General features: G+C 71.2%; 53 protein-coding genes (2 of these 53 cut by a window edge). 24 read left to right on the forward strand and 29 right to left on the reverse strand.

The genetic code is table 11. The annotated features are described in order from the left end of the window. The 3 genes in view from ABZ342_RS07880 to ABZ342_RS07890 are tightly spaced (at most 58 nt apart) and all read right to left on the reverse strand, a layout consistent with a single transcriptional unit that may run on beyond the window. On the reverse strand, nt 1-78 hold the 5' portion of the coding sequence (locus ABZ342_RS07880; protein ID WP_360469994.1) for a maleylpyruvate isomerase family mycothiol-dependent enzyme. It extends 642 nt beyond the left edge of the window; the window shows 78 of its 720 coding nt (coding positions 1-78); the start codon lies at nt 76-78; the stop codon falls past the left edge of the window. A 52-nt stretch (nt 79-130) separates the two neighbouring features. Then, on the reverse strand, nt 131-541 hold the full coding sequence (ndk, locus tag ABZ342_RS07885; RefSeq protein WP_155545666.1) for a nucleoside-diphosphate kinase: 411 nt from the start codon (nt 539-541) through the stop codon (nt 131-133). Between the two features lie 58 nt (nt 542-599). Next, a complete protein-coding gene (locus ABZ342_RS07890; RefSeq protein ID WP_360469997.1) occupies nt 600-2,147 on the reverse strand; it encodes an alkaline phosphatase D family protein in 1,548 nt (515 codons plus the stop codon). Between the two features lie 123 nt (nt 2,148-2,270). Here ABZ342_RS07890 and ABZ342_RS07895 point away from each other — a divergent pair, with 123 nt between their 5' ends. Then, a complete protein-coding gene (locus tag ABZ342_RS07895; protein WP_360470000.1) occupies nt 2,271-4,625 on the forward strand; it encodes a penicillin acylase family protein in 2,355 nt (784 codons plus the stop codon). 1 nt (nt 4,626) lies between these two features. Here ABZ342_RS07895 and ABZ342_RS07900 read toward each other — a convergent pair whose 3' ends face one another. Beyond that, nucleotides 4,627-5,025: a DUF4233 domain-containing protein gene (locus ABZ342_RS07900; RefSeq protein WP_360470002.1), complete on the reverse strand. Its 399-nt coding sequence runs from the start codon at nt 5,023-5,025 to the stop codon at nt 4,627-4,629. Next, complete coding sequence (locus tag ABZ342_RS07905; RefSeq protein ID WP_360470005.1) at nt 5,022-6,677, reverse strand: folylpolyglutamate synthase/dihydrofolate synthase family protein; 1,656 nt, start codon at nt 6,675-6,677, stop codon at nt 5,022-5,024. Before ABZ342_RS07905 ends, ABZ342_RS07900 begins: the two co-directional genes overlap by 4 nt. 74 nt (nt 6,678-6,751) lie before the next feature. Between ABZ342_RS07905 and ABZ342_RS07910 the strand changes: the two genes are divergently transcribed. Beyond that, nucleotides 6,752-7,387: a class I SAM-dependent methyltransferase gene (locus ABZ342_RS07910; protein WP_155545661.1), complete on the forward strand. Its 636-nt coding sequence runs from the start codon at nt 6,752-6,754 to the stop codon at nt 7,385-7,387. 72 nt (nt 7,388-7,459) lie between these two features. Then, nucleotides 7,460-8,326, forward strand: a complete 867-nt coding sequence (locus tag ABZ342_RS07915; protein WP_360470008.1) for an SGNH/GDSL hydrolase family protein — start codon at nt 7,460-7,462, stop codon at nt 8,324-8,326. Here ABZ342_RS07915 and ABZ342_RS07920 read toward each other — a convergent pair. Beyond that, a complete protein-coding gene (locus ABZ342_RS07920) occupies nt 8,310-9,086 on the reverse strand; it encodes an alpha/beta hydrolase (RefSeq protein ID WP_360470011.1) in 777 nt (258 codons plus the stop codon). The genes ABZ342_RS07915 and ABZ342_RS07920 overlap by 17 nt on opposite strands. A gap of 12 nt (nt 9,087-9,098) precedes the next feature. Then, a complete protein-coding gene (locus tag ABZ342_RS07925; protein ID WP_360470014.1) occupies nt 9,099-9,857 on the reverse strand; it encodes an alpha/beta hydrolase in 759 nt (252 codons plus the stop codon). Nucleotides 9,858-9,943: 86 nt separating this feature from the next. Between ABZ342_RS07925 and ABZ342_RS07930 the strand changes: the two genes are divergently transcribed. Beyond that, nucleotides 9,944-10,828 carry a LysR family transcriptional regulator gene (locus ABZ342_RS07930; protein WP_360470017.1) on the forward strand — a complete coding sequence of 295 codons (885 nt, stop codon included), beginning with the start codon at nt 9,944-9,946 and terminating at the stop codon, nt 10,826-10,828. A gap of 46 nt (nt 10,829-10,874) precedes the next feature. On the opposite strand, the gene ABZ342_RS07935 is transcribed toward ABZ342_RS07930, so the two are convergent. Next, a complete protein-coding gene (locus ABZ342_RS07935) occupies nt 10,875-13,496 on the reverse strand; it encodes a valine--tRNA ligase (RefSeq protein WP_360470020.1) in 2,622 nt (873 codons plus the stop codon). 56 nt (nt 13,497-13,552) lie between these two features. Here ABZ342_RS07935 and ABZ342_RS07940 point away from each other — a divergent pair, with 56 nt between their 5' ends. From ABZ342_RS07940 to ABZ342_RS07960, 5 genes are all read left to right on the forward strand, one after another. Continuing rightward, the gene (locus tag ABZ342_RS07940) at nt 13,553-13,855 is read left to right on the forward strand and encodes a hypothetical protein (RefSeq protein ID WP_360470023.1); all 303 of its coding nucleotides are present in this window, start codon (nt 13,553-13,555) and stop codon (nt 13,853-13,855) included. A gap of 51 nt (nt 13,856-13,906) precedes the next feature. Next, nucleotides 13,907-14,902 carry a hypothetical protein gene (locus ABZ342_RS07945; protein WP_360470026.1) on the forward strand — a complete coding sequence of 332 codons (996 nt, stop codon included), beginning with the start codon at nt 13,907-13,909 and terminating at the stop codon, nt 14,900-14,902. Between the two features lie 73 nt (nt 14,903-14,975). Continuing rightward, complete coding sequence (locus tag ABZ342_RS07950; RefSeq protein ID WP_360470029.1) at nt 14,976-15,413, forward strand: MarR family transcriptional regulator; 438 nt, start codon at nt 14,976-14,978, stop codon at nt 15,411-15,413. 64 nt (nt 15,414-15,477) lie between these two features. Next, a complete protein-coding gene (locus ABZ342_RS07955) occupies nt 15,478-16,779 on the forward strand; it encodes an MFS transporter (protein ID WP_360470032.1) in 1,302 nt (433 codons plus the stop codon). A gap of 42 nt (nt 16,780-16,821) precedes the next feature. Next, nucleotides 16,822-19,128, forward strand: a complete 2,307-nt coding sequence (locus ABZ342_RS07960) for an FdhF/YdeP family oxidoreductase (protein WP_360470035.1) — start codon at nt 16,822-16,824, stop codon at nt 19,126-19,128. On the opposite strand, the gene ABZ342_RS07965 is transcribed toward ABZ342_RS07960, so the two are convergent. The 5 genes from ABZ342_RS07965 to ABZ342_RS07985 form a co-directional block, all read right to left on the reverse strand. Next, the gene (locus ABZ342_RS07965) at nt 19,119-20,381 is read right to left on the reverse strand and encodes an MFS transporter (protein WP_360470037.1); all 1,263 of its coding nucleotides are present in this window, start codon (nt 20,379-20,381) and stop codon (nt 19,119-19,121) included. The two genes, ABZ342_RS07960 and ABZ342_RS07965, sit on opposite strands and share 10 nt — an antisense overlap. A gap of 89 nt (nt 20,382-20,470) precedes the next feature. Further along, a complete protein-coding gene (locus ABZ342_RS07970) occupies nt 20,471-21,046 on the reverse strand; it encodes a hypothetical protein (RefSeq protein ID WP_155545647.1) in 576 nt (191 codons plus the stop codon). 295 nt (nt 21,047-21,341) lie between these two features. Continuing rightward, the gene (locus ABZ342_RS07975) at nt 21,342-22,748 is read right to left on the reverse strand and encodes an LCP family protein (protein WP_360470040.1); all 1,407 of its coding nucleotides are present in this window, start codon (nt 22,746-22,748) and stop codon (nt 21,342-21,344) included. Nucleotides 22,749-22,805: 57 nt separating this feature from the next. Next, nucleotides 22,806-22,934, reverse strand: a complete 129-nt coding sequence (locus ABZ342_RS07980; RefSeq protein ID WP_277875454.1) for a hypothetical protein — start codon at nt 22,932-22,934, stop codon at nt 22,806-22,808. Next, nucleotides 22,931-24,286: an OFA family MFS transporter gene (locus tag ABZ342_RS07985; protein WP_360470042.1), complete on the reverse strand. Its 1,356-nt coding sequence runs from the start codon at nt 24,284-24,286 to the stop codon at nt 22,931-22,933. The genes ABZ342_RS07980 and ABZ342_RS07985 overlap by 4 nt, the downstream gene beginning before the upstream one ends. Nucleotides 24,287-24,390: 104 nt before the next feature. On the opposite strand from ABZ342_RS07985, the gene fdhD reads away from it, so the two are divergent. Next, nucleotides 24,391-25,215, forward strand: a complete 825-nt coding sequence (fdhD, locus tag ABZ342_RS07990) for a formate dehydrogenase accessory sulfurtransferase FdhD (protein WP_360470045.1) — start codon at nt 24,391-24,393, stop codon at nt 25,213-25,215. A 155-nt stretch (nt 25,216-25,370) separates the two neighbouring features. On the opposite strand, the gene ABZ342_RS07995 is transcribed toward fdhD, so the two are convergent. Next, a complete protein-coding gene (locus ABZ342_RS07995; RefSeq protein ID WP_360470047.1) occupies nt 25,371-26,810 on the reverse strand; it encodes a carotenoid oxygenase family protein in 1,440 nt (479 codons plus the stop codon). Nucleotides 26,811-26,883: 73 nt separating this feature from the next. On the opposite strand from ABZ342_RS07995, the gene ABZ342_RS08000 reads away from it, so the two are divergent. After that, nucleotides 26,884-27,591, forward strand: a complete 708-nt coding sequence (locus ABZ342_RS08000) for a TetR/AcrR family transcriptional regulator (RefSeq protein WP_360470050.1) — start codon at nt 26,884-26,886, stop codon at nt 27,589-27,591. 185 nt (nt 27,592-27,776) lie between these two features. After that, a complete protein-coding gene (locus tag ABZ342_RS08005) occupies nt 27,777-28,643 on the forward strand; it encodes an alpha/beta hydrolase-fold protein (RefSeq protein WP_360470257.1) in 867 nt (288 codons plus the stop codon). Nucleotides 28,644-28,830: 187 nt separating this feature from the next. Here ABZ342_RS08005 and ABZ342_RS08010 read toward each other — a convergent pair whose 3' ends face one another. From ABZ342_RS08010 to ABZ342_RS08040, 7 genes are all read right to left on the reverse strand, one after another. Continuing rightward, the gene (locus tag ABZ342_RS08010) at nt 28,831-29,751 is read right to left on the reverse strand and encodes an anti-sigma factor RsbA family regulatory protein (protein ID WP_360470053.1); all 921 of its coding nucleotides are present in this window, start codon (nt 29,749-29,751) and stop codon (nt 28,831-28,833) included. A 53-nt stretch (nt 29,752-29,804) separates the two neighbouring features. Then, nucleotides 29,805-30,212: a hypothetical protein gene (locus ABZ342_RS08015; RefSeq protein WP_360470056.1), complete on the reverse strand. Its 408-nt coding sequence runs from the start codon at nt 30,210-30,212 to the stop codon at nt 29,805-29,807. Nucleotides 30,213-30,263: 51 nt separating this feature from the next. Beyond that, complete coding sequence (gene clpX / locus ABZ342_RS08020) at nt 30,264-31,559, reverse strand: ATP-dependent Clp protease ATP-binding subunit ClpX (protein WP_155545639.1); 1,296 nt, start codon at nt 31,557-31,559, stop codon at nt 30,264-30,266. 229 nt (nt 31,560-31,788) lie between these two features. Then, nucleotides 31,789-32,442 carry an ATP-dependent Clp protease proteolytic subunit gene (locus ABZ342_RS08025; protein ID WP_155545638.1) on the reverse strand — a complete coding sequence of 218 codons (654 nt, stop codon included), beginning with the start codon at nt 32,440-32,442 and terminating at the stop codon, nt 31,789-31,791. A gap of 26 nt (nt 32,443-32,468) precedes the next feature. Continuing rightward, the gene (locus tag ABZ342_RS08030; protein WP_360470060.1) at nt 32,469-33,074 is read right to left on the reverse strand and encodes an ATP-dependent Clp protease proteolytic subunit; all 606 of its coding nucleotides are present in this window, start codon (nt 33,072-33,074) and stop codon (nt 32,469-32,471) included. A gap of 138 nt (nt 33,075-33,212) precedes the next feature. After that, entirely contained in the window at nt 33,213-34,604 is a 1,392-nt protein-coding gene (tig, locus tag ABZ342_RS08035) for a trigger factor (protein WP_155545636.1), read from the reverse strand. A 129-nt stretch (nt 34,605-34,733) separates the two neighbouring features. Then, on the reverse strand, nt 34,734-35,324 hold the full coding sequence (locus ABZ342_RS08040) for a TetR family transcriptional regulator (RefSeq protein ID WP_155545635.1): 591 nt from the start codon (nt 35,322-35,324) through the stop codon (nt 34,734-34,736). Nucleotides 35,325-35,462: 138 nt separating this feature from the next. Between ABZ342_RS08040 and ABZ342_RS08045 the strand changes: the two genes are divergently transcribed. Beyond that, the gene (locus tag ABZ342_RS08045; RefSeq protein WP_360470064.1) at nt 35,463-37,562 is read left to right on the forward strand and encodes a fatty acid desaturase; all 2,100 of its coding nucleotides are present in this window, start codon (nt 35,463-35,465) and stop codon (nt 37,560-37,562) included. Between the two features lie 45 nt (nt 37,563-37,607). Here the strand turns inward: ABZ342_RS08045 and ABZ342_RS08050 are convergent, their stop codons facing one another. Beyond that, entirely contained in the window at nt 37,608-38,177 is a 570-nt protein-coding gene (locus ABZ342_RS08050; protein ID WP_360470067.1) for a hypothetical protein, read from the reverse strand. A gap of 189 nt (nt 38,178-38,366) precedes the next feature. Here ABZ342_RS08050 and ABZ342_RS08055 point away from each other — a divergent pair, with 189 nt between their 5' ends. From ABZ342_RS08055 to ABZ342_RS08065, 3 genes are all read left to right on the forward strand, one after another. Then, on the forward strand, nt 38,367-39,905 hold the full coding sequence (locus tag ABZ342_RS08055; RefSeq protein WP_360470069.1) for an ATP-binding protein: 1,539 nt from the start codon (nt 38,367-38,369) through the stop codon (nt 39,903-39,905). A gap of 4 nt (nt 39,906-39,909) precedes the next feature. Next, complete coding sequence (locus ABZ342_RS08060; protein WP_360470072.1) at nt 39,910-41,766, forward strand: glycosyltransferase family 39 protein; 1,857 nt, start codon at nt 39,910-39,912, stop codon at nt 41,764-41,766. Between the two features lie 98 nt (nt 41,767-41,864). Next, nucleotides 41,865-42,416 carry a GNAT family N-acetyltransferase gene (locus ABZ342_RS08065; RefSeq protein ID WP_155545630.1) on the forward strand — a complete coding sequence of 184 codons (552 nt, stop codon included), beginning with the start codon at nt 41,865-41,867 and terminating at the stop codon, nt 42,414-42,416. On the opposite strand, the gene ABZ342_RS08070 is transcribed toward ABZ342_RS08065, so the two are convergent. Further along, nucleotides 42,367-43,527 (reverse strand): hypothetical protein, encoded by a 1,161-nt coding sequence (locus ABZ342_RS08070; protein ID WP_360470075.1) that lies wholly within the window; start codon nt 43,525-43,527, stop codon nt 42,367-42,369. The genes ABZ342_RS08065 and ABZ342_RS08070 overlap by 50 nt on opposite strands. Then, nucleotides 43,524-44,594 (reverse strand): helix-turn-helix transcriptional regulator, encoded by a 1,071-nt coding sequence (locus tag ABZ342_RS08075; protein ID WP_360470077.1) that lies wholly within the window; start codon nt 44,592-44,594, stop codon nt 43,524-43,526. Before ABZ342_RS08075 ends, ABZ342_RS08070 begins: the two co-directional genes overlap by 4 nt. Nucleotides 44,595-44,816: 222 nt before the next feature. Here ABZ342_RS08075 and ABZ342_RS08080 point away from each other — a divergent pair, with 222 nt between their 5' ends. From ABZ342_RS08080 to ABZ342_RS08095, 4 genes are all read left to right on the forward strand, one after another. Further along, nucleotides 44,817-45,434 carry a hypothetical protein gene (locus ABZ342_RS08080; RefSeq protein ID WP_155545627.1) on the forward strand — a complete coding sequence of 206 codons (618 nt, stop codon included), beginning with the start codon at nt 44,817-44,819 and terminating at the stop codon, nt 45,432-45,434. A gap of 23 nt (nt 45,435-45,457) precedes the next feature. Beyond that, nucleotides 45,458-46,120: a Crp/Fnr family transcriptional regulator gene (locus ABZ342_RS08085; protein WP_360470080.1), complete on the forward strand. Its 663-nt coding sequence runs from the start codon at nt 45,458-45,460 to the stop codon at nt 46,118-46,120. An 80-nt stretch (nt 46,121-46,200) separates the two neighbouring features. Beyond that, on the forward strand, nt 46,201-46,473 hold the full coding sequence (locus tag ABZ342_RS08090) for a hypothetical protein (RefSeq protein WP_360470082.1): 273 nt from the start codon (nt 46,201-46,203) through the stop codon (nt 46,471-46,473). After that, complete coding sequence (locus tag ABZ342_RS08095; protein ID WP_196425548.1) at nt 46,470-47,087, forward strand: hypothetical protein; 618 nt, start codon at nt 46,470-46,472, stop codon at nt 47,085-47,087. Before ABZ342_RS08090 ends, ABZ342_RS08095 begins: the two co-directional genes overlap by 4 nt. Here the strand turns inward: ABZ342_RS08095 and ABZ342_RS08100 are convergent. Genes ABZ342_RS08100 through ABZ342_RS08115 form a run of 4 tightly spaced genes read right to left on the reverse strand, consistent with a single transcriptional unit; the run spans nt 47,084 to nt 50,732 of the window. After that, nucleotides 47,084-48,115: a thiamine-phosphate kinase gene (locus tag ABZ342_RS08100; protein WP_360470084.1), complete on the reverse strand. Its 1,032-nt coding sequence runs from the start codon at nt 48,113-48,115 to the stop codon at nt 47,084-47,086. The genes ABZ342_RS08095 and ABZ342_RS08100 overlap by 4 nt on opposite strands. Continuing rightward, nucleotides 48,102-48,692 (reverse strand): dCTP deaminase, encoded by a 591-nt coding sequence (gene dcd / locus ABZ342_RS08105; protein ID WP_360470086.1) that lies wholly within the window; start codon nt 48,690-48,692, stop codon nt 48,102-48,104. Before dcd ends, ABZ342_RS08100 begins: the two co-directional genes overlap by 14 nt. After that, the gene (locus tag ABZ342_RS08110) at nt 48,689-49,438 is read right to left on the reverse strand and encodes a hypothetical protein (protein WP_360470088.1); all 750 of its coding nucleotides are present in this window, start codon (nt 49,436-49,438) and stop codon (nt 48,689-48,691) included. The genes dcd and ABZ342_RS08110 overlap by 4 nt, the downstream gene beginning before the upstream one ends. Before the next feature lie 13 nt (nt 49,439-49,451). Then, the gene (locus tag ABZ342_RS08115) at nt 49,452-50,732 is read right to left on the reverse strand and encodes a helix-turn-helix transcriptional regulator (protein ID WP_360470091.1); all 1,281 of its coding nucleotides are present in this window, start codon (nt 50,730-50,732) and stop codon (nt 49,452-49,454) included. Nucleotides 50,733-51,010: 278 nt separating this feature from the next. On the opposite strand from ABZ342_RS08115, the gene ABZ342_RS08120 reads away from it, so the two are divergent. From ABZ342_RS08120 to ABZ342_RS08135, 4 genes are all read left to right on the forward strand, one after another. After that, nucleotides 51,011-51,328 (forward strand): hypothetical protein, encoded by a 318-nt coding sequence (locus ABZ342_RS08120; RefSeq protein WP_360470094.1) that lies wholly within the window; start codon nt 51,011-51,013, stop codon nt 51,326-51,328. Then, a complete protein-coding gene (locus ABZ342_RS08125; RefSeq protein WP_360470096.1) occupies nt 51,325-51,897 on the forward strand; it encodes a hypothetical protein in 573 nt (190 codons plus the stop codon). The genes ABZ342_RS08120 and ABZ342_RS08125 overlap by 4 nt, the downstream gene beginning before the upstream one ends. 373 nt (nt 51,898-52,270) lie before the next feature. After that, nucleotides 52,271-53,527 carry a bifunctional glycosyltransferase family 2/GtrA family protein gene (locus tag ABZ342_RS08130; protein WP_360470099.1) on the forward strand — a complete coding sequence of 419 codons (1,257 nt, stop codon included), beginning with the start codon at nt 52,271-52,273 and terminating at the stop codon, nt 53,525-53,527. Then, nucleotides 53,527-55,374, forward strand: coding sequence for a glycosyltransferase family 39 protein (locus tag ABZ342_RS08135; protein WP_360470102.1), 1,848 nt, complete (start codon nt 53,527-53,529; stop codon nt 55,372-55,374). The genes ABZ342_RS08130 and ABZ342_RS08135 overlap by 1 nt, the downstream gene beginning before the upstream one ends. Before the next feature lie 38 nt (nt 55,375-55,412). Here ABZ342_RS08135 and ABZ342_RS08140 read toward each other — a convergent pair whose 3' ends face one another. Further along, nucleotides 55,413-55,808: the 3' portion of a hypothetical protein gene (locus tag ABZ342_RS08140; RefSeq protein ID WP_360470105.1), read on the reverse strand. 165 nt of this gene lie beyond the right edge of the window; only the last 396 of its 561 coding nucleotides appear in the window; its start codon lies off the right edge, out of view — the gene reads right to left on this strand; its stop codon occupies nt 55,413-55,415.

The following is a 55,808-nucleotide window of genomic DNA, read 5'->3' on the forward strand; positions in this document are numbered from 1 at the left end:
CAGCCGCGCGGCGAACGCGTCCGTCAGCTCCCGCAGGACGGGGAGGTAGTCGCGGGCCGGGAACGGCATCGTCGTCATGGTCGCTCCTGGGGAGAACCGGGGCCACGCGCGGGCGTGGCCCCGGTGCCGATCACAGGTCGGGGAACCAGAGCTTCAGCTCGCGCTCGGCCGACTCCGGCGAGTCCGAGCCGTGGACCAGGTTGTACTGGGTCTCCAGCGCGAAGTCGCCGCGGATGGTGCCCGGGATGGCCTTCTCGACCGGGTCGGTGCCGCCGGCCAGCTGACGGAACGCGGCGATGGCCCGCGGGCCCTCGACGGCCAGCGCGACCAGCGGGCCCGACGTGATGAACTCCAGCAGGTCGCCGAAGAACGCACGCTCCTTGTGCTCGGCGTAGTGCTCCTCGGCCAGCGCCTGCGGAACGGTCCGCAGCTCGAGGGCGGCGAGCTTCAGGCCCTTGCGCTCGATCCGCGAGACGACCTCGCCGACGAGGCCGCGCGCGACGCCATCGGGCTTGACGAGGACCAGCGTGCGTTCAGTCACGACGGTGTTTCTCCTTGGTGCGGTTTGGGTCGGTGCGCGTGAGCGTAGCCGACCGTGTTCAGCGGCCCTGCGGGTGCAGCTTCTTCGACCACAGCGACGCCCCGGTGGCATCCCTGAGGTCCACCGTCAGGTCACCGCTCCCGCCGTCGATGTTCAGCTCCCCGAAATGCTGGAAGCCGTCGATCGGGGCCGTGTTCGCGACCGGTGGGGCGTGGACGAACACCGCCTCCGGGCCGAACGTCGGGTCCAGGGCGTTCGGCCCGAAAGCGCCCGCGTTCAGGGGCCCGGAAACGAACTCCCAGAACGGGTCAAAGTCCTGGAAGGCCGCGCGGTCCGGCGAATAGTGGTGCGCCGCCGTGTAGTGGACGTCCGCGGTCAGCCAGACGACGTTGCGGACGCGCCGGCGCTGGATCTCCCGCAGCACCCACGCCAGCTCCGTCTCGCGCCCGCCCGGCGCGCCCGGCCGGTTGTTCGCCACGGCTTCGATGTCCGTGCCGTCCGGGACGACCAGGCCCAGCGGCATGTCCGCCTGGACGATCTTCCACGTCGCCGTGCTGCGGCCGAGCGCGTCGGCCAGCCAGCGGGCCTGCCGGTCGCCGAGGATGTAGCCCGGCTTGGTCTGGTCGGCGGTGTTGGCGTTGCGGTAGGTCCGCATGTCCAGCACGAAGATCTCGGCGCGCGAGCCGTATTCGAAGCTGCGGTAGACGCGGCCGTCGACGGCCTGGCGCGAGTCGATCGGGTGCCACTCGTGGAACGCCTGGTAAGCGCGCGGCGCGAGCACGTCGACGCGCTTTTCGGTGTAGGCCGGGAGGTCGAGGATCTCGCCCGGGTACCAGTTGTTCAGGACCTCGTGGTCGTCCCACTGGGCGTAGACCGGTACCTGCGCGGCGAAGCGCTTGAAGTTGGCGTCCAGGCGGTTGTACGCGTGCTGGCCGCGGTACTCGTCGAGGGTCTCGGCGACCTTGGACTTCTCCGCCGTGACGACGTTGCGCCACGTCCGGCCACCGGGGAGGGTGACCGTCTCCGTCAGCGGGCCGTCGGCGTACACCGTGTCGCCGCTGTGCAGGAACAGGTCGGGGCGCCGCGCGGCCATCGCCGAGAAGATCGTCATGCCGCCCAGGTCCGGGTTGATGCCCCAGTTCTGGCCGACGACGTCGCCCGACCACAGGATCCGGGTGTCGCGGCGGCCCACCGGTGCGGTGGCGAACCGGCCGGTCAGCGGCTCGCTCGCCGAACGCCCGTCGAGGGACTCGGCCGTCACGCGGTAGTGGTATTCGGTGCCGGGCGCGAGGCCGGCGACGCGGACCTGCCCGGTCCCGCCGGTGGACGGCCCGGCGAGCGGACCGGGCACGCGGCGGGCGTGCCGGAACGAGGGGTCGCGGGCTATCTCGACGCACAGCCGCGACGGCCGGTCGGCCCGGGACCAGACGATCGCCGAGCCGGGGGTGACGTCGCCGGACTGGACGCCGTGGGTGAGCACGGGCCGGTCGCCGCGCAGCAGCGGTGCCGCGGCGAACGCCGTCGAAGGCAGCACGAGAGTGGCGGCGGCGCCGGTCAGACCGGCCTTGAGCAGCGTGCGGCGGGAGTGGTGGGTCGGTTCGGTCATGCGCGGTTTCTATCCCGCCCCGGCCAACGCCGGTTTGCGCGCGGGTGAACGACATCCCCGGGTTTTCCCCCATGCCCGGACGCCGTGTCCCTCGGTAGCGTGGCGATACGACAAGGGGGTCAGATGAGACCATTCAGGAAAAGCCTGGCGGTTCTGACGGCGGCGCTCACCATCACCACCCTGGGGACCGGTATCGCGGAAGCGGGCCAGGACGGCGGAAAGGCCGTCCTCCGCTACACCGAACACGGCATCCCGCACATCGTCGCCAAGGACTACGCCGGGCTCGGCTACGGGTACGGCTTCGCCGCGGCGACCGACAACGTCTGCGAGCTCGCGAACATCTACCTCACGGTGAGCGGGCAGCGATCGAAGTACTTCGGCCCGGAGGGCGGCGGCTACCCGTCGCTGTCCGAGGCGGAGAGCAACCTGCACAGCGACCTGTTCTTCCAGCGGATCAACGACTCCGGGATCGTCGACCGGCTGGTCGCGCAGCCCGCGCCGCTGGGGCCGCGCCGCGAGGTCCGCGAGGTCGTTTCCGGCTACGTCAAGGGGTTCAACGCCTACCTCGCGCGCACCGGCCGCGCCGGCATCTCCGACCCGGCCTGCCACGGCTCGGACTGGGTCCGGCCGATCACCGAGCAGGACTTCTACCGGCACTACTACGCCATCGCGATCACCGGCGGCCAGGGCGTCGTCACCGAAGGGCTGTTCACGGCGCCGCCGTCCGGCGCGACGCCCGCCCCGGGCACCGGCGGGCAGCTGTCGGCGAAGGTCGCGCAGGCGCTGAACGGCAGCGGGCTCGGCAGCAACGGCATCGCGATCGGCGCGGACTCCACCGCGGCCGGCCAGGGCAGCGTGCTGCTCGGCAACCCGCACTACCCGTGGCACGCCGGGCGCCGGTTCTGGCAGAGCCAGCTGACCATCCCCGGCCGGCTCGACGTCGCCGGCGCGAGCCTGCTCGGCATGCCGTTCGTCCAGATCGGGCACACCGCGGACGCCGCCTGGACGCACACGGTGTCCACGCCGGTCACGTTCGGCCTCTTCGAGGTGCCGCTGAAGCCGGGCGACCCGACGACGTACCTCGTCGACGGCAAGCCGGAGAAGATGACCTCCCGCGAGGTCACCGTCCCGGTGCGCCAGGCCGACGGCTCGCTGAAGCCGGTCCGCCAGACCTTCTGGTCGACGCGGTACGGGCCGGTGATGACCGACTTCCAGGGCATTCCGCTGCCGTGGACCACGAAGTCGGCGTACACCGTGCGCGACGCCAACGGCACGAACATGCGCGGGCTCAACACGTGGTTCGAGCTCGACCAGGCGCGCAGCACGGCCGACATCGTCGGCGCGCTGAGCCGCACGCAGGGTGTCCCGTGGGTCAACACCATCGCCACCGACCGGGCGGGCAACGCGCTCTACGCCGACATCCAGGTCGTCCCGCACGTCACCGACGAGCAGGCGAAGCTATGCAGCACTCCCTTGGGACAGCAGACCTTCCCGGCCGTCGGACTGGCCATTTTGGACGGATCGAAGTCGTCGTGCCAGTGGGGTTCCGACCCCGGTGCGCTCGAGCCGGGCATCTTCGCGCCTTCGCGGCTGCCGCGGCAGCAGAGCCGGGACTACGAGCTGAACACCAACGACAGCGCCTGGCTGGCCAACGCGGAGGCGCCCATCACGGGCTACCCGCACATCGTCGGGGACATCGGCACCGAGCGTTCGCCGCGCACGCGGGAAGCGCTGCTCACCGCCGAAAAGGGCGGGTTCACGACGGACTCGATGAAGAAGATGCTCTTCGCCGACCACAGCCTGTTCGCCGACCTGACGGCGGCGGACCTGGCGAAGCTGTGCGCGTCGTTCCCGGGCGGGCAGGCGCCGTCGTCGTCCGGCCCGGTCCCGGTCGGACCGGCGTGCTCGGCGATCGCGAACTGGGACCACACGTACACGCTCGACACGCGGGGTTCGCTGCTGTTCCAGCGGTTCGCCGCGCGGCTCGGATCGGTGGACCGCTTCTCGGTGCCGTTCGACCCGAAGGCGCCGCTGACCACGCCGAACACGCTCAACGTCGCCAACGCGGACGTCCGGAAGGCGTTCGGGGACGCGCTGGTGGAGCTGCGCACGGCGGGACTCGCGCCGGACGCTCGCCTCAGGGACGGCCAGGCGGTCACGCGCAACGGCGAACGCATCCCGATCCACGGCGGCCAGGGCTTCCTGGGCGTGCTCAACGTGATGACGCCGGTGTGGGACCCGGCGCGCGGCAACGTCGAGGTCGCGCACGGCTCCAGCTACATCCAGGTGGTCGGGTTCCGCGGGCGCGCGTGCCCGGACTCCTCGACAGTGCTGACGTACTCGCAGTCGGCCAACCCGAAGTCGCCGTACTTCAGCGACCAGACGAAGCTCTACAGCCGGGGTGAATGGGTGAAGGAACGCTTCTGCGAAGCCGACATCCTGCGCTCACCCGTGCTGCGGGTCGTCGTGCTGCGGTAGGTCAGGGCTGGGGCTGCTGCTGGCTCGCGAGGGTGCCGGCCGCCATGCGGCGGGCGACGTCCTTGCGCAGCCACAGCAGCCACAGCCAGATCGCCAGGAACACCACGCCCAGGACGGCGATCGCGGGCAACCAGAACACCAGCGCGATCAGCACCACCTGTACGCCGAGGATGACCGGCACCGTCCACGGCTTCTTCACGAACCCGCACAGCGCGACCAGCACCAGCGCGGTCGCGAGTACCGTCCAGCCGGTGCCGGTGCTGATCCCGCCGCCGAGCTTGTTCACCACCGGCAGGGCCAGGGCGACCGTGATCGCCTCCATGATCAGCGTTCCCGACATCACGCCGCGGAAGCCCTTCATGGGGTCCTTCGGCTTGGGCTTCTCCGTCGGCTCCGTCACGCCGGCTCCTTCCCGAACAGCGTGCGCGTCTCGCCGACGGTGACCACCGAGCCGGTGACGAGCACACCGCCGCCCGCGAGCGGCTCTTCGGGGTCATCGCTGGTCTCCACCAGCGCGATCGCCGTCTCGATCGCCGTCTCCAGGTCGGTCTCGGCGACCACCCGGTCCTCGCCGAACACCGAGATGGCCAGCTGGTTCAGCTCCTCCAGCGGCATCGCGCGCGGCGACGAGTTGCGCGTCACGACGATGTCGGACACCACCGGCTCCAGCGCGTCGAGGATGCCCTGAGCGTCCTTCTCGGCCATCACGCCGACCACCGCGACCAGGCGGCGGAAGGCGAACTCCTCGGCCACGGTCGCCGCGAGCGCGCGGGCGCCGTGCGGGTTGTGGGCCGCGTCGATCATCACCGCGGGGGCCGCGCGGACGCGCTCCAGCCGTCCCGGGGTCTCGACCTCGGCGAACGCCTCGCGGACGGCCTCGATGACCAGCTGCTTGTCCTTGCCCGCGCCGAAGAACGCCTCGACCGCGGCCAGCGCGAGCGCGGCGTTCGCGGCCTGGTGGGCGCCGTGCAGCGGCAGGAAGATGTCGTCGTAGACCCCGCCGAGGCCCTGCAGCTTCAGCAGCTGCCCGCCCACGGCGACCTCGCGCTCCAGCACGCCGAACTCGCTGCCCGCGCGGGCGACCGCCGCGTCGACCTCGACGGCGCGTTCCAGCAGCACCTTCTGCACTTCGGGGTCCTGCTCGGCGATGACCGCGACCGAGCCGGGCTTGATGATCCCGGCCTTCTCGCGCGCCGCGCTCACCGCGTCGGGCCCCAGGTATTCGACGTGGTCGACGCCGATCGGCGTGATGACGGCGACGTCGGCGTCCGCGACGTTCGTGGCGTCCCAGGCGCCACCCAGGCCGGCCTCGATGACCGCGGCCTCCACCGGCGCGTCGGCGAAGGCGGCGAAGGCCATCCCGGTGAGGATCTCGAACTTGCTCATCTCGACGCCGTCCGCGCTCGCACCGTCCACCATGGACACGTACGGCGCGATGTCGTGCCACAGCTCGGCGTAGCGGGCGGCCGAGATCGGCCGGCCGTCGAGCGCGATCCGCTCGGTGACCAGCTGCAGGTGGGGGCTGGTGTAGCGGCCGACGCGCAGGCCCATCCGGGTCAGCAGCGCGTCGATCATCCGGGCCGTGGAGCCCTTGCCGTTGGTGCCGGCGACGTGCAGCACCGGGTAGCCGTGGTTCGGCTCGCCCAGCAGCTGCGTCAGGGCGGAGATCCGGGTGAGCGACGGCTCGATCTTCGTCTCCGGCCAGCGCTGGTTCAGCTCGGCCTCGACGGCCATCAGCTCACGGCGGGCTTCGGGGCCGTCCGGGCTGCCGTGGACCTCGGGTTCGCCCTGGTCGTCGAGCTCGTGCAGCTCGGTGTCCTCGGGCACGCTCAGGTCGGGCACCGGCCCGGTGGCGAGGTTGTCGCCCAGCTGGCCGACACCGCCGATCCCGCCGCGCGAGCCGCCACCGGCTTCGAACGCGGTGTCACGGGCGTCCAGCTCGGGGTCGTGGTCGTCCGAGTCCTCGTACCCTTCGGCACCCAGCTCGTCGACGCCCGCGAAGCTGTCGAGATCGGACAGGTCCGGCCTGCGACCTGTCTCATCCTGCGGCACTGACTCTCCTCCGGCCTGGGGTTTTCGTGCTTGCCTTCCGAGTCTACGTGCGCGATCGGTGGCACTCTCGACGCATGCCGTTCAACCACAACGACCACTACCACCCGCTGCTGCTGGACCAGCTGCCGCCCGGGCCGGGGCTCGCGCTGGACGTCGGGTGCGGCACCGGCCGGTTCGCGCGGCGGCTGGCCGCGACCGGCATGGCGGTGGAGGCGGTGGACGTCTCGGCCGCGATGGTCGAGGCGGCGGCGGGCCTGGGTTCGCCGGGGCCGGGCAAGATCGTCTACCGGCAGGCCGACATCACCACCGACGCCCTGCCCGACGAGCACTACGACTTCATCTCGTGCATCGCGTCCCTGCACCACATGCCGTTCGCGACGGTCGCCAAGCTGCGCCGCGCGCTGGTGCCGGGCGGCGTGCTCGTGGTGCTCGGCCTGGCGAAACCGAGCACCCCGGCGGACTGGGCGCGGGCGATCGCGGCCTTCCCGGTCAACGCGCTCGCGCGGCTGGTCGTCTACGCCGGCGAGCGGCTGAACGGCGGCGGGGAGGACGGCCCGCGGGCCCCGGTCGTCGACGACTACCCGACCCTGGCCGAGGTGCGCCGGGAGGCGGCCCGGCTGCTGCCCGGGAGCACCGTCCGGCCGTTGCTGTTCTGGCGCACGCTGATCACTTACCGTGAGCACGGCGACGGTGACCCGACTGGCGGGTGAAGTCCGTCCCCTCGCCGTCCGGGGCTCGCTAGATGTGGAAGGAGCGTTTCCACCAGCGAGAACGAGGTCTTCATGCGCATCCCCCGGCTGCTCACCGCCGTCGTCTCGGCAGCCATCCTGCTGCCGGCGTCGGCCACCGCCGCCACCGCGGCTTCCGTGGCGAGCATCGGCAGCTACGTCGCCCTCGGCGACTCCTACACCTCCGGGCCGTTCATCCCGGTCCAGCGGCTCGACCCGCTGGGCTGCGGGCGGTCCACCGCGAACTACCCCTCGGTGCTGGCCGCGGCCCTGCACGCCGGGCGGTTCACCGACGTCAGCTGCGCCGGCGCGGACACGACGAACATGACGCGGCCGCAGGGCGTGCCGTTCAACGGCACCAACCCGCCGCAGCTGGGCGCGCTGCGGATCGACACCGACCTGGTCACGCTCGGCATCGGCGGCAACGACTACGACGTGTTCGGCAGCCTGATCTCGACCTGCCCGGGCCTGCGGGCGAGCGACCCGACCGGCAGCCCCTGCGAAGAGCACTTCGACGGCTCGGTCACGTCGGCGATCGGCAACATCGGCCCCCGGGTCGAGGCGGTGCTCGCCGCGATCCACGAGCGGTCCCCGCGGGCGCGGGTGCTCGTGGTCGGCTACCCGCGGATCGCGCCGGAGAAGGGCTACTGCCCGGACGTGCTGCCGTTCGCCGACGGCGACTACGCGTGGCTGAACAGCGTCGAGGCCGACCTGAACCGGGCGCTGGAAGACGCGGCCTCGAACGGTGACGCGGAGTTCGTGGACACCTTCGGCCCGTCCCGCGGCCACGACGCGTGCGCGCGCGGCGGGTCGGCGTGGATCAACGGCAGGAACCAGAACATCTTCGAGGCGGCCGCCTACCACCCGCTGAAGACCGGGATGGCGGGTGTGGCGGCGGTGGTGCTCAAGTCCTTGCACTGACGAACGCCAGCACGATCCGGGCGAACTCGTCCGGCAGCTCGGCCGGGGCTCCGTGCCCCGCGTCGATCTCGGCGGCGCGCGCGTGCCGGATCGCGGCGACCAGCGCACGCTGCTGGTCCGCGGTGACCAGCCGGTCGTGCGCGCTGCCGAGAACCAGGACGGGCGCGGTGATCCTCCCGAGGACGGGCCGCAGGTCGACGCCGCGGTCGGCTTCGATCTGCCGGTCCGCGCCCGGCTCGATCATCGTCTCGAGCGTCTTGACGAGTTGCTCGTTGCTCTCGGCGGTGGCCTGCTCCCAGTAGCGCGGGCCGAACGCCATCAGCGGGAGCATCCGGGCGAAGGTCCCGGTTTCCAGCAGGTCCAGCCAGAGGCGGAATTCGGCGTCCTGCCTGGTGTCCGTGACGGGCCAGGCGGCGTGCAGGACCGCTTTCCGGACGCGGTCCGGGCGGGTGCCGGCCAGGTGCGCCGCCGCGACGGCGCCGAGCGAGTGCCCGACGACCTGGGCTTTCCCGACGCCCGCGTGGTCCAGGACGGCTTCGGCCTGGGCGGCGAGGTCCTCGATCTCGATCGGTCCGCCGTCGTCGGTGGTCAAGCCGGAGCCGGGGAAGTCCGGGGCGAGGACGGTGAAGCCCCGCGCTCGCGCCGTCAGGGGTGCCCACTGCTCGCGGGAGGCGGCGGTGCCGTGCAGCAGGAGCAGCGCGGGACCGTCACCGGTCCGGTCGTAGTGGACGGTGGTGGTTCCGAGCGTCACTTCGGGCATGCGTCGGCTCCTTCAGGCGATCTCGAGGAGGGCGGCGGTGAACGCGCGCGGGTTTTCCTGGTGCGGGAGGTGCCCGCAGCCGGCGAGGACGTGCACCCGGGCGCCGGGCGTCTCGGCGGCGCAGGTGCGCGGGACTTCGAGGGGGATCTCGGCGTCCAGCTCCCCGTGCAGGTAGGTGATCGGGACCTTCAGGTCGCCTAGGCGCGGCCGCGGGTCGTACGTGGTGCACTCGGTGAAGAGCTCGTCGATGTGGACGCCCGAGTCGAACAGCTGGCGGATCGTCCACGCGACGAGCCCGGGCGCGGCGCCCGCGACCCAGTTGGGCACCCAGCCCTCGAAGGTGCCGGCGCGGTCGTCGACGAGGCGTTCGCGCAGGTCGTGCACCTTGTCGAGCATGCCGGTGCCCGGCCAGTAGCCGGGGCTGTCGACGGCGACGACGTGCTCGACCAGCTCGGGCCGGGCGAGCGCGAGTTCGGTGGCGAAGATCCCGCCGATGCTGGACCCGACGACGGTGGGGTGGATCCCGAGCGTCTCGATCACCGCGGCGACGTCCGCGACGATCCCGGCGATGGTGTTGCCCTCGGCGGGGTGGTCCGAGCGGCCGCACCCGCGCCAGTCGAGGGTGACGACGCGGTGGTCGCGCACGAGATCGGGCAGGCACGACTGCCAGACGCGGCCGCTGGTCCCCCAGCCGTGCAGGAACAGCAGGGCCGGGCCGGCGCCGGCGTCTTCGTAGTAGAGGCGGGTGTCGTTGACGTTCGTGTAGGGCATGCCTTGAGCCTGGCCTGCGGATTCACGCTTTTCGATGGGCATCCGGCTTCTACACTCATCACGAACGCTGATGAATGGGGCTTGCGGTGGAGCTACGCCAGCTGAGGTACTTCGTGACGGTGGCCGAGGAACTGCACTTCGGGCGTGCGGCCGAGCGGCTGCACATCGTCCAGCCGGCGGTGAGCCAGCAGGTGCGGCGGTTGGAGCGGTCGTTGGGCGTGACGCTGCTGCTGCGCACGACCCGGACGGTGTCGTTGACGGAGGCGGGACAGCGGTTCCTGCCGCACGCACGTGCGGTACTGGCGGCGGCCGACCGGGCGGCGGATTCGGTGGCGGAGTTCCGCGCTTCGAGGACCCTCCTGCGGCTGGGCACGAGCGAAGGCCTGGGTGATCGGCTGGACGTCCTGCTGGGTGCCTTCGCCCGTCTCGCGCCGTCGGCGTCGTTGGAACTGGTCCACGCCCCGACGGCCGAGCGGCTGCAGCGAGTCCGCGACGGATCCCTGGACGCGACCATCGTGCGGGGTTCGTGGCCGTCTTCGGGTCTCGACTTCACTCCCTTGTGGACGGACGAGGTGATGGTGGCTTTGCCTGCTTCTCATCCGTTGGCCGCTTCGGACGTCGTCGAGTTCGCTTCGCTGGCTTCGCTTCCGGTGCGGCTCAGTTCGCCTTCGCGGAATCAGCCGTTGTACGACCTGGTGGTGTCGTGCTGCCGCGCGGCGGGGTTCGAGCCGGTGCTGGGAACGGAGTTCACGACGGCGCAGGACACGCTGGGAACACTGGGGTTCGGCCGTCCACACTGGACGGTGTTCTACCGGGCGCACGCCAATCTGCTGCCGGTCCCGGGGGTGGTTTTCCGGCCGTTGGTGGAGCCGTCGCCGCGGATGCAGACGTATCTGGCGACGCCTTCGGACCGGCGGGTGACACGGGAGGCGGTCGCCTTGATCGAGGCGGCACGAACCATCGAGACATGACAAAGCCCGGCCCTCCGAACGAAGAGCCGGGCTTTGGTCAACAACCTCAGGAAGCGGGAAGCGCCGCCAAGCGGGACGTGATGCGGTCGATGTCCGCCACCGCCGTCTGCTTGCGCACCTTGATCTTGTCGACCACCTGCTCCGGGGCCTTCGCGATGAACGCCTCGTTGCCCAGCTTCGCCTCCGTCTGCGTCAGCTCCTTCCGGGCCGCCGCCAGGTCCTTCTCCAGGCGCTTGCGCTCGGCCGCCACGTCGACCGTGCCCGACAGGTCCAGCTCCACCGTCACCACGCCGTCGGCCAGTGCGACCTCGAGGGACGCGCTCGCCGCGAACTCGTCCGACGGTGCCGTCAGCCGGACCAGCGAGCGGATCGCCTCTTCGTGGCCGCCGGTGTAGCCCGCCAGGCGCGACGCCACCTTCTGGCCCGGCTTCAACCCCTGGTCCGCCCGGAAGCGGCGGATCTCCGTCACCAGCTTCTGGACGTCCGCGATCCGCGCGTCCGCCGAAGAGTCCGCATAGCCCTCGAAGGGAGCGGGCCAAGCAGCGACCACCAGCGACTCACCGCCGGTCAGTGCCGTCCAGAGCTTCTCCGTGATGAACGGGATGAACGGGTGCAGCAGCCGCAGCACCGTGTCCAGCACGTGCCCGAGGACAGCGCGAGTCGACGAAACCCGAGCGTCATCTCCTTGGTACAGCTGGACCTTCGCCAGCTCCAGGTACCAGTCGCACAGCTCGTTCCACGTGAACTGGTAGAGCGCGCCCGCGACCTTCGCGAACTGGAAGTCCTCGAACAGGCCGTCCACTTCGGACACCAGCGCGCTCAGGCGGCCCAGGATCCAGCGGTCGGACTCGGTCAGTTCGCCAGCAGCAGGCAGAGGTGAAGCGACCGAAGCGCCGTTCATCATCGCGAACTTCGTCGCGTTCCACAGCTTCGTGCAGAAGTTGCGGGAGCCCGCCGCCCACTCGTCGGCCAGTGCCATGTCCGCGCCCGGGTTCGCGCCGCGGGCCAGGGTGAACCGGGTGGCGTCCGCGCCGTACGCGTCCATCCACTCCAGCGGGTCGATCACGTTGCCGCGCGACTTGGACATCTTCTTGCCCTGCGCGTCGCGGATCAGCCCGTGCAGGTAGACGTGGTCGAACGGCTGCACCCCGTCCATCTGGTGCACGCCGAACATCATCATCCGGACGACCCAGAAGAACAGGATGTCGTAGCCGGTCGACAGCACACTGGTCGGATAGAACTTCGCCAGATCTTCCGAAGACGAAGGCCACCCGAGCGTCGACATCGGCCACAGGCCCGACGAGAACCACGTGTCGAGCACGTCCGGGTCCTGCGTCCAGCCCTCACCCGTCGGGGGCTGCTCGTCCGGGCCGACGCACACGACTTCGCCGTCCGGGCCGTAGAACACCGGGATCCGGTGGCCCCACCACAGCTGGCGCGAGATCGTCCAGTCGTGCATGTTGTCGACCCAGTCGAAGTACCGCTTGCCCAGCTCGGGCGGGTGGATCTTGGTGCGGCCGTCGCGGACCGCGTCGCCGGCCAGGCGGGCCAGCTCTTCGACCTTGACCCACCACTGCAGCGACAGCCGCGGCTCGACGACCGTATCGCAGCGCGAGCAGTGCCCGACCGCGTGGACGTACGGGCGCTTCTCGGCCACGATCCGGCCGAGCTCGCGCAGCGCCGCGACCACCGCGGGCCGCGCCTCGAAGCGGTCGAGGCCCTCGAAGGGACCCTTCACCGTGATCTCGGCGCGCTCGTTCATGATCGTCAGCATCGGCAGGTCGTGCCGGCGGCCGATCTCGAAGTCGTTCGGGTCGTGCGCCGGGGTCACCTTGACCGCGCCGGTGCCGAACTCGGGGTCGACGTGCTTGTCGGCGACGATCGGGATGCGGCGGCCGGTCAGCGGCAGCTCGACCTCGGTGCCGACCAGGTGCGCGTACCGCTCGTCGTCCGGGTGGACGGCGACCGCGGTGTCGCCCAGCATCGTCTCGGCGCGGGTGGTGGCCACCACGATCGCGTTCGCGCCGTCGCCGTAGCGGATCGACACGAGCTCGCCGTCGTCGTCGTTGTGGTCGACCTCGATGTCCGACAGCGCCGTCTGGCAGCGCGGGCACCAGTTGATGATCCGCTCGGCGCGGTAGATCAGGCCCTCGTCGAAGAAGTTCTTGAACACCGTCTGGACGGCCTTCGACAGGTTCTCGTCCATGGTGAAGCGCTCGCGCGACCAGTCGACGCCGTCGCCGAGGCGCTTCATCTGGCCGAGGATCTTGCCGCCGTACTCGGCCTTCCACTCCCAGACGCGCTCGACGAACTTCTCGCGGCCCAGGTCGTGGCGCGAAAGGCCCTCGCCGGCCAGCTGGCGCTCGACGACGTTCTGCGTCGCGATGCCCGCGTGGTCCATGCCCGGCAGCCACAGCACCTCGTACCCCTGCATGCGACGGCGACGGCTCATCGCGTCCATCAGGGTGTGGTTGAGGGCGTGCCCCATGTGCAGGGAACCGGTCACGTTGGGCGGCGGCAGTACGATCGAGAACGGCGGCTTCTCCGACGAGGCGTCGGCCGTGAAGTACCCGGCCGCTACCCAGCGGTCGTACATCGGTGCTTCTTCGGCGGCCGGGTCCCAGGCACCCGGAAGGTCGGTGGTCTGCTGCGGAGCGTTCTCGGTCACAATGGACAAGTCTACGAACCCGTCACGGCGGGTCACCCAGGGGGAAGGCACTCGGGATGGCACAGCCTCAGCAGCCGCAGGATCCGGACGACCGGCGCCTGGAGACGCACCCCGACCTGATGAACCCGGATTGGCAGAAGTACGCCGAGCGGGACGCCTGGCTGGGCGCGAAGAAGGAGCTCAAGAAGCGCCGCAAGCGGGAGCGCCGCACGGGCGCGGTCGCGCAGCCGGGGCAGAGCCGCTGGCCGGGCCTGCTGGCGCTGGTGCTGGTGGTCGTGCTGGTCGCGGCGGCCATCATCGTGCACCAGATCCAGGGCGTCGGCGTCAACGAGGACCCGTTCCTGTTCTTCGGCTCGTAACGCTCGTCCTCCGCTGTCGATGATCAGGCATCGACCTTGGGGGAAAGCAACGTGGACGACGACAACCTGCTCGATTCCCACCCGGACCTGATGGACCCGGAGTGGCGCAAGCACGCGCAGACCGACGCCTGGCTCGGCGCCAAGAAGGATCGCAAGCGGCTCCGCAAGCAGCGCAAACGCGGCGTCCGCAAACCGCACCGCCGCTGGTGGATACTCGGCGTGCTCGTGCTGATCCTCGGCGTGACCACCGCGGGCATCGTGCTGGCCGGCCGCCGGACCCCGGCCCCGGCCGCCGCGCCGAACCCGACGCAGGTGGCGCAGTACGCCCGGGTCGACCTCGCCCGGCCCTACGCGAACACCCCCGCCGACACCTGGCCGAAGGGTCTGGACGGCATCACCTCGCCCGCCGCGGCCCCGGTCGGCGCCTTCAAGGCCGACGCGGTCGCGGACGCCTACGCGCAGGCCCGGAAGGCCATCTCCGCCGCCCACCTCGACTCCGCCGTGCTGCTCGCGCACGACCCGAAGGCCTACCTCGCGCTCTTCGCCCCGGACCAGCGCGAGCAGCTGACACCGCGGCTCGCCGAGAAGCCGGCGAAGGACAAGGCCGGCTTCGACTCCTACCTGACCGAGATCGCCGACGGCTACCACCTGCTCGACGCGGGTCCCCGCACGTTCGGCACGCTCACCGCGCACGCCGGCGAGAAGCCCGGTGAGCTGGCCGTGGACGCGAAGTACGTCGTCGCGTACGCCTTCGACAACGTCCACCCCGAGTCGCTGACCAGCCCGAACGAGACCGTCAGCTTCCTGCGCGTGGACGAGACCTACGTCGTCGCCACGGGCTCCCGCGTCGCCAAGACCAGCCAGGGGCTGTGGCTCGACGGCGGGCAGAGCGCGACCTCGTCGGTCGGCTGCGCCGCCGCCCGGGAGGGGTTCTTGGCGCCGGGCTACGCGAACCCGCCGACGGGTCCGTCGACCGGCGAAGACCAGGACGCGCCCGGCTACTACGACCCGAAGTACCCGGTGCCGACCCTCGACGGGTGCCACTGACCCACGCGCGCTCCCGGCCGGGAGTGCGTCACACCCAGATGCACAGTCTGAACTGTACAGTTAGACTGTGTGCATGGGCGAAGTACCCGCACACGTGGCCGAGACCGCCGGCTGGCTCCGCGGCGTCGTCGCGCAGCTGCACCGGCGGCTGCGGCACGTCGACAACGCCGGGATCCTGACGCCGTCGCAGTCCGCCGTGCTCAACCGGCTCCACCGCGAAGGTCCCGCGACGCAGGGTGAACTGGCCGCCGCCGAGCACGTCCGGCAGCAGTCGATGGCCGCCACCCTCGGCGTCCTCGACGAGCTCGGCTACCTCGCCCGCACCCCCGACCCGGCCGACCGGCGCCGCGTGGTGATCAGCCTGTCCGAGTCCGGCAGCGACACCGTGCGCGGCATCCTCCAGCACCGCGAGGAGTGGCTGGCCCAGGCGCTGGCGGACGCCCTGTCCCCCGGCGAGCTCGAGGCCGTCACCCGCGCTTTGCCGCTGCTGCAACGCGTCGCCGAACACTGAAGGAGTCCTCACGAGCACCGTCACCGCCCCCGCGAAGTTCGGCACCCGCCTGGTCACCCCGCTGGTGGCCGGCGCGGTGCTCAACCCGATCAACTCCACCCTCATCGCGGTCGCCCTCGTGCCGATCGGCCAGAGCTTCGGCGCCGGCCCCGGCCAGACCGCCTGGCTGATCTCGGCGCTCTACCTGGCCACCGCGGTCGGACAGCCGGTGGTCGGCCTGCTCGTCGACCGGTACGGCGCCCGCCGCGTCCTGCTCGGCGGCGCGACGCTGGTGATCATCGCCGGGATCGCCGGCATGATCCCGATCTCCGTCGGCTGGCTGACCGGCGTCCGGGTCGTGCTCGGCCTGGGTACGTGCGCCGGCTTCCCGGCCGCGATGGCCGTGCTGCGCCACCACGCGGAGGCGAGCGGCCAGGGCGTGCCCGCGCGCGTGCTGTCGGTGCTGTCGATGTCCGCGCAGACGGTGATGGTGATCGGCCCGACGCTGGGCGGTCTGCTGATCGGCCTCTTCGGCTGGCCGGCGATCTTCGCGGTGAACATCCCGCTCGCCGGGCTGTCGTTGGTGCTGGCGTTGCTCTGGGTCCCGAAGGACGACCGCGGCGAGCGCACCGCGAAGCGGATCGACGTCCTGGGCATCGCGCTGTTCTCGGCGACCCTGCTCGCGCTCCTGTTCTTCCTGATGGACCCGGGCACCGAGCCCTGGCTGCTCGCCGTCGTCGCGGCGTTCGGCGTCGCGTTCGGGCTGGTCGAACTGCGTCGCGACGACCCGTTCCTCGACCTGCGGATGCTCGCGGCCAACGGCGCGATCCTGCGGACCTACCTGCGGCAAGCCCTGAGCTTCATGGCCATCTACGCGATCATGTTCGGCTACGTCCAGTGGCTGGAGACCGCGCGGCAGCTGTCCGAGGAGGCCGCCGGGCTGATGCTGCTGCCGATGTCGGGCACGGCGGTCTGCGCGGCGGCGTTCTCGGGGCGCGGCTCCGGGATCCGCGCGCGGCTGCTCACGGTCGCGGTGGCGCTGATCGGCGGTTCGGCGCTGCTGCTGCTCGTCCACGACGGCACGTGGGTCGGCGCGCTGCTGGCACTGGCCGCGTTGTTCGGGCTGGCGCAGGGTTTGACGAGCGTCGCGAACCAGACGACGTTGTACCGCGAAGCGCCCGCCGAGCAGATGGGCACGGCGAGCGGCTTGTTCCGCACGGCCCAGTACCTGGGCGCGATCGTGGCGTCGACGCTGATCGCGCTCTGCTACGGACCGCACGCCGACTCGGCCGGCCTCCACCGGCTCGCTGTCGCGTTGATCGTGATCAGCGTCCTCCTGCTCGCCGTGACCGTCGCCGACCGGGGCCTGCGCGCCGCCGAAGCCTGACCCCTGTTCGCGCTCGCGATCATCGAAGCGCACGATGGACACATGACCCGTGAAGCGCCGGCGCAGGACGTGGACGAGACCCGCCTCGAGGTGGGCAAGCCGAAGGGGTGGGCGGCCGGGATACCCGGCGTCGCCGTGTCGCTCGCGCGCAGCGTCGAGCAGATGGGCACCGGCCGGACCGTCAAGGCGCTGCGGCTGCTGAACCAGCGTGAGGGCTTCGACTGCCCGGGCTGCGCGTGGCCGGAACCCCGTGAGGTCGACGGCGAGAAGCGCAAGCTGGCCGAGTTCTGCGAGAACGGCGCCAAAGCGGTCGCCGAGGAAGCCACCAAACGTCGCGTGGACCGCGAGTTCTTCGCGAAGCACCCGATCGACGACCTCCGGGGCAAGACCGACTACTGGCTCGGCCAGCAGGGCCGCGTCACCGAGCCGTTCGTGCTGCGCGAAGGCGCGACGCACTACGAACCGATCTCCTGGGACGACGCGTTCGAGCTGGTCGCCGGCGAGCTGAAGGCGCTGACCGACCCCAACGAGGCGATCTTCTACACCTCGGGCCGCACCAGCAACGAGGCCGCGTTCCTCTACCAGCTGCTCGTACGTTCGTTCGGCACCAACAACCTGCCGGACTGCTCCAACATGTGCCACGAGTCCTCCGGCGCGGCGCTGGCGGCGACCACCGGCATCGGCAAGGGTTCCGTGAGCCTCGCGGACATCCACAAGGCCGACCTGATCGTCGTCGTCGGGCAGAATCCGGGCACCAACCACCCGCGGATGCTCTCGGCGCTCGAAGAGGCCAAGGGCAACGGCGCGCAGATCATCGCCGTCAACCCGCTGCCCGAAGCCGGGCTGATGCGGTTCAAGAACCCGCAGAACGTCCGCGGCGTCGTCGGCAAGGGCACGCCGCTGGCCGACGAGTTCGCCCAGATCCGCCTCGGCGGCGACCTCGCGCTGTTCCAGGCCGTCGGGCACCTGCTGCTGACCTGGGACGAGGAAGCGCTGGGCGCGATCGTCGACCGCGACTTCGTCGAGCGGGTCACCGAGGGCTTCGACGACTACGCCAAGCACCTGCGCGAGATCGACTGGCCCGAGGTCGAGCGCGCCACCGGGCTGCCGCGCGAGCAGATCGAGCGCGTCGCGCGGATGATCGCCTCCTCCGAGCGCACGATCTACTGCTGGGCGATGGGCCTGACGCAGCACAAGCACGCCGTGCCGACGATCTCGGAGATCGCGAACCTGGCGCTGATGCGCGGGATGATCGGCAAGCCGGGCGCGGGCCTGTGCCCGGTGCGCGGGCACTCGAACGTCCAGGGCGACCGGACCATGGGCATCTGGGAGAAGATGCCGCAGTCCTTCATGGACTCCCTCGCCGGCGAGTTCGGCATCGAGGTCCCGCGCGAGCACGGCTTCGACACCGTCGACGCGATCCGGGCGATGCGCGACGGCCGCGGCAAGGTCTTCTTCGCCGTCGGCGGCAACTTCGCGTCGGCGACGCCGGACACGGAGGCGACCGAGAAGGCGCTCGCGTCGTGCTCGCTCACCGTGCACGTCTCGACGAAGCTGAACCGTTCCCACGTCGTGCACGGCCGCACCGCGCTGGTCCTGCCGACGCTCGGCCGCACCGAGCGCGACGTCCAGGCGAGCGGCGAGCAGTTCGTCACGGTCGAGGACTCGATGTCGCAGGTGCACTCCTCGCGTGGGCGCCTCAAGCCGGCGAGCGAGCACCTGCTGTCCGAGGTCGCGATCGTCTGCCGGCTGGGCGAGAAGCTGTTCGGGGCCGGGCACGCCGTGCCGTGGCGGACGTTCGAGACCGACTACGACCTGATCCGGGACCGCATCTCGCGGGTCGTGCCGGGCTGCCAGGACTACAACCGCCGCGTCCGCGAGCCGGACGGGTTCGTGCTGCCGCACGCGCCGCGCGACTCCCGCGAGTTCACCGGCACCGCCAACGGCAAGGGCAACTTCACGGTGTCCGCGCTGGAGTACCCGCAGGTGCCCGAGGGCCGCCTGCTGCTGCAGACGATGCGCAGCCACGACCAGTACAACACCACGATCTACGGGCTTTCCGACCGCTACCGCGGCATCGAGAACGCCCGCCGGGTGGTGCTGGTGAACCCGGACGACGTCGCGGCGCTCGGCCTGACCGACGGCGCGATGGTCGACCTGGTCTCGGAGTGGCGTGACGGCGACCGCCGCGCACCGTCGTTCCGGGTGGTGGCCTACCCGACGGCCCGCGGGTGCGCGGCGGCGTACTTCCCGGAGGCCAACGCGCTGGTGCCGCTGGACTCGGTGGCGGAGAAGTCGAACACGCCGGTGTCGAAGGCGATCGTGGTGCGCCTCGAGCCTCAGGCCTGACGAGCCGGTTCCGTCGCGGCGGCGGGGAGGTCCCGGCCGGTCCGGATCGGGCCGGCGGCGACGATCCCCGTCGCCGCGACGAGCACGGCCATGACCGCCCACACCGCCGCCCGCGGGCCGGCGAGGGAACCGAGGGCACCGGCGAGCAGGGCGCCGGCCGCGCTCGAACCGTTCGCCAGCAGGCCGCTCGTCGCGACGACCCGGCCGCGCACGCCCGGTGGCGGGTAGGTCTGCCGGAAGCCCGCGGCGAGCACGTTCGCGGCCACGACCGCCGCGCCGACGGCGACCCCGCCGGCCGCGGCGAGAGCGAGGCCGGGACCAGGCGTGGTCAGGGGGATGAGCAACCCGAGCGGGGTCAGGGTGAGCAGGCAGGCCAGCAGGCTGCGCGCGCTGCCCCAGCGCCGCGCGAGCCGGACGGCGACGGCCGCGCCGAGCACCCCGCCGGCCCCCGGGGCCGCCACCAGGACGCCCACGGCGCCCGGGGCGACGCCCACCACCCGCACGAAGAAGACGACCTGGATCGCCTGGTAGCCGGTCAGCGCGACGTTGGCGACCGCGCCGAACACCGCCAGCGAGCGCAGGTACCGGTCGTGAGCCACCCACCGCAGCCCGTCGGCGACTTCCCGGCGCAGGGTGCTTCGCTTCCGGGCCGCCGACCGGGGTGGCTCCCGCATGGAGATCGCCGCCAGGCACCCCGCGGAGACCAGGAACGTCACCGCGTCGACGACCAGGCCGGCCACCGCCCCCGCCCACTGGGCGAGCACGCCCGCCAGGCTCCGGCCCGCGAGCTGGGCGACGGCCTCGCTGCCCTGCAGCTTCGCGTTCCCCTCCGGCAGGTCCGCCGGGGCGACGAGGACCGGGAGGTAGACGCGGTAGGCGGTGCCGAACAGGACACTGCTCGCCCCGGTGAGCACCGCGACCAGGACCAGCTGGGCCACAGCCAGGACGCCGAGCCAGGCGGCGACCGGGACGCTGACGAGCGCCGCCGCCGAGACGACGTCGCAACCCAGCAGCACGGGCCGGCGCGGGAGCCGGTCGACCCACGCCCCGGCCGGCAGCCCGAGCACCAGCCACGGCACCCAGGACGCGGCCGCGATCAGGCCCACGGTGAACGGGCCGGCGTGCGTGCCGAGCACGGCCACCAAGGGCAGGGCGACCGTCGTGACGTTGCTGCCCAGCTTGCTGGTCGTCTCGCCCGCCCACAGCAGCCGGAAGTCCCGGTGCCGCCACAGGCCGCCCCGCGTTCCGGCCACCCCTGCCCCCTCCCCGATCCTCCGGGAGGATGCCTCGGACGCGCGCGGCTGTCAGCGGGTTTCGCGGCCGGCGCAACGCCAGGCCGGGCTCAGCCCTGGTAGTCGCGCTGCAGGGTGTTCGTCATGTCGGTGACGACAGCCTGGACGTTGTCGAGGGTCGCCGGCGGGATCAGCGCGGCTTCCGTGCCGCCGTCGGCGATGGCCAGGCCCAGCACGACGTTCCCGGTCCGGACGGCGGCCCACTGCTCGGAGAACCCGGCCTCGTCGCCGACGTCGGTGGCGAGGCGGACGCCCGAGTGGTCGCCGAGCGCGTCGGTCATCAGCTGGGTGGCCTTGGTCGCGCCCTCGTCCGCGTCGGCGTCGGTGAACCGCACGACGGCGATCGTGACGAGCCGGTAGTCCTGCAGGTTGGGCTTCCCGCCGCCGAGGTCGCGGGCGAACAGGCGCTTGCAGCTGGTGAGTTCGTTGCCCTCGGTGGAGCGGTCCTGGGGGACGACCTTGGCGTCGGCCGTCTTGACCGAATCGGGTGGGACCTCGACGGTGCCGGGCGCGAGCCGGTCACGCGCGTTCGAGGCGGGCAGCTTGCAGGCGTCGATCGAGTCGGGGTAGTGCGCCGAAGCGGACGACGACTGGCACCCGGCACAAAGAACGGCGGAAGCGAGCACCGGAAGGAGCCACCCTCCGCGGGCAACGCTGTTGCGCATAGGTTCCGGACTTTCCGTATTTCTCGAAATTGACTTTCCGGACTGTCACCGTTCCGGTGATCTTTTCCGGTCCGTCCGGCGGGCTGCCGCCGACGGTCACCGCACATTGCCTCACCAGGGAGGCAGCGTCAAGACCAGTCACCCTCGTGGTCCGGTGTGGTCTGGTCGGCGAATACGGTTTTGCCCGCCTTCACGGAAATTCTTCGCGCAAATTCGCGGAATGCGGTGAAAAGCGCGCGGTCAATCCACCGCGCGGTCAATCGACGCAGACGACTCCGCTGGAGGTGATCGGGTCGTCGCCGGCGGCCGGGGCGCCCCCGCCCCCGGTGGTCCCGGGGCCGGCGTACACCGACCCGAGCACGACCTCGATGTGGCCGGGCGGCACCGCCGCGGACTCCTGCGTCGCCAGCCCGCCGAGCAGCTTCGCGACCTCCGCGCCCCGCTGCGCGAGGTCGGCGCCGAAGGTGACCAGTGACGTCCGCCGCGCCCCGGTGTTGCCGGTCGTGCCCTTGGCGAACCCGTGCTCGCCCAGGAACCCGGCCACGCGGGCCGCGAGCCCTTCCTTCGGGCCCGCGTTGGAGATGTCGACGGTGACCGGCGCGGCCGGCGGCGCCTTCGGCGCGGCGGACCCGATCAGCCCCGCCGCGAAGGACTTGACCGCGGCCGGGTCGACCTGCACGGCGGTGGCCCGGGGGTTGTCCTGGTCGTACCGGTAGTCGCGGTTGACGACGGGGATCGTCTCGAACCGGATCCCGCCGCCGCTGACCCCGCGCATCTGCGAGACGAAGTCGAGCAGGTTCCACGAGGCGTCGAGGACCACCGAGCGCTTGACGGCGTCGATGAGGTCCGACAGCTTCCCGGGATCGGCCAGCGTCCCCGCCGACAGCACCTGCCGGGCCAGGCCGGCGAGGAACACCTGCTGCCGCCGGACGCGGGCGAAGTCGGTGCCCGGGAGCCCGTCGCGCTGCCGGACGAAGGCCAGCGCGTCCGCGCCCGAGATCCGCTGCGGCCCGGCGGGGAAGTCCGCGCCGGAGTTCTTGTCCTTGGTGGCGCTCTTGAGGCAGACGTCGACGCCGCCGACCGCCTTGCTGATCTCGGCGAAGCTCAGCAGGTTGACCTCGGCGAAGTGGTCGATCTTCACGCCGGTGAGGTCCTCGACGGCCTGCCGCGTCCCGCGCCGCGCGGCGGTGAGGGCGGCTTGGTCGATCTTCGCCTTGTCGGTCTCCCCCGAGTCGCGCTGCCGCTTCGCTTCGGCCGCCTTCGCCCGCCCGAACGCGGCGTTGATCTTGCCCTTCCCCCCGGGCATGGAGACGTAGCTGTCGCGCGGGATGGAGAACGCTTTCACGTCGTGCGTGCCGTTCGGGATCCGCAGCACGATGAGGGTGTCGGTGAGGTCGTCGCCGTTGGCGCCGGCCCGCAGCTCGCGCAGGACGTCCGCGGGCAGCGGCTTCCCCTCCTTGTCGGTGCGGGAGTCCCGGCCGACGAGCAGGATGTCGAGCGAGCCGTCGGCGGGCTGTTCCCCGGGCCCGGTGCCGCCGTCGGCGTCGATGACGCTGTCGCGCGAGACCTCGTCGAGAGCGTGGAGGTTCTGGTAGCCGTAAGCGGTCCCGCCCAGGACGGCGAAGGCGAGCCCGGCGACGGCGATCTTCCCCAGTAGGTGCACGCCCTACCGACGCCGTCGGGCCACCTCCCGCTGCACGGGTGACTCAGCTCACACGGGCTAGCCGAAGAGCTGGACCAGCTTCAGGAACAGCTGGTACACGCCGTAGGCGAAGGGCAGCACGACCCACGCCCAGGCCAGCACTATCAGCGGCACCCGGTTGGGTTTCGTCGCCGGTTCCGTCATCACGCCTCACTCCCCGCCGTCGCGCCCGCCGTGACGGGCTCGTGGAACTTCGCCTTCACCGGCCGCACCAGCTCGTTGGCCACGAAGCCGACCACCAGCAGGCCGATCATGATGTAGAACGACAGCTGGTAGAGCTCCGGCCCGGACTTGCCCGCCGCCTTCTGGCTGTCGGCGATCCGGTTGACGATCAGCGGGCCGAGCACGCCGGCCACCGACCACGCGGTGAGCAGCCGGCCGTGGATCGCGCCGACCTGGTAGGTGCCGAAGAGGTCCTTCAGGTACGCCGGGATCGTCGCGAACCCGCCGCCGTAGAACGACAGGATCACCATCGCGCACAGGATGAACACCAGCTTCGACGAGTTGTCCGTCAGCGCGATCACCAGGTACAGCACCGCGCCGACGCCGAGGTAGGTGCGGTAGATGTTCTTGCGGCCGACCAGGTCCGAAGTGGACGACCAGACGAACCGGCCGAGCATGTTGCACAGCGACAGCAACGCCACGAACCCGGCCGCCGCGGCCGTGCCCACCGGGGTGGACGTGTTCTTGAAGAAGTCCACGATCATCGGGGACGCCTTCTCCAGGATGCCGATGCCCGCGGTGACGTTGAAGCACAGCACGACCCACAGCATCCAGAACTGCGGCGTCTTGATCGCGTTGGCAGCCGAGACGTTCGCCGTGCTGATCATCGCCTTGCCGTGGTCGGTCTTCGGCTCCCAGCCCGCCGGCTTCCAGCCGTCGGCCGGGACGCGCACGAGCAGCCAGCCCATCGACATGAACGCCGCGTAGACGACGCCGTGGATCAGGAAGGCCGTCGCGATCGTGCCGGTGGTCGGCGACGTGCCGAGCATCGACGACGACCACGGCGACGCGATCAGCGCGCCGCCGCCGAAGCCCATGATCGCGATACCGGTCGCCATGCCCGGGCGGTCCGGGAACCACTTGATGAGCGTGGACACCGGCGAGATGTAGCCGATGCCGAGCCCCACGCCGCCGATCCCGCCGTAGCCGACGACGACCAGCCAGAACTGCCCGGTCGCGACACCGAGGGCGGACACGAGGAACCCGCTGGCGAAGCAGCACATCGAGACGAACATCGCCCAGCGCGGGCCGTTCTTCTCGACGAGCGTGCCGCCGAACGCCGCGGACAGGCCGAGCATGACGATGCCGAGCTGGAACGGCAGCGAGCTCTGCGTCCCGTTCAGGTGCATCGTCTTCTCGAGCGGGGTCTTGAACACGCTCCACGCGTAGGCCTGCCCGATCGACAGGTGTACCGAAAGGGCCGCCGGCGGCACCAGCCAGCGCGTCCAGCCTGGGGGTGCCACGATCCGGGAACGGTCCAGGAAGCCGAGAGCCATCGGATCCCTCTCCTAGAGTGAAGATGATGGAGGGAATGTATTACTAAATACCCGGTGTTGCACCATGCGGGTGTCAAACTTTCCGGCGGAGAAGGGTGTGGGCGATGGGCAGGGTGACCGTGCGCAGGCCGGTGCGGAAGATCTCCGCGTCCGGCGACCGCCGCCGCCCCGACGCGCTGGCCGCCGAAGAGCCCCTGGAACTGCGGGTCGGCGGCAAGGCGCTGGCGGTGACGATGCGCACGCCCGGGAACGACGTCGAGCTGGCCCACGGCTTCCTGCTGTCCGAAGGCGTGGTCGGCGGCCGTGAGGACATCGCCGTCGCCCGCTACTGCGACGGCGTCGACGACCAGGGCCGCAACACCTACAACGTGCTGGACATCGCGCTGGCGCCGGGCGTGCCGCCGCCGGACACCGGGGTCGAGCGCAACTTCTACACGACGTCCTCGTGCGGGGTCTGCGGCAAGGCCGCGCTCGACGCGGTCAAGCTCAAGACCCGCTTCTCCCCGGCCGACGCGGCCTTCACAGTGAAGAGCGAGACCCTCTCCGCCCTGCCGGACGCGTTGCGCGCCCGGCAGAAGGTGTTCGCCTCCACGGGCGGGCTGCACGCGGCGGGACTGTTCACCCCGGACGGTGAGATCGCCGTCGTCCGCGAGGACGTCGGCCGGCACAACGCGGTCGACAAGGTGCTCGGCTGGGCCGTCCTCGACGGCCGGATCCCGGCGCCCGGGCTCGGCCTGCTGGTGTCCGGGCGCGCGTCGTTCGAACTGGTGCAGAAGGCCGCGATGGCCGGGATCGGGCTGCTGGCCGCGGTGTCCGCGCCGTCGTCACTGGCGGTCGAGCTGGCCGAGGAGAACGGCATGACGCTGATCGGCTTCCTGCGCGGCGACTCGATGAACCTCTACACCGGCGACCACCGCTTGCTCACCTGAGCGGTGCTCGACCGGGACATCGTGTCGTCCCTTCAATCACGCGTGTCGTCCCCTCAATCACGCGCGCCCGCCGGACCACGAGTCGAACGCCGTGTCCGAACGGTCGACACGCGTGATTGGCGAGCCGACACGCGTGTCTGGGGGGTCGACACGGCTCAGACCGACTCCACCCAGTTGCCGTGGAAGCCGTTGGGCACGCGGTCGGGCAGGTGGATCGCGGCGACCGTCTCCAGCGTGCCCGCGTCGAGCAGCGTGAGGTCGCTGCGTTGCGACGCCGGGTCGAACACGAAGCCCATCAGGACGCCGTCGTCCTCCGCCGCGTCCGCGTGGGACGGGACGAAGACGAACTCGCCGGGCTGCCGTCCCCCGCCGAACGCGCGCTCCTGGCGCGAACCCGTCGAGAAGTCGTGCTTGAACAGGGAGCCGCCGGGGGTCGCGCCGCCGTCGGCCGACATCGAGTAGCCGTAGCGGTGGCGCCGGCCGACGAGCCGCTCGTCCACCCGCGGGAACTCCTGGCCGCGGTCGTCGAGCCGCTCTTCCAGGACCTTGCCCGCGGTGAGGTCGACGGTCCACCGGTCCAGGGTGGGGCCGCCCTCGTCCGGGCCGTGCAGCTCGGTGTCGAACATCTTCGGGTGGCGGACGACGTCGAGCACGATGGCGTCGCCGTCGTCGTAGGCGTTGAGCGGGTGGAAGACGTAGCACGGCTCGACCTCGAACCACCGGACGTCGCCGTTGCCGCCCTCGCGCGGCATGACGCCGATCCGCGCCGGGTACCTCGGGTTCCAGCGGTACGGCAGGCCGCCGTTCGCGCCGAGCTTGCGGGACATCATCGCCGTCACCGGGTCCGGCACGCGGACCTTGCCGACCATGGCCGAGAGGACGAGCTTCGCCGGCGCCCGCAACGCGCCCGGCACGCTCGCGGCGACCGCCATGTCCGCGTTGAACGTCACCGGCAGGTCGTAGAACACGACGTGCTTTTCGGTCAGCGAGAAGTCGTGCATCATCGGCGACCCGGTGACCTCGACGTCGACCGTGCGGCGCGCGCGGCCCCGCGCGTCGATCACCGAGTACTGGACCTTGTTGCCCATGCCGAAGGAGTACGACACGGCGTGCAGCTCACCGGTGCGCGGGTCGCGCTTGGGGTGGGCGGTGTAGCCGCCGGGCAGCGTGCCGTCGAAGTCGCAGCGGCCGACGGTGTCGAGCTCTTCGGTCAGCTCGTAGATCGGCGCGCCCGCCTCGATCAGCGCGAGGGTCTTGCCGGCGTGGCCGATGACGTTGGTGTTGGCGCCGAGCGCGTCCAGCCCGCAGAAGCGGCTCGCGTCCTCCCCCGCCAGCGTCGCCGAGACGGCCGGGTTGCGCACCCACCGGTTGCGGTACCACTCGGCCTTGCCGTCGCGCAGGCGCACGCCGTGGACCATGCCGTCGCCCATGAACCAGTGGTAGGCCGCCGGGTCCACTTCGGACAGCGGGTTGGGCCCGTTGCGCAGGTAGCGGCCGTCGAGGAAGTCCGGGATGCGCCCCGTGACGGCCAGCTCGGTGATCGTGTGCTCCCGGCTCACCGGGGCGAAGTTGCCTTCGAGGAACTTGGTGCCCATGCCTGACCCCTCCGAAGCTGCCATAACTCGGTTATAGGGCAATTTATAACAGGGTTATGAGATACTGGCAAGCATGAGCCCGAAACCGCGCGCGAACGACGTCAAGGAGCGGCTCGTCGAGGCGGCCATCCGGCTGCTCGACGAGGGCGGTCCCGAAGCCCTGCAGGCCCGCAAGCTGGCCGCGGAGGTCGGCGTCTCCACGATGGCCGTGTACACGCACTTCGGGGGCATGACCGCGCTGGTCGACGAGGTGGCGCGCACCGGGTTCCGGAGGCTCAGCGCGTGGCTGGCCGGGGTCGGCGAGACCGACGACCCGGTGGCGGACATCTTCAGCCTCGCCCGGACCTACCGCCAGGCGGTCGCCGAGCAGCCCCAGCTGTTCGCGGTGACGTTCGGCCAGTCCGCGCCCGGCGGCAAGCGGGCGACGCTGTCCGACCTGACCACCGAGGAGGGCCGCGAGGCCGCCGAGGAGGGCCTGGAGGCGTTCGAGCACATCGTCCGGGCGACCGAGCGGGCCATCGAGGCCGGGCGGTTCCGGCCCGCAGACAAGTACCAGGCGGCCGCGCAGTTGTGGAGCGCGCTCCACGGGTTCGTCACACTCGAGGCGTCCGGGCACTTCGGCCCCGGTGAGCAGGGCATCGAGCACATTTTGATACCCCTGGGGATCACCCTGGCGGTGGGTCTCGGGGACACTGTGGAGAGGGCGGAACACTCGACCGAGGCAGCGAAGGCGGCCTGGCGAGCGAGAACCGGAAACGCCGGGCAGGGTGGGAACGACTAACCCGGCGACAGGGACGCGAGGGGAACGCGGAGCGGGTGCGCGGCGTCCTAGGTGCAGCAGGCGGGGGACGGAGACAGGTGAACGAGGAAAACGGGGATCACGGCGAGGCCGAGGCCTCGGAGACCCCGCAGTCGGCCGGTGAGGCGGCCGTCCGGGACGCGCGGCGGTGGCTCAGCCGCCGCTCGGTGCTGATCGCGGGGGCGTCCGGGCTGGCCGTGGGCGGGCTCGCCCTCGGCACCGCGACCGGCAAGCTGCCGTTCAGCCAGGCCCTGCAGCGCACGCTGGGCGTGACGTCGTCGAACCCGACGACCCAGCTGGGCAGCACCCGCGTCGAGCGCGTCTACTCCCAGGCCCGCGGCCGGATGGTCGACCTGGTGTTCATCCTGCCGTCGAAGACCCCGCCGAAGGGGCTGCCGATGTCGCTCATGCTGCACGGCCTGCACGGCAACGCCCGCAGCGCGGCCCCGACCGGCACGCTCAAGCAGCTCTCCAGCGACGTCGCGCGCAAGGCGGTCCCGGCGTTCGGCTTCGTCGCGGTCGACGGCGGCGACAACTACTGGCACGAGGTGCACCCGGGCGACGACCCGATGGCGATGCTGCTGGAGGAGGTCCCGCAGTGGCTGCGGGCCCGCGGCTTCGCCGGCGACACCGGGCAGCCGTTCGCCTGCACGGGCGTCTCGATGGGCGGGTTCGGCGCGCTGGTGTACACGCGCCGCCGGGTCGAGCGGCGCCAGCCGCCGGCCGCGGTCGCGACGCTGGCCCCGGCGCTGATCCTGTCCTGGCAGGAGATGGCCAAGCGGCACATCTTCACCGGCCTGAACGACTGGGCGGCGCTGGACCCGCTGCGGCACATCGACGAGACGAAGAGCGTGGCCAACGGCATCTGGTGCGGCACGGAGGACTCGTTCATCACGGGCGCCCGCCGCTACATCGAGGCCGCCCACCCGGCGGTCGCCCACACGGCCCACGGCAAGCACGGCGACCCGTTCAACCGGACGGTGGTGCCGAGCGTGATCAGCTTCCTCGGCAAGCACGTCCCCCGCAAGGACTGACCCGGCCCGGCCGACACGCGTACCCCAACGGCCGACACACGTACTCAGCCGGACGACACGCGTACCCCGATGGACGACACGACCGGCCCCGGCCCGCGCACCGTGTCGTCCGCCCAGGTGCGCGTGCCGTCCGGCCAGGTACGCGAGTCGTCCGGCCGGGTACGTGTGTCGGCCGTTGGGGTACGTGTCAGCAGGTGAAGTGGACGCGGGTTGTCGTGCGGCCCGGGACCCAGTACGTCCGGACCAGGTCCGCCAGCCGGTTGACCAGCAGCAGCCCGCGGCCGCCCAGCGAGGCCGCCGCCGGTGGGATCCGGCCGGCCAGGGGTTCGGTGATCGTGCCCGTGTCGGTGACCTCGCCGACCACCTGACGCTCCTGCGCCCACAGCCGGAGCACGCCCGAACCGCCGCCGTAGAGGACGCTGTTCGTCGTCAGCTCCGCGATCGCCAGGGTGAAGTCGTCCCGTCTCGGGCGGCGCAGGCCGTGGCGCGCGGCCCAGATCTCCGCGAACCCGCGCAGCGAGCTCAGCTGGCCGATGTCGAACTTCCGCTCGACCGCGGCCGCGGGCTGGTCCAGCGGCCGCATGAAGTCCGCGCGGGCACCGTCCGGGTCGAAGCGGGGGCTGACGCACGGCCCCGCCGGCCCCCACACCTCCGGGTGGGTGCGCTCGGCGTCGGCCAGCACCTCCGGCGGCAGCGACGCGGTGTCGTACGGGCAGAGAACCGCCAGGTCACGCCCGGCGAGAGCGTGGTTGATGAGCGCCTCGTGCAGGACGCACGCCGGGTACTCCTCGCCGGTGCGGCCACCCCACATCGGCTCCGACACGATCCGCACCGGGCCCGCGTGCTCACCGGCGAAGGCGAGCAGGACGTTCGGCAGGATCGCGCCCGGGTTGCGGCCCACGCGGCACATGTCGGCCAGCCGCACTTCGCCGGCGCGGGCTTCCAGGGCGTTCTCGATCAGCGGGAGATTCCGTGCCGGGACGGCGACGGCCACGGGTTCGCTCCGGCCGAGCCCGTCGAGCAGGAACGGAACGACGCCGTCCAAGTACTCAGTGTCACCGCGGTAGAACAGTGCCGTGTGCCGAACCGGTCTATCGGCACTCACCACGGGACCTTGCTACCCGGAGAAGGCCTCGCGCAAACCCTGCGGACGGAGGAAGTTCACTCCACCCACCGGCCGACGACCGAGATCAGCCAGAAGCCGACCAGGGTCGCGAGGCCGAACAACACCACCCAGTTGACCAGCGGACGCCGCTCGGTGACCCCACGGGCCCGCCAGAGCGCGTAACCGGCGAGGACGAAAAGCGGCACCGGGATCAGCGGCAGCGGCGACAGCCGGGCCACCACGGCCACGACGCACGTGCCGGCACACACGGCCAGCACGCCCATCAGCACCCGGTTCAGCCACGGGTACCGGTCGAACACGGACGCGATGACGCGTTCGCTCAGCTCACGGAACCCGAGGACCGGGCTGCCGGGCACCGGCGCCGGTTCGGGGGGCGGCGGCGCCTGCACGCCACCGGCGGGGGCGGTGCCCCCGCCGGTGACCGGCATAGAGTCAGCAGTCATTCAGCTTTCCTGTCGGGTCTCCGGACCGGGTTGGCCCGGAGACGCCCGGCCTCAGGCCGACTTCTCGCCGCGCTCGCTGCGCGTGCGCCGCGTCGGCTGCCGGGCGACGATCGTCGGGTTCACGTTCTCCCGGACGGTCTGCTCGGTGATCACGACCTTCGCCACGTCGTCGCGGCTCGGGATGTCGTACATGACCGGCTGCAGCACCTCTTCCATGATGGCGCGGAGCCCGCGGGCACCGGTCCCGCGCAGGACCGCCTGGTCGGCGATCGCTTCGAGCGCGGTCTTGGTGAACTCGAGCTCGACGTTGTCCATCTCGAAGAGCTTCTTGTACTGCTTCACCAGGGCGTTGCGCGGCTGGGTGAGGATGCTGACCAGCGATTCCTTGTCCAGGTGGTTGACCGTCGCCACGACCGGGAGCCGGCCGATGAACTCCGGGATCAGCCCGAACTTGATCAGGTCCTCGGGCATGGTGTCCGAGAAGACGTCGCTCTCCTCGATCTCGGACTTCGTGCGGATCTCCGCGCCGAAGCCGAGGCCACGCTTGCCGACCCGCTCGTTGATGATCTTCTCCAGCCCGGCGAACGCGCCGGCCACGATGAACAGCACGTTCGTCGTGTCGATCTGGATGAACTCCTGGTGCGGGTGCTTGCGGCCGCCCTGCGGCGGCACCGAGGCGGTCGTGCCCTCGAGGATCTTCAGCAGCGCCTGCTGGACACCCTCGCCCGAGACGTCCCGCGTGATCGACGGGTTCTCGCTCTTCCGGGCGATCTTGTCGACCTCGTCGATGTAGATGATCCCGGTCTCGGCCCGCTTGACGTCGTAGTCCGCCGCCTGGATGAGCTTGAGCAGGATGTTCTCGACGTCCTCGCCGACGTACCCGGCCTCGGTGAGCGCCGTGGCGTCCGCGATCGCGAACGGCACGTTGAGCAGCTTCGCCAGGGTCTGCGCGAGGTAGGTCTTGCCGCACCCGGTGGGGCCGAGCATCAGGATGTTCGACTTGGCGAGCTCGACCGACTCCTCCTTGGAGTCCTTCGGCCCGGCCTTGTCGTCCGCCTGGATCCGCTTGTAGTGGTTGTAAACCGCTACCGCGAGGGTCCGCTTGGCATCGTTCTGCCCGATGATGTACTGCTCGAGGAACTCGTGGATGTCGGCGGGCTTGGGCAGCTCGTCGAGCTTGACGTCGCCGGCCTCGGCCAGCTCCTCCTCGATGATCTCATTGCAGAGGTCGATGCACTCATCGCAGATGTAGACCCCGGGGCCGGCAATGAGCTTCTTCACCTGCTTCTGGCTCTTCCCGCAGAAAGAACACTTCAGCAGGTCTCCGCCGTCACCGATCCGTGCCATGGCCGTTGACCTCGTCCCCTCCGGCGCGGGTTGCCGCGCCTGACGTGTGTTGCGACGGTGCGACCCCCGGTCGCGAACGACCGAGTGGAGCCTCACGCATTGCCACTGACGGTACCCGTCCGATGCCGTGGGCGGGAACACCCACAGGCGCCGGGAGCACGTCAGAGGACGACCCTAAACCAGAGTGCCGGTGTATGTCGTCTCCTCGACACACACCGGCCTGGCGGATCTACAGAGCCGAGGCCTTCCGGTACGGGAGCACCTCGTCGATGATGCCGTACGCCTTGGCCTCGTCGGCGGTCAGGATCTTGTCCCGCTCGATGTCGGTCCGGATCTGGTCGGGGTCCTTGTTCGTGTGCTTGGCCAGGATGACCTCCATCTGGCGCCGCACCCGCTGGATCTCGTTCGCCTGGATCTCCAGGTCGGAGACCTGGCCGTAGGTGCCCTCGGTGGCCGGCTGGTGGATCAGCACCCGGGAGTTGGGCAGCGCGTAGCGCTTGCCCGGGGTGCCGGCCGCCAGCAGGACCGCGGCCGCGGAGGCGGCCTGGCCGAGGCAGTACGTCTGGATGTCCGGACGGACGAACTGCATCGTGTCGTAGATCGCCATCAGCGAGGTGAACGAGCCACCCGGCGAGTTGATGTACAGCAGGATGTCGCGGTCCGGGTCCTCGTGCTCGAGGTGCAGCAGCTGGGCCATCACGTCGTTGGCCGACGCGTCGTCCACCTGCACGCCGAGGAAGATGACGCGCTCTTCGTACAGCTTGTTGTACGGGTTCGACTCCTTGACGCCGTAGCTGGTGCGCTCGACGTACGACGGGAGGATGTACCGCGACTGGGGTGTGTTCGGAGCCCGGAAGTCACCCGGGAGCCTGAAGTTGCTCATGATCGAGTCTCCTGTGTGCTTCGCGCTCAGTTCGAGCCCGGACGGGCGATGTCGGCGGTGAGGACGTGGTCCACGAACCCGTAGTCCTTCGCCTCCTGCGCGGTGAACCAGCGGTCGCGGTCGCCGTCCGCGATGATCTGCTCGACCGTCTGCCCGGTCTGGTCCGCCGTGATCCGGGCCAGCTCCTGCTTCCACTTGTTGAACAGGTCGGCCTGGATCGCGATGTCCGACGCGGTGCCGCCGACACCGGCCGATGGCTGGTGCATCAGGATCCGCGCGTGCGGCAGCGAGTAGCGCTTGCCGGGCGCGCCCGAGGACAGCAGGAACTGGCCCATCGAGGCCGCCATGCCCATCGCGTACGTCGCGACGTCCGGGCGGATCAGCTGCATGGTGTCGTAGATGGCGAACCCGGCGGTGACCGAGCCACCCGGCGAGTTGATGTAGAAGCGGATGTCGGACTCGGCGTCGTCCGCGTCGAGCAGCAACAGCTGCGCGGTGATCCGGTTGGCGATCTCGTCGTTCACCTCGGAACCGAGGACGACGATGCGCTCTTGGAGCAACCGCTCGAACACCGAGTCGGTGAGGGTGAGCCCCGCGGTGCCGGACCGCGCCTCGGGCGTGTGCTGCGTCACGTCTGCCTGCCTTTTCGCCGGCGGTGGTCCCGTGCTGACGACCACCGCTGTCGTTTCAGATGCTTGAGATCTTGCAACCGACCCTAACGAACTTGGGCGGTGCAGAATGCCTGACACCGCCCAAGTTCGCTCACAGCTTCACTCCGCCGGAGTCTTCGCCGCCTCGTCGGTGGCCTGCGTCTCCTGGGTTGCCTCGTCGCCGGCCGGCTCCTCGGCCCCGAACAGCTCCGAGAGGTCGACCTCGGCACCCGAGCCGTCGGTGACGGTCGCCTTCCGGACCACGGAGGCGAGCGCCTTGCCGCGGCGGACGTCGGCGTAGATCGCGGTCAGCTGGCCGGACTGCTGGGCGCGCTGGACGTACTCGTCCGGGCTGATCCCGAAGCGCTGGGCCTGGTAGATGATCCGCTCGGTGAGCTCGCCGTCGTTGACCGAGACCTCTTCCTTGTCGGCGATGGTGTCCAGCAGCAGCTGCGTGCGGACGGCCTTCTCCGACTCGGCGCGGGTCTCCGCGTCGAACTCCTCCAGCGTGCGGCCTTCGGCCTCGAGGGCCTGCGCGAACTGGGCCTCGTCGTGGTCGAACGGGTGGATCGCGTCGTGCTTGCGGTTCTCGATCTCGGAGTCGAGGACCTTCTCCGGGATCGGCACCTCGGTGCGCTCCAGGAGCTCGTCGAGCACCTTGTCGCGGGCCTGGACGCCCTGCTGCATCTTCTTGACGCGGCCCAGGCGCTCGCGGAGGTCGCCCTTGAGCTCCTCGATCGTGTCGAACTCGCTCGCCATCTGGGCGAACTCGTCGTCGGCCTCGGGCAGCTCGCGCTGCTTGACCGACTGGACGGTCACGGTCACCTCGGCGTCCTTGCCGGCGTGGTCGCCGGCGACGAGCTGGGTGGTGAACGTCTTGGTCTCGCCGGCGTTCGCGCCGACGATCGCCTCGTCGATGCCGTCCACGAGCTGGCCGGAGCCGATCTCGTAGGACAGCCCCGAGGTGGCGGCCTCCTCGACGGCCTCGCCGTCGACGGTCGCGGCCAGATCGATCGAGACGAAGTCGCCGGTCTCGGCCGGGCGCTCGACGCCGGTCAGCGTGCCGAAGCGGGCGCGCAGCTCGTCGAGCTGCTCGTCGACCTCCGCGTCGGTCAGCTCGACGTCGTCGACGGTGACCGCGAAGCCTTCGAGGTCGGGCAGCTCGATCGCCGGTCGCACGTCCACCTCGGCGGTGAACTCGAGGACGTCGCGGTCCTCGAGCTTCGTGACGTCGAACTCCGGGTTCCCGAGCGTGCGGACCTCGTTCTCGCGGACCGCCTCCATGTACTTGGCCGGGATGGCCTCGTTGACGACCTCGTCGAGCACCGGGCCCCGCCCGATCCGGCTTTCCAGGACGCGAGCGGGCGCCTTGCCGGGCCGGAAGCCCGGGATGCGCACCTGCTGGGCGATCTTGCGGTAGGCGCGGTCGAAGTTCGGCTTCAACTCGTCGAACGGCACCTCGACATTGATCTTGACTCGCGTCGGGCTCAGCTGCTCGACGGTGCTCTTCAAGGTCTTCTCCTCGAGCGGTAACGATTGTGTAGGACAATCCAGCGGAAATGGTCCCTGGTCACCTGCAGACCGGGACGTCCGAGTCTAGGCCAGTGGCCCTCGCCACCCGGGCGGGGGCCACCTGCGGCGTCACGACCCGAGCATCCGGCCGATCACCCAGCGCATCTGGCCGCTCGCGTGCTCGGCCGAGCCGCTGGGCTGCACCAGGTGGGAAAGCAGCAGGCGCATGAACGCCTCGACCGCCACCGCCCACTCCGACGCCGTCAGCGAGACCTCGGGGTAGCTGCGCGCGAAGACCGCCGCGACGGCTTCGACGGCCCGGCCCAGCACCGCCTCGGGCCGGGAGGTCAGCAGCGGGAGGAAGTCGTCGCGGCCGTTCTGGGCCCCGCCGAGCGCGATCTCCACCAGCGGGTTGGCGTGCGCGGCTTCGAGGCTGTGCTTGAACGCGGCGGTGACGCCGTCGACCGGACGGCCCGGGTGCGCGGCGACGTCCGCGTTCACCCGCTCGACGAAGCGGTCGGTTTCGCTCAGCATCAGGGCCTTGGCGAGCTCGGCCTTGGAGCCCAGTTCGTTGTAGACGGTCTGCCTGCTCACGCCGACCTGCGCGGCCAGCTTGCCCATCGTCACGGCGGCCCAGCCGTCGGTGCTGATGACGTCGGCCGCCGCGGCCAGCAGCTTCTCCCGGGTCCGCGCCGGGACCGGGTGGGTGACGGCCTTCACACGGCGAGCGTACCCGCCGGTTCCGTTCCGCTGGCCGACACCTTTTTTCGAAGCCTGCTACAACGTTTACAAAACCGGATGAGTTGTCTACGGTGACTCCCGCCTGGCCAGGAGCTTCTCGACCGAGGAGACCGCTCGATGTCCGTCGCCGTCACCGAGCCGCAGGGTTCCGTCACAGTGGTGGCGCCCGCGACCGCGCTGGACGGCGCCCGCGCGGTGCCTTCGCCCCGGATCGCGCTGCCCGCCGTCTCGGTGCCCACCCTGCTGCTGTTCGCCGCGGCCGCCGCGCTGTGGGGCACCGCGACCTGGCTGCTGCTCGCCGGGCTCGTGCCGCCGGTCGTGACCGTGGCGCTGAACACCGTCGTCACCTTCGCGATGTACACGGTGGTGCACGAGTCGGCGCACCATTCGGCCGGGAAGCTCACGTGGGTCAACGAGGTGCTCGGCCGACTGGCCGTCCCGTTCGTCGCGGCGTACTCGGCGTTCCCGTCGCTGCGGTTCGTCCACGGTGAGCACCACCGCCACACCAACGGCCCGGTCCGCGACGACCCGGACGCCTGGACGTCGCGGGGCCCGCGCTGGCAGCTGCCGCTGCGCTGGCTGACCCTGGACGTGGCGTACGCGCGCTGCTACTTCGCGCGGCTGCGGGGCCGGCCCCCGCAGGAGCTGGCCGAGGCGCTGGTGGTGCTGGCGGCGGCCCTGTCGGCCGTGGTGGCGCTGGTCTCGGGCGGGCACGGCCTCGAGCTGCTGTTCGTCTACCTGCTGCCGCAGCGGCTGGGGCTCGGCCTGCTGGCCTGGTCGTTCGGCTGGCTGCCGCACCACGGCCTGCCCGCGGCCCGCACGCGCGGCCGGTTCGGCACCACCCGCGTGCGCATCGGCCTCGAGCGGCTGCTGACCCCGGTGCTGCTGGCGCAGAACCTGCACCTGGTGCACCACCTGCACCCGGCCGTCCCGTTCCACCGGTACCGGCGGGTGTGGCTCGAGAACCGCGAGGCCTACCTGGCCCACGACGTCCCGATCAGCACCGCCTGGGGCCGGGACCTGACCGCGGAGGAGTACCGCGTGGCGGTGGGACTGGAGGCCGAACCCGACGTCGAGGTGCCCGCGCCGGCGCCGCCCCCGCTCGGGCCGAGCCGGTTCCACCGGCTGCGGGTGCGCGAGATCAGCCCGCTGACCGCGGACGCCGTCGCGATCACCTTCTACGTCCCGCCGCAGCTGGCGGCCGAGTTCCGGTTCGTTCCCGGGCAGCACGTGGCGGTCCGCGCGGTGCTCGACGGGCAGCCGGTGCGCCGGACGTACTCGATCTGCGCGCCGGCGTCATCGGGCGAGCTGCGGATCGCGGTGAAACGCCGTCCGGGCGGCGCCTTCTCCGGGTTCGCGACCACGACGCTGGCCGTCGGCGACTTCCTCGACGTCCTCCCGCCGACGGGAGGGTTCACGCTCACACCGGATCCTTCGCGGACCGCGCACTACGTCGCGCTGGCCGCGGGCAGTGGCATCACGCCGGTGCTGTCCATACTGGTCAGTGCGCTGTCCGCCGAGCCGCACAGCCGCGCGACGCTGTTGTACGTCAACACTTCGGGCGCGACGACGCTCTTCGCACGTGAGCTGAGCGCGCTCGCCGACGGGTTCGGCGGACGGCTGCACGTCGTCCACTACCGGACCGACGAGCGCGACCCGGACCTCCACGCGCACCGGCCCCGGCAGTTCGACACGGTCGGCGAGGCCCTCGCGATTTCGCACGAGCGGTACCAGCGCGGGCGCCTCGACGGGACGCGGCTGCGCGCGCTGCTGCAGAACCGCCTCCACCCGGCCAAGGTCGACGAGTGGTTCCTGTGCGGGCCGCGCGGCCTGATGGACCTGGTCCGCCGGACGCTGGCCGACGCGGACGTCCCGGACGAGAGCGTCCACTTCGAACTCTTCCGCGGCGCGGCACCCCTGCGCGACCCGGCGGGCACGCCGGCCGGGGTGGCGGTGACGCTGGGCGGTGCGACGACGTCCCTGGCGGCGGACGCCGGGGAGACGGTGCTCGACGTGGCGCTGCGAGCGGGGCTCGAAGTGCCGTACTCGTGCACGGGCGGCGCGTGCGGCACCTGCCGGGCGACGCTCCTGCACGGCCAGGTCGACATGGACGTCCGGTACGCGCTGACGGTCGACGACGTGGCGGCCGGCCGGATCCTGACGTGCCGCTCCCGCGCGACGACCCCGGAGGTCGCGGTCGACTACGACCGCCGCTGAACCCGGGTTCCCGGCGCCCCGGCCGGGACGCCGGCGAACCCCGGGTCAGCCGGTCTGCGTCGGCGCACCCGACGGTGGGGTTCCCTGGCCGCCACCCGGCAGCTGCCCTTGACCGGCGGACGCGCCGTCGGACACCGAGGTCGCCGTCGCCGTGTCGCCCGACTCCGTCGCCACCACCGTCACCGTGTCGCCGGTCGCCAGGCCCGTCGCCTGCGCCGACGTGATCGTGTACGTCTTCGAGAACCCGTCCTCGCTCTTCGCGGTCAGCGACGTCGCGCTCAGCGCCGTCACCTCGCCGGTCTGGGTGAGCTTCGTGACGTAGCCGCCGTTTCCGTCCGAGGCCACGTATTCGCCGTGCAGCGCCGAAGCCAGGCCGCCGGCGCCGCCCCGCATGCCGCCCGGCCCGCCCTGCGTCCCGCCCGGCCCGGTCGCGGTGTCGGTCGCCGCCGAAGACGACGAAGCGGCCCAGACCGCCGCTCCTCCGCCGGCCACGATCACGGCCGCGACGGCGCCCGCCGTGATCTTCTTGCCGGGCGACCAGCCCGGCTTCGGGGGCGTGCTCGGCGCCGAGCCCCACGTCTGGTCCGGAGTGGACGGTGCCTGCGGTGTGGTCATCGTGGTGCTCCTCAACGAGATCCTCTGGGTGAGATCCACGGTGGAGCCGCTCGCTGTGTGCGCACTGTGGTTGCCGTCAGCCGTTCCTGTGACCGGAGAACCCGGACATCCGCGACCGGCCGGTCACCGCACAGCCGCCTCACAGGCAGCACACAACCCGCACACACGGCGCGGACGGACGCTTTACCCATGGCCGCGCGAACCGTTGCACCGCACCCCCGCCGGGGGCGCCTTTCGCTGCGCGCGAAGCTGACCGGCTCGATGGTCGTGCTGCTCACCGTGGTGTGCCTGATCGTCGGGGTGGTCAGCGAGCTCGCGCTCGACCTGTTCCTCACCCGCCAGATCGACCAGCAGCTGTCCGCCGCGGCGACGCGCTCGCTCGTCTTCGCGAGCAACGCCCACCCCGGGGGCCCGGGTCCGCAGCCGGACGGCCAGGCGGGCGAGCACCCGCTCGGGCAGAACGTCGGCACGGTGAGCGGCACCTTCGACGGCCAGCAGCTCGTCCACGACGACAGCATCACCGAGCACGGCTCGCGGCTGAACCTCACCGCGGCCCAGCAGGCCCTCATGCTCTCGGTGCCCACCGACGGCAAGCCGCACACCCTGTCCTTCGACGACCTCGGCGAGTACCGGCTGATGGCGCTGCCGGTCACCGGGACGTCCGCCGTCGTGGTCACCGGCCTGCCGATGAAGCCGGTCACCGACACGCTGCTCACCGTCGGGCTGATCCTGTTCGGGGTCGCCGCCGCGGGGGTGCTCGGCGCGGCCTTCCTGGGCGCGTTCGCGGTCCGGCGGACGCTGCGGCCGCTCGACCGCGTCGCGGCCACCGCCGGGCGCGTCACCGAGCTGCCGCTCGACCAGGGCAAGGTGGCGCTGTCGATCCGCGTGCCCGAGTCCGACACCGACCCGCGGACCGAGGTGGGCCAGGTGGGCTCGGCGCTGAACCTGATGCTCGGGCACGTCGCGCAGGCCCTGGAAGCCCGCCACGACAGCGAACTACGCACCCGCCAGTTCGTCGCCGACGCCAGCCACGAGCTGCGGACGCCGCTGGCCGCCATCCGCGGGTACGCCGAGCTGGCCGCTCGCGGCAGCGCGCTGGTGCCGCCGGACGTCGCGCACTCGATGACCCGGATCCAGGCCGAGGCCGTCCGGATGAGCACGCTCGTCGAGGACCTCCTGCTGCTGGCGCGGCTCGACGCGGGCCGGCCGCTGGACGTGCGCGACCTCGACCTCACCCGGCTGGTCGCCGACGCCGTCGGCGACGCCAGGGTCGCCGGGCGCGAGCACCGCTGGCTCCTGGAGCTGCCCCCCGACCCGGTGCTCGTGTTCGGCGACGTCCAGCGGCTGCACCAGGTGCTGGGGAACCTGCTGGCCAACGCCCGCACGCACACCCCGCCGGGCACCGCGGTGACGACGTCGCTCGCCCGGTCGGCCGACGGCAGCGCCGTGGTCACGGTGACCGACAACGGGCCCGGTATCGCGCCGGACCTGCTGCCGGACGTCTTCGAGCGGTTCGCCCGCGGCGACTCTTCGCGCTCCCGCACGGCCGGCAGTACCGGGCTGGGTCTGGCGATCGCGTGCGCCGTCGTCGTCGCCCACCACGGCACGATCGAGGTGCACAGCCGCCCCGGCCGGACGGAGTTCGCGGTGCGCCTGCCCGTGGCCGTGCCCGCACAGCGGGTGCACAGCGTCGGCACAACGTTGCCCCAGCTGGAAACCGGAAGCTGAGCTCATGACCGCACTCGCGTCGCGCGAAACCGTTGTGACCCCCTCACCACCGGCCCGCCGGACCTGGCACCGGCCCGCGCTCGGCGTGCTGCTGCTCGGGACCGCCGTGCTCTACCTGTGGGGCCTCGGCGCTTCCGGCTGGGCCAACGCCTTCTACTCCGCGGCCGCGCAGGCCGGGTCGGAGAGCTGGAAGGCGCTGTTCTTCGGTTCCAGCGACGCCGCGAACGCGATCACGGTGGACAAGACCCCGGCCGCGCTCTGGGTGATGAGCCTGTCGGCGCGGGTGTTCGGCGTCAACGCGTGGAGCATCCTGGTGCCCCAGGCGCTGATGGGTGTCGGCTCGGTGTGGCTGCTGCACGCGACGGTCAAGCGAACGTCCGGTCCGGCGGCCGGGCTCGTCGCGGGCCTGGTGCTCGCGCTGACGCCCGCGGCGGCGCTGATGTTCCGGTTCAACAACCCGGACGCGCTGCTCGTGCTGCTGCTCGTCGCGGGTGCCTACTGCGTGGTCCGCGCCCTCGAAAAGGCGAGCCCTCGCTGGCTGGCGCTGGCCGGTGTCGCGGTCGGGTTCGGTTTCCTGGCGAAGATGCTGCAGGCGTTCCTGGTGCTGCCCGCGTTCGCTCTCGCCTACCTCGTCGCGGCGCCGGTTTCGCTCGGCAAGCGGCTGCTGCACCTGCTGGGCGCGCTGGCGGCGACGCTGGTCGCGGCGGGCTGGTACCTCGTGGTCGTCGCGCTGTGGCCGGCGGCCGACCGGCCGTTCATCGGCGGGTCGCAGACGAACTCCTTGTGGGAGCTGGTGTTCGGCTACAACGGCTTCGGCCGCATCACCGGCGACGAGGTGGGGAGCGTCGGCGGCGGTGGCGGCCGCGGCTGGGGCTCGACCGGCCTGACCCGCCTGTTCGGCAGCGAGATGGCGGGCGGCATCGCGTGGCTGATCCCGGCGGCGCTGCTCGCGCTGGGTGCCGGTCTGTGGTTCACGCGCCGTTCCGCGCGCACCGACCGTTCACGGGCGGCTTTGCTGCTGTGGGGCGGCTGGCTGCTGGTGACGGCGCTGGTGTTCAGCTACATGGGCGGCATCATCCACCCGTACTACACGGTGGCTTTGGCGCCGGCGATCGCGGCACTGGCCGGCACGGCGGCGGTCCAGCTGTGGCGGCTCCGGTCGAACCCCGCGGCGGCGGGCGTCTTGAGCGGCGGAGTGGCTTTGACTTCTCTCACTGCCTACTTGCTCCTGTCGGACTCGACGTGGCAGCCGTGGCTCGCGCCTTCCGTGCTGGTCGGCGGCTTGCTGGCGGCCGTGGGCTTGTTCTTCGCCTCGCACTTGACGCGATGGGCGGCTGCGTCGGTCGCGGCGTTGGGGTTGGTGGTGCTGCTGTCCGGCACCGGGGCTTACACGCTGGCGACCGCGGCGACGACCCACGACGGGGCGATCCCGTCGGCGGGCCCGTCATCGGGCTTCGGCTTCGGCGGCGGCCGTGGGGGCTTCGGCGGCGGCCCGGGTTCACTCCTGTCGACGACGATGCCCGGCGCTTCCCTCACGGCGTTGCTGAAGCAGGACGCGTCTCGCTACACCTGGACGGCGGCCACGGTGCTCTCCAACGCGGCCGCGGGCTACCAGCTGGCCAGTGGCGCGCCGGTGATGGCGGTCGGCGGTTTCAACGGGACGGACCCGTACCCGACTCTCGACCAGTTCCGGCAGTACGTGGCGAGCGGACGGATCCACTACTTCCTCGGCGACGGCATGACGATGCAGGGTTCCACCGGTTCGGACGCGGCCCAGCAGATCGCGGAGTGGGTGGCCTCGACGTACCAGGCGACGACGGTGGACGGCGTGACGGTCTACGACCTCACCGCGGCCGTCTGACGAGCACCGACGAAAGCAGGGTCAGGGCCGGATGACCTGGTCAACTCCGTGCCGCCTCCGGCACTATGGAAGTACCCCGGCGGACGGAGTTTCTGCAGATGACCGAGCCCTACGTGCGGCCGGCCCGCTCGGCAGACCTGGATTTGTTCGCCGCAGCCCTGGACGACGACAGATTCTTCGATGATCGTTGGCTTCGCCTGCGGAAAGAGCGGGGAGTGCTCTTTTTCGCCTGGCTCGGCCCTCGACCGGCCGGATCGGTGTACCTGTGGCTGGTGAAGGCCGAGGAAGCCCCGATCCAGACACACCTCCCGGGCGTCCCGCTCCTCATGCACCTGCAGGTTCACCCCGAGCTGCGCAGGCTCGGCGTCGGCACGGCCCTGGTCGAGGAGGTGGAGGACCATCTCGTCGAGCACGGCCACGACCGGGTCGCGTTGGCGGTCCGAACGGACAACCCGGCCGCGGCGCAGTTGTACGACAAGCTCGGCTACCAGGACTGGGGGCACGGCACGGTCACTTGCTACGCGCAGGTGACCTTGCGGAACGGTGGGGTCCTCGAAGTCCCGGAACGCTGCTACGTCCTGGTCAAAGACCTTGCCGTGATCACGCCGGCACAGCGAACGACGTCGTGGATCGGGGCGTCCCACCGATAGCCTCCGGGCTCCAGCGCGCCAGGTGGCTGATCCCCAGGGTCACGAGCGCCTTTTCGGCACCCGAACCGCGGTGGCCGCGCCGTAGCTCATCGACGTGGGCCCGCCAGCGCGCGCAGTCCGCCTGCCAGGCGCGGAGGTAGCGCTCGCAGAACTCCGGCCGGATCGCCTGGCTGCGTTGGAAACCAGCGTGGAGGGCTTCGACCATCTGCATCTTCCGGGTCGATTCGATCGACGAGTCACGCACCCGCTTGATCGCGTCACGGATGATGCGCCGCCGGTCGTGGAGGAACTCGTCCCAGTACCCGTCGCTGGCGTCCGACAGCGGGCGCCCGCTGTCCAGCAGACCGAAGATCCCTTCGGCGAGCGTGTCTCCCAGTTCCTCGCCGCGGGCACGCAACACGCTCTGGTAAGGGTCGTAGCGTCGTTGCCGCGCTCTCCCGGTGACCGCGGCACGGCGGAGCCGTACCCACTCCATCACGAAGAACCAGTCTTCGTTGTAGATGTCCGGGAAGAAGGACTCGAACGCGGCCTTGCCGACCGCGAGCGCACCGCCGCCGATGAACGTGTCTTGTTCGACGCCCACGTCACGCAGTGCGTGGCACACGACGGAATTGTCGGGCATGCCCTCGTTCGCCAGGCCGACGACCGGGAACGTATCGAGCAGACCGGCCGCCGCGGCGAGATCCGCCGGGTCGGGCAGCACGATGTCGTCGTCAAGGAAGAAGATCCGTTCCCAGCCCGCAAGTTCGGCGATCAGCAGACCGAGATTCCGCTTGAGGCCGGTGTCGGTATTGCGGTTGTACCTGCTGGAGCGGATCAGCTTGTCGGTGGCCAGCTCGGGCAGGAGACCGGGAGGCGCCTGGACGATGTCGATCGCGACCATCCTCGCTCCGGCAGCGGTCGCCGCGGCGACGGCACCCTCCACGTCGGCCAGCACGCTGCACAGCACGACCAGCAAGGCGTCGTGCTCCCTGGCCGCGGCTATCGCCTGCGCCAGATATCGGGGCGGCCGGCCGTTGGGCACGATGATCGCGTCCAGCGTCCCGCTCGCGTGACGAGCTTCGAAGTGGGCCAGCAGGCCCTGGTGCGATGTGTGCTGCCGTGCGTTCACGGGGCCTCGGGCCACTCGTGCAAGCGGTTCTCCGGCAGGGTCCAGTCCGGGGTCAGGCCGACGCCGGCCAGCACCGGAACCCGGCTGATGATGCTGTAGGACTCCACGCCGGCGAACCGCTTTCGCAGGTACTCGCTGTTGCGATCACGGAACCGGCGGTCGGTGAGGGCGCGGACCGCGCCGAGGGTGCCACGACCGTACATACCATTGCATACGGTCACGGAGCGCTTTCGGTTGAAAGGACTTACACCCCGGTAGAAATGTGCCACGTCTTCCAACAGGTGACCTTCGCTGTCCAGGAGGGGCGGGAAGAGCTCGGTCCCGCTGTCACGCTGCACTCGGAAGCCGCCAGGTTCGCTGGTCGGCGCGTCGTCGGCGCGAACTACCTGTTCCACCGGCAGCTCCACCCGCTCGATCACGGCGGCGGTGACGGTGTTCCAGTCGACGCCACCCAGGAGTACGAGGTGGGTCGTGTAGTCGTCGGGTGTCAGCTCCTCGGTCGTGTGGAAGCTGACGTCGTTTTCGGGGTTGCGTGCCCGGATGTGTCCGTAGAGCTCGATCAACGCGTCCGGGTCGGCGTAAGTGTAGAGAGTCACGAAGTCGGCACTGTCCGGGTCCGCGTAACTCAGGTGATCACGCAGCTCACGAGGCAGTTCGGCGCACACGATGGTGACGTCCTCCCCTTCGGGGAAGGTCCATACGTCGGCCACGGCCGACCGGGCGACCTCTTTGCCTTCGCGGAGCCGCAGCAGCTCCTCCAGGAGTCCCTTGCGCCGGAGGTGCTCTTCGTCCGTCAGTTCCTCGAGTGGGAGAGCCCGGAGAGTGCCGTCGTCAAGAGAGCGGGGCGTCGCGAAGAGCGTTGCGTACGCCTCGAGCCGCTTGACCGGCGGGCGGACCGGCTTGTCGGGGTTCTCCCACGACGAGATGAGCGAAACGCTCACACCGCCCAACGCCTCGGCCAGCTGGGCCTGGGTGAGCCCGGCTTCGGGCCACAACTCCTCCCGCAGCGCCTTCAGGCGGCTCGCGAGCGCATGTCGCGGCGCGACTGGGGACACAGTCTTCGCCACCCTTCAGTAAATTTCAGTAGTGCGGAAAGTGGCCTGATAGTACTCCTGAGATCTAAAGGCACGGTCGGCGACCTGCCGAAGCCGGGACTGAAACGTTACGTCTACCCAAACTCCCTCGCACCAAACGGGTAACGCCGATTCAAGCCCGTTGTTCCAGGGTACTCCACCCGTTACAGTGAACTTGACTGAACTTCAGTTCATACCTGAAGGCAGGAGCGGGCCATGAGTACTCCAGCAGACATACCCCGGCACCGGGCCATCGTGGCGGTCGACATCGAGGGGTCGACCAAGCACACCAACTCGGTGCGAGCCCTGCTCCGGAATGTCCTCTTCCAGCTGCTCGACGAAGCCTTCACCGCCGGTGGGATCGGCCGGAAGCACCGCGAACCCTTCGTGGACCGCGGGGACGGCGCGCTGTGTCTCGTGCGGCCCTTCGACCAGGTGCCCAAGACGCTGCTGCTCGCCACCTTCGTCCCGGCTCTCACCGACCTGCTGGACAAGCACGCCCGCAACGCCCCCGACCTCGCCTTCCGGCTGCGCGTCGCCGTGCACGCCGGTGAGGTGCACCGGGACAGCCGTGGGCCGTACGGCGAGGACGTCGACATCGCCTGCCGTCTCGTCGATGCCCCCGAGCTGAAGCGGCAGCTGAAGGAAACCGCCGGGCCGCTCGCGTTGGCCGTCTCGCAAGAGATCCACCGCGCCGTCGTGCGGCACGGCTATCCGGGCATCGACCACGCCGCCTTCACCAAGGCCGTCCACATCAAGCTCGGCGAAGAACGGCTCCGCGGCTGGCTTTACACGCCTGAAGCCGGCGCACCGCAAGAGGGGCTGACCGCTTAAGGACCGGAAGCGAGGTGGGGGACGTGGAACCGACGGGATTCTGGGCCGACCTGGCCCCGGCCGATCGCAAGGTCCTGGCGGGCTCCGGCACGCGGCGCAGCTATCCGCGCGGCGGGACCCTCTGCCGGGAAGGCGACCGCTCCAGCGTCGTGCTGGTCGTGATCGCCGGGCACGTGCGGATCGTGCACGGGACGCCGGACGGGCGCGAGGTCGTCGTCGGGGTGCGCGGCCAGGGTGACGTCGTCGGCGAACTGGCCGCCATCGACGCCCAGCCACGCTCGGCGACCGTCGAAGCTCTCGACGACGTCGAGGTGCTGGAGGTGGCGGGCGACCGCTTCGCCGCCCTGTGCCGGACGCGGTCGCGGATCTCGTGGGCGTTGCTGCTCGTGCTGTCGACGCGGCTGCGGTCGGTCGGCCGGCAGTGGCTGGAGGTCGGGGGCGGCGCCGCCGCGCGGCGGGTGGCCGCGCAGCTGATGCAACTGGCCGTCCAGCACGGTATCGCGCACGGGACGGACATCCGGATCGCCGTCCCCGCCACCCAGGCCGAACTGGCGATGACCGCGGCGATCTCCCGCGAATCCTGGGCGCGCGCGACGCGCGACCTGAGGCGGCAAGGCGTCATCAGCACCGGCAGAAGACAGGTGACGATCCACCGCCTGGCTGAACTTCGACGACTGGCGAGCTGAATCCCGCCTTCTGTGTCAGCTGACACAGAAGGTGCGGCGAGCCGGAGGTTTCCTGGATCCACGGGCAGAGGAGGGCACTCATGGACCCCTACACCACCGCATCGGGCCAGAGCCGCTGGCGCCGGGGCGTCTACGCGGCCGGGCTCGTCATCCCGTTCACCGCCACGCAGATCTGGGCACTGCTGGTGCTGCTGCGGCTCGCGTCGCTCGACGGGCTCGTGGGCCAGGCCTTCGTGCTGGTCCTGCTGGGATCCGTCGTCGCGATCTGGGCGGGGTGGCGCTGGACCTACAAGCTCGGCCGGGACCGCGACACCCGGCCCGAGCCCACCCCCAAGACCAGGATCCCGACATGACGTCGGGGCCGGTGATCGTCGCCGCGCTCGTGCTCGGCATCGCCGCCGGACGTCTCTCGCGCCACCTCGGCGGCCTGCTGCGCCGCCGGCTGACCGGAAGGAACACCGAAATGACCAGCAGGCAAGCGTCGTTCGCGGCCCGGCTCTACCACTGGCGGTGGGAGATCCTGGCGATGACGCTGCTCCCGTACGCCCTGGTGACGTTCGCGATGTGGGCCGGCCCGCTGTGGGCGTCGGCGGTCTTCGTCACCGCGCTCGGGTGGGCGCTGCTGCGCCGCCGCCAGGTGCGGACCCGGATCCAGGCGGTCCGGCTGCAGCACCGCCTGCGCGCGGCGTTCCCGTTGCTGCGCCTGCCCGGCGGCCGCCTCCCGGCGATCCTGTGGTCCCGTCCCCGCGGCGGCGACGTCGTGGTGTCGCTGTTCGGCCGCGAAGCGTTCGAACACCTGCACCGCAACCGGATGGTCCTCGCGGCGGCGTGCGCGGTCCCGGAGGTGTACGTCGACCGCCACCCGAGGTACGCGAGCCTCGTGACGCTGACGATCAGCCCGACCGAGGCCCCGCGTGAGCGGGCGGTCCTGCCCAGCAACGTGGTTCCGCTGCGGGCGCACAGCTAGACGCCCAGCACCTCGGTGACCAAAGTGGACAGTTCACCGCCGTGCCACGAGCTCGTCGAGAACCGCTCCTGGGCGATCCCCTGCCAGGGAGCGGTTCCCTTCGTGATCGCGGTGTCCGCGGTGAGCGTCCCGATCTCCTGCACCGGGATGTCTTCTTCGGCCAGCGTTTTCCGGACCTGACCGGCGTCCTCGGCCACCACGACCAGACCCCAGTCACCCCAGGTTTCGGCGAGGTCGAACGCCCGCACTCCGCACTGGGCGGCGACCGCGGCCACGGGCTCGTCGAGAGCGAACTCGCCGGTGACCACAGCGCCGAGGCCGTTCGCCTCGCAGAGCGTGCGGACCGTGGCGAACAGGCCGTCGGAGACGTCCATCGCCGTCCGCACGTGCCCGGCTTCGGCCAGCGTCCGACCCGCCTTCAGCTGAGCCGTCGGGCGGCAGGCACGGTCCCATATCTCGTCGCGAGCCGCCTTCGGGAGCGTCGCCCGCCCGGTCTCGAGCAGCGCCGCGGCCCAGAGGTAGCCGGGGGAACCGACCAGCATCAAGTGGTCGCCGGCCTTCGCACCGGAACGCCGCAGCCTGCTACCCGGAGCACAGCGCCCGATGGCCGTCGCGGTGAGCTGCGGGGAGCCGTCGCGGAGGTCGCCGCCGGCGACCTTCGTCCCGTGCGCGCGGCAACAGTCGTCGACACCGTCGAGCAGCCGCTCGAACGCCACGACCGTGGTCGTCTTGGGCAGCGTGTAGTTGACGACGAGACCCAGCGGCTCGGCCCCGGCGGCGGCCAGATCGGACAGGTTGATCGTCGCGAGCAGCCAGCCCGCGTGGTACAGGTCGGGTTCGCGCAGCAGGTCGACGACGGGGGTCGGGCAGCTGTCCGTCGTCGCGACGAGCTCGCTCGGCCGGTCCACCTTGGCCAGGAACGCGCTGTCGTCGCCGAAGCCTTCGGTGCTTCCGTACCGCGGCCGCAGGACTTTTTCCTGGATGCCCCGCTCGCCCAGGTCGCCGAGGCGAAGTTCAGTGCCGGACATGATCCGCCAATCGGGACGCGACGACCACGTGGTCGCTCGAGTAGTTGTGCGGCATGGTGCCGTAGGGCCGCTCGCTCCCGGTCGAAGCGAACAGCATCAAGTTGCAGATCCGGGCGCCGGGGTACACCAGCACCGGGTGCCGGAGGTGGTTGACGATCTCCAGGGTGAGCACGGCGCCGCCGTCCCGGCCGAAGCCCGGGCTGACCTGCCCGCACAGGACCACGCCGATCCCGAGCCGCGCGTAGTCGCTGGTGCCGTCGACGAGACCGGCGAGGTTCTCGGACAGGCCGATCTTCTCGAGCGTCGGCGCGAGCACGACCTCGCCGGGGTCGATGGCCAGCCGGCCGCTCGCGTCCAGCGCCTTCGGGACCAGATTGGGGTGGGTCGACCGGTCCGCGACGTCGACCGGCCCGCGGGTCACGAGGCTGAACGCCTCGTGACCGAGCCGCAGGCTGAGCGCGGCCGGCCGCACGAGCGCGGCGTCGAACGGGTCCACCCGCAGCTCGCCGGTCGCGTGGGCCCGCCGGATGCCCCGGTCGGTCAGCACGCCGTTGCGGTCCCGCTTCACGAGCATCATGGTGCGACCCCGCTGTCCAGGTTCGCCAGTACCGCGATCACGAGTTCCTCGAAGTCTTCTTCGGTGAGGTCGAAGTTCGGCTGGTCGTCGCTCTCCCCCGGCTCGCAGTAGACGACCGTGGTGGGCGTCCGGCGGGGACCTTGGACGACGACCGTCGCGGTCAGCCCGGCGTCGATCGGCCGCACCGTGTGGACGACCGCGGTGTCGCACGTGTAGACGTCGCCGCCCTGGACGTGGGGCACCGCACGGCGTTTGAGCCGTACCTCGCCGTCGGACACCAGTGCGGCCGGGTTCGCGGGGTCGGCGCCGTAGCGGAACCGCCGGAACGGCTTGCCCCGCTCGGCGGTCTCGGTGAACTCGACCATGTGCATGCCGGTGCCGGCGAGCACGTGGGAGGCGAACTCCCAGCGGTGGCTGTGCGGGTTGGACTCGCCGCGGGAGACGGTCTCGCTTTCCGGCCAGACGTGGAGGCGGACGCGGAACTCGGGTTCGACACCCGTGTGGAGGACGATCTTCGCGAAGCCGTTGGGGTGCCAGTACGAGCGTTTCGCGATCTCGGCGACGGCCGGGGCGTCGGCCGCCAGGTCGCGCAGCCAGTCGGCGAACGCGCCGCGGTGGGCGCGGATGTACTCCGCCGTTGCCCGGAGCTGATCCAGGCCGGGCCGGGAACCGTTGCCGCGCAACGCTTCCGCGAGCTGCCGCGGGAACGGGTGATCGCCGTTGACCACCGGAGGTGTCGTGCTCATCGTGCGGGCTTCTCTATTCTGCGGCTGCTGCGGGGGGCAGGAACTGCGGCGCCGGGAAGGCCAGCGCGATCGCGCGCAAGGCCGTCACGGCGTCCAGGGTCATCCAGATGGGAAGATCGCCGCTGCCCCAAGCCCACAGGCCGCGTCCGGGTTCGTAGCGTTCCCACAAGGAATTGAGCGCGCGGCTCAACCTGGCCACCGGCACTTGTGGCGCCTCGGCCAGCGCCTGGAGGACCCAGGCGGAAGTGAAGTGCTTGATCGTGATCCGCACGTCCGGGAGCCCACCGGGCTGCGGAAGGGCGAGATCTTCCGAAACGCCGTCGTCCGGGTGGATCCGCTCGACGAGCCAGCGGGTGCCGACCTCGACGGCGTCGGAGACTTCGGCGCTGCCGTGCCCGGAGCGCAGCAGTTCGCGCAGGGACACCACCGCCCGCGCCGTGTGCGCGGTGGACGGCTCCGGCGCGACCAGCCCCTCTTCCTTCTTCTCGCCCCAGAGCGGGACGCCGTCGAAGTCGAGCCGGGCCGCGAGGAGGTCGTCCGTCAGGCGCCGGGTCAGGGGGGCGTCGGGCGAGAGCCGGACCGAAGTGCGCAGCGCGGCCGAGAGCAGGAACGGCCGCGTCCGGCTGCGGTCGTCGAGCGAGTGCTCGAGGTGGGCCAGCCCCTCCTCGGCCGGGAGGATGGTGCTGGCCTGGAACAGCGCGCCCACGACGGCCGCGGTGACCTCGGGGCGGCGGCCGCCCGACCGGCCCTGCCAGCCGAACTCGGAACGCTTCGCGTAGAGGTCCTCGACGAGCGCATGTAGGTCGATGTAGGGCTCGCCTACCACGCTCATGGCCGAGATCCCGTAGGCGGTGGCGAGCGTCGTGTGCGCGCCCCGCTTCTGGAGGTTGTGGCGCCAGCCGACCGGGCGGCCGTCGCCGTCGCGGATCAGCTCCTCGGCCAGGCTTCCGCCGGCCCGGCGGAAGACCTCCAGCAGGGAGCCTCCGGTGGTCAGGACCCCGGCGGTCACCGGCCCGGGCGAGCGGGCCGCTTCGGCCATCTCCACCAGGGCATTCGCCGCCCGGAAGTGATCGTCGAGCAGCCGGGCGTTCTCCGCCGACGGCAGGTAGCGCCCGGTCTCCCACTGGGTCAGGTTCGCGCGGCTCACGCCGACGATCCGGGCCACGTCCGCCTGCGTCTGCCCGGCGGCCTTGCGCAGCCGGCGCAGTTCGGCGCCCACGCCCTCGGCCGTTACCACATCAGTACCTATCGACCGGGCCCCGGCCGACGTAGAATGTAGGTAAGCCTGCGACATCAGGCTTACCTACACCAGTAGGCGAGGGTAGGGAGGTGACAGAATGTGGACACAGAGCGCACTCTATCCCACCGGCGACTCTTTGTTGGTGCGGACTGGGGTCGACTCGCCCGAACGGGTTGAAACCCCTGCTCGCGGCCCCCCTGTTCGTCGCAATGGCCGCGACCACGCGCAGCTGGGGCACTACGCAAAGTGCCCGGCGGCCTCCCCGAGCCGCCCGTGGGCGCCCTTGCCGGGCTGCCCGTCCGAGTCCGTGCGGAGTCGCCGGGGGTGTCACGATGAAAGACCACAACCTACCTACGTCCCGCGAGCCCGGTTGGTTCGACCGGCTGGTGCTCCGCCTCGGCGAGTGGCTGTTCGCCGCCGAAGAAGACGCCCGCGCCACCGAGCGCGGCTGGGAAGTCCGGCGCGGGGCCCGAGGCACCCGCGTGTACCGCGACCCCCGGTGGGACACCGTGCACGCCTGCGGTTCCTGCGGCGGCCACGGGCTCACCCGCACCGACGGCGCGGCCTGCCCGGCCTGCGCCGGCACCGGAGTCGTCCGCTCGGCGCCCGCGGTCGCGGCCGCCGAGGGAGGGAAAGGAGCACGGCCATGAACCGCGACCACCACGCCACCGAACTGGCCCGGCAGCTGACCCACGTCAAGCGGCCCAACCCGGTCCTGCGGCTCTACCACTGGCGTTACGAGATCCTCGCCGTGACGCTCCTGCCCTACGCACTGGTCAACGCCTTCCTCGCGCTGGGTCTGATCTGGTCCCTGGTCGCCCTGGTGGTGGCGTTCAACTGGGTCTTCTACTGGCGCGCGGCCCGCCGCCACGTCCGCGGCCGGCTGCGCGCGATCGTCGTGCAGCACCGCCTGCGCACGGGTTTCGCGGGCGCGCGCATCTGCACGGTGGACGGCCGCCGCCCGGCGATCCTCTGGACCCGCCCGGTGGACGGCGACGTCATGGTCTGGCTGTTCTGCCCGGCGGGCATCGGGTTCGAGCAGATCCACGCGGGCCGCGCGGCACTGGCGGCGGCGTGCTTCGCGACGGAGGTCTACGTCGACCGCCACCCGAAGTACGCGGCCCTGATCACGCTGACGATCTGCACGACGGCGATCCGGCGTGAGCCGGGACGCGCGGCGTCGCCGGGCGAGGTCGTCCCGCTCCGGGCGCACAGCTGACCCCGCGCCCGGCGTCCACCAGGTGGGCGCCGGGTGCGGCGCACAGCAACCGCACAGGGCGATCACCAAAGCGGGATCGCGTTCATGCGGAACGTCGCAGTTGCCGGCGCTACGGGGTGGATCAGTCATCGTGCTGGAGCTCTGTTCTGCGGCTGATGGGGTTGGGAAGATCGCCACCGCCCTGGTCCCGCTGCCGGCACCTGCGGTGCCTCGGCCAATGCCTGGAGCACCCGGGCGGACGTGAAGTGCTTGAACGTGACCCGCACGTCCGGCTGCGGCAGCGCGACGTCTTCCGACACGCCGGGTGCGGCGCACAGCAACCGCACAGGGCGATCACACCGTCACCAAAGCGGGGCCCGCGACCGTGGTACCCATGACAGCCACCGCCTCCGCAGCAAGGCCCGGGACCGTCCCGGTCGATCTGGCCGGTCCGCAGCCCGTTCTCGACGTCGTCATCCCGGTCTACAACGAAGAGGCCGACCTCGAACCGTGCATCCGACGGCTGCACGCGCACCTGGCCGCGCACGTCTCCTACCCCTACCGGATCACCGTCGCCGACAACGCGAGCACCGATGGGACGCTGCGGGTGGCCGAAAGACTCGCCCGGGAGTTCCCCGAGGTGGCCGTCCACCACCTCGACGAGAAAGGCCGCGGCCGCGCGCTCAACGCCGTCTGGCGGGCCTCCGACGCCGCCGTCCTCGCCTACATGGACGTCGACCTCTCCACCGATCTCGCCGCGCTCGGGCCGCTCGTCGCCCCTCTTCTCTCCGGGCACTCCGATCTCGCCATCGGCAGCCGGCTCGCCCGGGGCGCGCGCGTCGTGCGGGGGCCGAAGCGGGAGTTCATCTCCCGGGCCTACAACCTGATCCTGCGCTCGACGCTCGCCGCGAAGTTCAGCGACGCGCAGTGCGGCTTCAAGGCCATCCGCGCCGACGTCGCGCGTGAGCTGCTCCCCCACGTCGAGGACACCGGCTGGTTCTTCGACACCGAGCTGCTCGTCCTCGCGCAACGCGCCGGGCTGCGGATCCACGAGGTGCCCGTCGACTGGGTCGACGACCCCGACTCGTCGGTCAACATCGTCAGGACCGCCACCGAGGACCTCAAGGGCATCGCGCGCGTCACCAAGGCCACCTTCACCGGCGAGATCCCGATCAGCCGGCTGCGCGAACAGCTCGGCCGGCAGCCGATCGGCGTCGACGCGCCGGGCGTGCCGCCGCGGCTGGTGACGCAGCTCGTGCGGTTCGCCGCCATCGGTGTCAGCAGCACGCTGGCCTACCTCGTGCTGTTCCTGCTGCTGCGGACGGCCGTCGGCGCGCAGCCGGCGAACTTCGCCGCGCTGCTCGTCACCGCGATCGGGAACACCGCGCTGAACCGGCGGCTCACGTTCGGCATCCGCGGGCGCGCCGGTGCCGGGCGCCACCAGTTCGAAGGGCTGATCGTGTTCGGCCTCGGGCTCGCCCTGACGAGCGGGTCGCTGGCCCTGCTCAACGGATCCACCACCCCCGGCCTCGTCCTGGAGATCACCGTGCTCGTGCTGGCGAACCTCGCCGCGACGGTCCTCCGGTTCCTGCTCCTGCGCGGCTGGGTGTTCAACCCGCGCCGCCAGGCCGCCACCCAGAAGGAGTACTGATGACCGCCGTCCTTTCCGACCCCGTGGCGCAGGACCCGCGTCACCGCAAGGAATCCGACGCACACCCGCCACCACGCTGGGTCCGCCCGTCGGTGATCGCGCTGCTGGCCGCGACCGCGGTGCTGTACTTCTGGAACCTGACCGCGTCCGGCTACGGCAACTCGTTCTACGCCGCCGCCGTGCAGTCCGGGACGCAGGACTGGAAGGCCTGGCTGTTCGGGTCGCTCGACTCGGGCAACGTGCTGACCGTCGACAAGCCGCCGGCGGCGCTGTGGGTCGCCACGGCCTTCGCGCGGATCTTCGGGTTCTCCAGCTTCACCGTGCTGGCTCCGCAAGCGCTGATGGGCGTCGCTTCCGTCGGGATCCTTTACCTTGCGGTGAAACGGACTTCGGGTCCGGCCGCCGGGCTGATGGCCGGTGCGGTGCTGGCCCTGACCCCGGTCGCCGCACTGATGTTCCGGTTCAACAACCCGGACGCGCTGCTCGTGCTGCTCATGGTCGCCGGCGCCTACTTCGTCGTGCGGGCCACGGAAAAGGCGTCGCCCGGCTGGCTCGCGCTGGCGGGCGTCGCGATCGGGTTCGGCTTCCTCACGAAGATGATGCAGGCGTTCCTGGTGCTGCCGGCGTTCGGGCTGGTGTACCTGATCGCGGCGCCGACGTCGCTGCCCAAGCGGCTGCTGCACCTCGGCGGCGCGGTCGTCGCGCTGGTCGTCTCGGCGGGCTGGTACATCGCGCTGGTCGACCTCTGGCCGACGGCGTCGCGGCCCTACATCGGCGGGTCCGAAGGGGACAGCCTGCTCGAACTCGCGTTGGGCTACAACGGTTTGTCACGCATCTTCGGTGGCGGCGAAGGCGGCGGCCCCGGTGGCGGCATGGGCGGCGGGAACACCGGCTTCGGCGGCTCGTCGGGTCTCTTCCGGATGTTCGGGTCGAGCTTCGGCACGGAGATCTCGTGGCTGCTGCCCGCCGCGCTGATCGGGCTGGTGGCCGGGCTGTGGTTCACCCGCCGCGCGCCGCGCACCGACCGGACGCGCCTGGCGCTGGTCCTGTGGGGCGGCTGGCTGGTCGTGACCGCGGTGGTGTTCAGCTACATGAGCGGCATCGTGCACCCGTACTACTCGGTCGCGCTCGCCCCGGCGATCGCCGCGCTGGTCGCGATTTCCGGCCGCGCGCTGTGGCAGGGCCGGGACAACCTGGGCCCGCGGGCGACGCTCGCCGGGATGGTCGTCGCGACGGCGGTCTGGTCGTTCATCCTGCTCGACCGGACGCCGGACTGGTTCCCGGCGCTGCGCTGGATCGTGGCCGTGCTCGGCGTCCTGGCCGGGACCGTGCTGGTCATGGGCGTGCCCACCGTACGCAAGGCGGCCACGATCGTCGCGGCCGCGGTGGTACTGACGCTCGGCGTGTCGACCGCGGCGTACGGCGTCGAGACGGCGTCGGTCGCGCACAGCGGCTCGATCCCGACCTCGGGACCGACGTCGAGCGCGATGGGCGGCGGCATGGGTGGCGGCTTCGGCGACGACTCGGCGTCGAGCGCGGTCGGCGAGCTGCTGGCGAAGACGACGACGAAGTGGGCCGCGGCGACGACGGGCTCGCAGAGCGCGGCGTCGCTGGAACTGGCGAGCGGCAAGGCGGTGATCGGCATCGGCGGCTGGAGCGGCTCCGACCCGGCACCGACGCTGGACGAGTTCAAGGCGTACGTCGCGGCGGGCGAGATCGAGTACTACGTCGACGGCGGCCGCGGCGGCGGGCCCGGCGGCGGCTCGTCGGAGATCACCTCGTGGGTGACGGCGAACTTCACCGCCACCACGGTCGACGGCCAGACGGTGTACGACCTGCAGAAGTGACCCTCAGGCCCGGGCTTCCCACGGAGGCCCGGGCCTGGTCACGCGATCCCGCGGGCTTCCCGGACGAACGTGTCGCGGTGGGAGCCGCGGAAGACGGTCGTCTCGACGAGCGCCTCGAAGTGCCGGTACCCGCCGAGGGCTTCGGCCTGGTCGAACGCCTCGGCCGCGGCGGCGGTCCCGTGGCTCCCGCACCCCGCGACGACCACGACCTCCGCGGTTTCCGGGGCGAAGGGGTTCGCGGCGCGGATGACCAGCCCGTAGTCGACGCGCGGTTCGCCGGCGTCGTCGTAGCGTGGCGAGGCCGCGAAGCCGGACTTGCGGTCGTAGACGGAGGAGCCGTTCTCGGCGAACCCGAGCGAGAGCACGCCGTCCAGCCGCTCGAGGACGCTGCCGGTCAGGGAATTACCGCCGATCAGGATGAGGTCTTCGCGGAT

This window comes from Amycolatopsis sp. NPDC005961 (genome assembly GCF_040629235.1).
Classification (GTDB): domain Bacteria; phylum Actinomycetota; class Actinomycetes; order Mycobacteriales; family Pseudonocardiaceae; genus Amycolatopsis; species Amycolatopsis camponoti.

What these genes read in the sequence shown, in the direction of transcription:
- ABZ342_RS07960 (WP_360470035.1), top strand. Translation starts at nt 16,822, where the DNA reads ATGACCCGTGAAGCGCCGGCGCAGGACGTGGACGAGACCCGCCTCGAG.
- ABZ342_RS08045 (WP_360470064.1), top strand. Translation starts at nt 35,463, where the DNA reads ATGTCCGTCGCCGTCACCGAGCCGCAGGGTTCCGTCACAGTGGTGGCG.
- ABZ342_RS08115 (WP_360470091.1), bottom strand. Translation starts at nt 50,732, where the DNA reads ATGTCGCAGGCTTACCTACATTCTACGTCGGCCGGGGCCCGGTCGATA.
- ABZ342_RS08055 (WP_360470069.1), top strand. Translation starts at nt 38,367, where the DNA reads ATGGCCGCGCGAACCGTTGCACCGCACCCCCGCCGGGGGCGCCTTTCG.
- ABZ342_RS08000 (WP_360470050.1), top strand. Translation starts at nt 26,884, where the DNA reads ATGAGCCCGAAACCGCGCGCGAACGACGTCAAGGAGCGGCTCGTCGAG.
- ABZ342_RS08060 (WP_360470072.1), top strand. Translation starts at nt 39,910, where the DNA reads ATGACCGCACTCGCGTCGCGCGAAACCGTTGTGACCCCCTCACCACCG.
- ABZ342_RS07925 (WP_360470014.1), bottom strand. Translation starts at nt 9,857, where the DNA reads ATGCCCTACACGAACGTCAACGACACCCGCCTCTACTACGAAGACGCC.
- ABZ342_RS08130 (WP_360470099.1), top strand. Translation starts at nt 52,271, where the DNA reads ATGACAGCCACCGCCTCCGCAGCAAGGCCCGGGACCGTCCCGGTCGAT.
- ABZ342_RS08135 (WP_360470102.1), top strand. Translation starts at nt 53,527, where the DNA reads ATGACCGCCGTCCTTTCCGACCCCGTGGCGCAGGACCCGCGTCACCGC.
- ABZ342_RS07940 (WP_360470023.1), top strand. Translation starts at nt 13,553, where the DNA reads ATGGCACAGCCTCAGCAGCCGCAGGATCCGGACGACCGGCGCCTGGAG.
- ABZ342_RS08120 (WP_360470094.1), top strand. Translation starts at nt 51,011, where the DNA reads ATGAAAGACCACAACCTACCTACGTCCCGCGAGCCCGGTTGGTTCGAC.
- ABZ342_RS08090 (WP_360470082.1), top strand. Translation starts at nt 46,201, where the DNA reads ATGGACCCCTACACCACCGCATCGGGCCAGAGCCGCTGGCGCCGGGGC.
- ABZ342_RS08080 (WP_155545627.1), top strand. Translation starts at nt 44,817, where the DNA reads ATGAGTACTCCAGCAGACATACCCCGGCACCGGGCCATCGTGGCGGTC.
- ABZ342_RS08110 (WP_360470088.1), bottom strand. Translation starts at nt 49,438, where the DNA reads ATGAGCACGACACCTCCGGTGGTCAACGGCGATCACCCGTTCCCGCGG.
- ABZ342_RS07985 (WP_360470042.1), bottom strand. Translation starts at nt 24,286, where the DNA reads ATGGCTCTCGGCTTCCTGGACCGTTCCCGGATCGTGGCACCCCCAGGC.
- ABZ342_RS07920 (WP_360470011.1), bottom strand. Translation starts at nt 9,086, where the DNA reads ATGCCCGAAGTGACGCTCGGAACCACCACCGTCCACTACGACCGGACC.
- ABZ342_RS08125 (WP_360470096.1), top strand. Translation starts at nt 51,325, where the DNA reads ATGAACCGCGACCACCACGCCACCGAACTGGCCCGGCAGCTGACCCAC.
- ABZ342_RS07950 (WP_360470029.1), top strand. Translation starts at nt 14,976, where the DNA reads ATGGGCGAAGTACCCGCACACGTGGCCGAGACCGCCGGCTGGCTCCGC.
- ABZ342_RS07915 (WP_360470008.1), top strand. Translation starts at nt 7,460, where the DNA reads ATGCGCATCCCCCGGCTGCTCACCGCCGTCGTCTCGGCAGCCATCCTG.
- ABZ342_RS08065 (WP_155545630.1), top strand. Translation starts at nt 41,865, where the DNA reads ATGACCGAGCCCTACGTGCGGCCGGCCCGCTCGGCAGACCTGGATTTG.
- ABZ342_RS08015 (WP_360470056.1), bottom strand. Translation starts at nt 30,212, where the DNA reads ATGACTGCTGACTCTATGCCGGTCACCGGCGGGGGCACCGCCCCCGCC.
- ABZ342_RS07895 (WP_360470000.1), top strand. Translation starts at nt 2,271, where the DNA reads ATGAGACCATTCAGGAAAAGCCTGGCGGTTCTGACGGCGGCGCTCACC.
- fdhD (WP_360470045.1), top strand. Translation starts at nt 24,391, where the DNA reads ATGGGCAGGGTGACCGTGCGCAGGCCGGTGCGGAAGATCTCCGCGTCC.
- ABZ342_RS07910 (WP_155545661.1), top strand. Translation starts at nt 6,752, where the DNA reads ATGCCGTTCAACCACAACGACCACTACCACCCGCTGCTGCTGGACCAG.
- dcd (WP_360470086.1), bottom strand. Translation starts at nt 48,692, where the DNA reads ATGATGCTCGTGAAGCGGGACCGCAACGGCGTGCTGACCGACCGGGGC.
- ABZ342_RS08100 (WP_360470084.1), bottom strand. Translation starts at nt 48,115, where the DNA reads ATGTCCGGCACTGAACTTCGCCTCGGCGACCTGGGCGAGCGGGGCATC.
- ABZ342_RS07890 (WP_360469997.1), bottom strand. Translation starts at nt 2,147, where the DNA reads ATGACCGAACCGACCCACCACTCCCGCCGCACGCTGCTCAAGGCCGGT.
- ABZ342_RS08025 (WP_155545638.1), bottom strand. Translation starts at nt 32,442, where the DNA reads ATGAGCAACTTCAGGCTCCCGGGTGACTTCCGGGCTCCGAACACACCC.
- ABZ342_RS08050 (WP_360470067.1), bottom strand. Translation starts at nt 38,177, where the DNA reads ATGACCACACCGCAGGCACCGTCCACTCCGGACCAGACGTGGGGCTCG.
- ABZ342_RS08095 (WP_196425548.1), top strand. Translation starts at nt 46,470, where the DNA reads ATGACGTCGGGGCCGGTGATCGTCGCCGCGCTCGTGCTCGGCATCGCC.
- ABZ342_RS07995 (WP_360470047.1), bottom strand. Translation starts at nt 26,810, where the DNA reads ATGGGCACCAAGTTCCTCGAAGGCAACTTCGCCCCGGTGAGCCGGGAG.
- clpX (WP_155545639.1), bottom strand. Translation starts at nt 31,559, where the DNA reads ATGGCACGGATCGGTGACGGCGGAGACCTGCTGAAGTGTTCTTTCTGC.